Source organism: Streptomyces sp. NPDC050509 (assembly GCF_044457965.1).
GTDB lineage: Bacteria > Actinomycetota > Actinomycetes > Streptomycetales > Streptomycetaceae > Streptomyces.
The window spans coordinates 228,514-286,184 of the sequence record NZ_JBITHL010000001.1; the positions used below are offsets into that span (position 1 = coordinate 228,514).

The window sequence follows — 57,671 nt, forward strand, 5'->3', positions numbered from 1 at the left end:
ACAAGAGCCTCGCCGCGTACGTCGTGCCCGCCACGTCGGGAACCGCGGATGTCGACGCGCTGACGGCCGAGTGGCACGAGATCTACGAGACGCTCTACAGCGAGCCGGACACGGCGGGCTTCGGCGAGAACTTCGTCGGCTGGAACAGCAGTTACGACCATGCGCCCATCCCCCGGCACGAGATGCGCGAATGGCGCGACGCCACCGTGGCGCGCATCCGTGAACTGGACACCCGGCGCGTCCTGGAGATCGGTGTGGGCACCGGGCTGCTCCTGGCGCACCTGGCGCCCGGCGCCGAGGAGTACTGGGCCACCGATTTCTCCGGGACCGTGCTCGACGCGCTCCGGCTCCAGCTCCACGAACGGCCCGAGCTGCGGGACAAGGTGACCCTGCGCTGCCAGGCCGCCGACGTCACCGCCGGGCTGCCGCGCGGCCACTTCACGGCCGTCGTGCTCAACTCGGTCGTCCAGTACTTCCCGGACGCCGGCTATCTGCGCGCCGTGATCGAGGGCGTCCTGCCGCTGCTGGCCCCCGGCGGCTGTGTGTTCCTCGGCGACCTGCGCAACGCCGCACTCCAGCACCACATGCAGACCGGGGTGGCCCTGGCCCCCGGCGGCACGGAGCGGGAGGCCGAAGCCGTGCGCCGGGAGATCCACGAACGCGTCACCGTGGAGACCGAACTGCTCCTCGACCCCGGCTTCTTCGACATCCTGGCGCGCGATCTGCCCGGCATCCGCTCCACCGACGTCCGCGTCAAACGCGGCCGGTGCCACAACGAGCTGACGCGCTACCGCTTCGACGCGGTGCTGGGTACCGCTCCGCCCGCCGCCGACCTGCGGGAGGCGCCCCGGGCCGACTGGGGGCAGGACATCGCCGACGCCGAGGAACTGGCCCGCCATCTGAAGGAACACCGGCCCGCCCGGCTCCGTGTCACCGGCGTGCCCGACGCGCGCACCGCGCGGGAACGGGCGGCCACGGCCGCGCTCGACGGAGGTGCCCCGGTGGCCGCCGCCCTGGCGGCCCTGTCGTCGCCGCCCGCCGTCGGCGCGGGAGGGGCCGGCGACCCGGAGGAGCTGTGCGCGCTGGCCGAGCGCATGGGCTACCAGGCCCTGGCGACCTGGTCGGGTGCGCGGGGTACCGACGGATCACCCGACGGATCGCTGGACGTGGTGCTGCTCGACCCCCGGCATCTCCCGCCGGGCCGGCTGACATCCGTGTTCGTCACCGCGGAGGACGACCCCCGCGAGCTGGGCGACTGCGCCAACACCCCGACCGCCTTCGACCGTACCGTCGACCCGGCTCTCGTACTCCGCAGATACCTGCGGGACCACCTTCCCGACTACATGGTCCCCGCCACCCTCACGACGCTGGACGCCATGCCGCTCACCACCAACGGCAAGGTGGACCGCAACGCGCTGCCCGAACCCGTACGCGGTGAGTCCGCCCCCGGGCTGCCGCCCGCCACCCCCCTCGAAGAGACCCTGTGCGACCTCTTCGCCGACACCCTCGGCATGCCCCGGCGCGACCTCCACGCCGACTCGGACTTCTTCCTGTCCGGCGGGCACTCCCTCGCCGGCGCACGGCTCCTCTCCCGGCTGCGGACCACCCTGGGGGTCGACCCCGGCGGACGCGCGCTGTACGAGGCCCCCACACCGGCCGCGCTCGCCGCGCTCCTCGGCGAGGAGACCGCCCGGGCACACCAACCTGACGGCGTCCCGGGGCGGGAGGCGCCCGCAGCCGAATCACCCGAACCGGACGCGGACACCTGCCGGTTGCTGCCGCTGCGGCTGACCGGGCCCCTGGACACGGAGGCCCTGCGCACCGCGCTGCGGGATGTGGCACGGCGCCACGAGATGCTCCGCGCCACGTTCACCGCCACCGGGCGGCGCGGCGGCGGTGCGCGCGCGACCGGCGCCCCCGACGCGGTCCGTGTCGACCTGCCGGTCCTCCGTACGCCGTCCGGGACCGGCGTCGCCGACGTGTTGCGCGCGGCGGGGCGCCCGCTCCCCGATCCGTACGGCACCACCCCTCCGTGGCGGGCCGAACTGCACGAAGTGGGTCCCGACGACCATCTGCTCCTGGTCCGGCTGCACCCGTGGCTCGCCGACGTCTGGTCGCTCGCGCCGCTCGGCGCCGATCTGCTGGAGGCCTACCGCTCCCGGGTGAACGAACACGCCCCGCGCTGGGAGCCGTTGCCCCCGCTCGGCCCGGAGCCCGGGAAGCGGGTCGCGGCACCGGACGCGGTACGGCCCACTCCCCTGCCCACCGCCACCTCCACCTCCACCTCCACCTCCACCTCCACCTCCACCTCCAACGCTGCCACCGCCGCCGGACGACGAGCGGACGACGGCGTCCCGGGGCACGGCGTCCACCGCGCCCGTATCCGGGCCGACCTGCACGGTCGGCTCGCCGCGTACGCCGCGGAGCACGACACCACCCTGTCCGCGCTGCTGCACGCGGCGCTGGCCGCGCTCCTCACCCGGCGCGGCGCGGAGGGCCCGATCGTCACCACGGTCCCCGTCGCACGGTCCGGCGGCCCGGCCGCCCGCCGGACCGTGGCCCCGCTGACCACCGCCCGCGCCCTGCGGGTCGACACCTCCGACGACCCGGCGTTCGGTGTCCTCGTCCGGCGGGCGCACGAGGCGGTGGTCCACGCCTGCCTCCGGCCGGGCGCTGAGCCGGCCCTGCCGGGGGGCGTCGCACTCGCCCTGTGGCGCCCGGCCCTCCCGTCCGCCGAGGTCGCGGGGGTGGAGGCGGCGGCCGAGCCGGCGCCCGCTCCGTGCGACGGGGCCGACCTGAGCCTGGTGCTGACGGAGGAGCAGAGCCACACCGGCGCCCGCGAGGGCATCGGCGTCACGGCGTTCTTCCGGGGCGAGGAGGTGGCCGGGGAGACCGCGGCCGGCCTGGTCGACGCGTGGATCACGCTTCTCGACTCGGCCATGGACGACCCCGAACGGCCCGTCGGCCGCCTCGACCTGATCGCCCCCGCGGCCCTGGAGCGGGCGCAGAGGCAGTGGAACGGCGACGAACAGCCCCTGGAACCGGGCACGGTGGCACGGCTGCTGGACGCGACGATCCGTGAGGCCCCCGGCACCCCGGCGCTGGAGCGCGCCGACGGTACGGGACCGGCCGGCACGGTGGTCACGGTGGTCACGTACGGGGAGCTGGCCCTGCGCGCCCAAGGCGTCGGCGCGACGCCGACGGGGCGGGAGGCCGGTCCCGGAGGGCCGCCGTCGCTGTTCGCCTCCCCGGTCGACCACGTGGCCGCCCTGGTGGCCGCCGCCCGGGCCGGAGCCGACGGGGGCCTCGTCCTCCACGGCGAGGCGGGGGCGGTCGCGGGCGGTTGCCGGATCGGGGCGCGACGTGTGGACGCCGCGGCGGCGTACCGCCGGCAGACGCTGCCGGGCGCGCGCGCCGCCTGGCTGGCCGAGGGCACGTACGGCGGCAGCGCGGGGGCGGTGGACCTCCTCGCGGCGCTCGCCGCGGGCAACACCGTGCTCGTACCCCGGCCGGACGCGCTCGGGGACCCGCGGGCGCTCGCCGCCTGGCTGGCGGAGAGCGGGGCGCGGGACGCGATGGCCGGGCAGGAGACCGCGCTGCGGCTGTGCCACGCGATCGCCGCGCGCGACCGGCGTCCCGAGGCGCTGCGCTCCCTCACCGTGACCGGCGACGCGTACGACCCCGATCCCGCGCTGGTCCGCGCCACCCGGGACCTCGGTCTGCGTCTCGTCCACCGCGGCGGACCGGAGGAGGCGCGCCTGGTACGCGTCCACGGCACGGACGGCGGGGTGAAGGTCGCCCCGAACCACCACATGTACGTGCTGGACGCCGCGCTGCGCCCGGTGCCGCCCGGCTCCACCGGCGCGCTCTGTGTCGCGGGCGCGGGCGTGGCCTCCGGCTACCCGGACCTGCCGGGGGACACCGCTGAGCGGTTCCTCCCCGACCCCTACCGGCGGCCGGGCGCCCGGATGTGGCGCGCGGCCCGCGCCGCGCGGCGGTGCGCGGACGGCCGGGTCGAGGTGCTCGCCGAGCCCTGGCCCGAGGACCCGTACGAGGACGAGTACGGCACCTTCCGGGTGGTCGAGAACGAGGCGGGGCGCCGCGCGGTGTGGCCCAGCGGCCTGTCCGTCCCCGCCGGCTGGCGCGAGGTGCACGCCGAGGACCTGCGCGAACTGTGCCGGGAGTACGTCGTCGAGCACGCCGCGGACGGCGCCTGACCCCCACCCGCACCCACGGGGCGGAACGCGCGCCGGCGCGCGCCGACTTCTACCGAGGCCCTCCAGGAATCGAGGCATCCCATGAGTTCCGCCGAGGCGGTCTTCCTGCCGTGCAAGTCGCTGGACGAGTACCGGGCCGCGGTGGCGCGGTTCGCGGACTCCGCCACGTCCCCCGTGCCGGTGTGGACCGGGGCGCGGGAGGACCTGTTGGACGGCGTCGCGCTCGCCGAGGACGTCTACCCCGCCCGCCGGGCGGTCCGGCCGTGCGCCACCGGTGTCGTCCTCGGCACCGCCCTCCCCGAGCCCGTCCTGCGCGCCGCCCGCCCCCTCGCCCTGACCTGGGTGACCGACGTGGACGACCTGCCCGGGTCCGGCTCGGTGCTGGTCGTCGGCGCGTACCCGGAGCTGACCGCCGAGAAGCTGCGGCCCCTGGTCGACGCCACGCACCGCTCGTCGCGGAACCTGTTCCTGCTCACGGGACGTGACGTGCACAGTGTGAGCTGGATGATCGCCAAGCAGTACGCCGCGCCGGACGCCCGGGGGCCGGTCGGGATGTTCTCCGCGCTGGACTCGGCGTCCCCGGTGCCCGGTGTGGAGTGGTTCGGCGCCGACGACATGCGCCACCGCGACATCCAGGGGCTCGCCCTGAACCGGGTGTGGCGCCGTCTGCTCTTCCACGGCAACGGCACCGAGGACCAGTTGCACCTGGGCCAGTTCACGGTGTGCGGCCTCAGCCCCGCCGGGGACCGGGAGCCGGGGCGGCAGGGACCGAAGTGCGCCTTCGGGCTCGGATGCGTCAAGCCGGAGGACAAGCTGGTGCCGGCGCGTGCGGTGCGGGCGGCCGAACTCGTCCTCGCCAACTGCTTCAGCGGCCCGTTCGCCGACCACGGGGCGTACGACCCGAAATACCTCGGTCTGCTGGCCGCCGTGGACGGGGCGGCCCAGACCGTCGTGGCCACCCTCTTCGCGTGCGACGCGCAGCGCCCGGAGGTCCTCGCCTGGCTGGGAGCCGCCGACCGGGGCAGCGCCGCGCGGGCCCTCAACGACCGGCTCGCCGACATCAACCCCTACCCCGCCTTCGTCCAGGTGGGGCTCCAGGCACCCGCGGCCCACGAGCCGGTCGTGCCCGGCGACGACATCGAGGACCGCGACGCCGCGGGGTCGTACCTGCGCGAGGTGGGGGGACGGCTGTCGGGCCTGCTGGACAGCGGGCTGACGGCGCAGGACCACCCGCTGCGTCCTCGGCTGCGCCCCCTCGCTGACACCGTGCTGCGCGACACGGTGCGTACGGTCACCGGTTCCGCTCCGGAGCGGCGGGCGGCGCTCGCGGCGCTCGCGAAGGAGGTGACCTCGCTCGACCTGGCGCTGGCACAGCGGTTCGCCAAGCACCGCGACGACCCGGTGTTCGACTTCTCGACGTACTTCGGCGAACGCAGCGTCGCGGAGGAGTGGACCGCCCTCGACGCGGCGTGCGCGTGCGGCAGCCCGCTGGACGGCTATCTGCACCGGGGGGTGGTGCCCCAGGTGACGGACACGGTGCGCGGAGTCTGCGCGCGGTGCGGCGACGTGTACAACGCGCTCGTGGGGGCGCCGCTGCTGCGCGTCGACACCCCGATCGGCGGTGCGCCGGGGACGAGCGTCACAGTGCGGGTCGAGGCCGTGGCGCAGCGGGCGGGGACGGTCAACCTGGGCATCGTGCCGTCACCGACCATCCGCGTACGGGTGCGGCCGACGCTGCGGCGCGTGGAGGTGGCGGCGGGGCAGTCCGCGCGGGCGGAATTCACGGTCGAGATCGAAGAGGACGCCGTACCGCAGTTGTACTGCCTGCTGCCCTTCGCGGTGCACGACCTGGGAATCGCGGTGAGCCGCGTCTACTTCGCCGTCGCGCCGGACGAGCGCGAGCGGGAATGAGCGGGAGGTAGGACGCGGGTTCCACCGGTGCCCGGAGGGTATTTCGGCATGCGCCCGAATTCACCCGCGGTGTCAAGTCCCGTTTTTCCGTGACTCAACAGGCCGTCACCGTCATTGAAATCCTGCGAAGGCACGAGAGACCTCCGATCAGAGAGGCAGGCTTTCCGTTGCTGACCGAGAAACAGATCGAGCAGTACGAGGAGGACGGATATCTTCTGCTGCCCCGGTACCTGGACCACGCGGAACTCGACGTACTGCGCGGAGAACTCCCCGTGGTTTTCGACGAGGACTCGCCCCGGCGGGTCCTGGAGGAGGGCAGCGGCGTCGTGCGCGGAGTGCACGGTGTGCACGAGACCAACTCCGTGTTCCGTACGCTGGTGCGGCTTCCCAGGCTGGTCGAGCCGGCGCGTCAGTTGCTGGGCAGTGACGTCCATGTGTTCCAGTTCAAGATAAACGCGAAACTCGCTCTCGTGGGTGATGTGTGGGAATGGCATCAGGATTACCGGTTCTGGCGCGACGAGGACGGAATGCCGACCGACCGGGCGCTCAGCGTGGCGGTACTGATGGACGACGTGGACGAGTTCAACGGCCCTTTGATGTTCGTCCCCGGGTCGCACCGGGACGGGCTCTGCGCCGTCGACAGGCGTGACACGGACTGGACCCAGACCCTCACGTCGAAGCTGAAGTACTCACTGCGCGTGGAGGCGCTGGCGTCCGCCGCCAAACAGCGGGGAATCGTGGCGCCCAAGGCCCCGGCGGGGTCCGTGCTGCTGTTCCACAGCAACATCCTCCACGGTTCCGGGCCCAATATGTCCCCGGACAACAGGACCATGGTGCTGATCAGTTACAACAGCGTGGAGAACCCGCTGCGCGATGTGCCCCACCCGCGCCCCGAGTTCCTCGCGAGCCGCGCCCCCGACCCGGTGGTGACCGTCGGGGACGACGCGCTGGCCGCCGGATTCCCGCGCGCCCAGGGCGTGTTTCGAAAGTAGCGCCGGACCTCTCGTTCGGATCTTGCCTGGAGGAGACACCGCCATGAGTGTGGACAGTCGCGAGGAGCGGATCGCCGCGCTGCTCGCCCAGCGGGGCCTCACCCGGCCGGGCGGGGACGGCCCGGCAGCGCCCGGGGACCGGAGCCGTGGCCCCCTCTCCCGGGGGCAGCGGCGGATGTGGCTGGCGCAGACGATGCGGCCGGACAGCGCCGCGTACAACGTCGCTTCGGCCTGGCGGGTCGAAGGCGACGTGGACGAGCCTGCGCTCGTACGCGCCCTGGAGCGGCTGTGCCTGCGCCACGCGGCGCTGCGGACCATTTTCCGCGCGGCGGGAGAAGCGCTGGAGCAGGTCGTGCTCGATGCCCCGCCCGAGGTGGAGATCGTGGAACTCGGCGCCGCGGCCCCGGACCACGACGACGAGGCCGCTCTCGCGGCGGCGCTCGCGGAGCGGGCCGGCACCCCGTTCGACCTGGCACAGGCGCCGCCGGTGCGGCTGACGCTCTACCGGCACCCCGGACACCGCTGGACGCTCGGCATGGTGCTGCACCACATCCTCGTCGACGACTGGTCCCTGGGGATCCTCCAGAGCGATCTGGCCGCGCTCTACCGGTCCGCCCGCGACGGCGACCAGGCGGACGGCGCCCCGGGCCCTTCGTACCTGGACTGGGCGGAGCGGGAGCAGGAGCGGCGGGACCTGACGCGGCCCCAGGTGCGGTACTGGGCCGAGCGGTTGCGGGACGCTCCCCGGCGCATGGACCTGCCCGTCTCCGGTCCGCCCGGGGACTCCCCTGCGGCTCGGGTCCGTGTCCCGGCCCGCCCCGCCGCGCTCGGCGCGCTGCTGGACCTCGGCCGCGCGGAGGGCTGTTCCCCGTTCACCGTGCTGCTCACGGTGTGGGCCACCCTGCTGCACCGGGTCACCGGGGAGCGGGACATGGTGGTCGGGACCCCTGCCACGCTGCGTGACCGGCCCGAGACCCACCGGACGGTCGGCTTCTTCCTCAACACGTTCGCGCTGCGGCTCGCGGTACCGGCCCACGCCTCCTTCCGGCGGATGCTGGCCCACACCTCCGACGCCCTCGCCGGGGCCCACACCCACGGCGCCGCCCCCTACGACGCGGTCGTCGAAGCCGTGGACCCGCCACGGCAGGACGTACGTCACCCGCTGTTCCAGGTGTGGTTCGCCGCCGAGGGCGAGGGCGTGGACCCCCTGGAGCTGGACGGTGCCACGTGCCGGGAGATCCCGGCCGGGGGCGGCGACGCCAAGTTCGACCTGGCGCTGTTCGCCACCGGCGCCGGGGACTCCACCCGGCTGACCCTGGAGTACGACGCGTCGATGTTCGACCGGGACGCGATGGAGGGGATGGCCGGCCGGCTGGGCCGGCTCGCCGACGCCCTCGCCGCCTCCCCCGACGCCCCGCTCGCCGATCACGACCTGCTCGGCCCCGCCGAACGCGACCTGGTCCTGCGCGTCTGGAACGACACCGGGACCGCGCCCTCCCCCGTACCGCTCGCGCACCAGTGGTTCGAGCGCCGGGCGGCGGCCGAGCCCGGCCGTACGGCGCTGGAGCAGGACGGCCGGCAGGTGACGTACGGCGAACTCGACGCGCTGGCCGAGGCGGTGGCCCACGCTCTGCGCGAGGCGTCGGTGCGGCCGGGTGACTTCGTGGCCGTGGCGGTGCGCCGCTCCCCCGCCATGGTCGCCGCGGTCCTGGGTGTGCTGAAGGCGGGCGCCGCGTACGTGCCCCTCGATCTCGATCATCCGGCGGGACGCCTCGCCATGATCCTCGATGACACGGCCGCCCCCGTGGTGCTCGTCGACGCGCACACCCGCGCCGCGCTGCCGCCGACCTCGGCGCGTCTCCTGGACGTCTCCGAGGTCCGCGGGCGGGCACCCGCCGTGCCCGGCCCGGTGCCGCGGATCCCGGCGGACGCGGTGGCGTACGTGACGTACACCTCGGGATCCACCGGCCGTCCCAAGGGCATCTGCATGCCGCACCGGGCGGTCGGCAACCTCGTCGGCTGGCAGCTCGAACGCTACGCCCCGGTGCCGCCGGGGCAGCGGACCCTCCAGTTCGCCTCGCTGAGCTTCGACGTCTCCTTCCAGGAGATCTTCTCGACCTTCGCTGGCGGCGGGACGCTCGTCCTCATCTCGGAGGACCAGCGGCGCGACGTCCACGGCCTGGCGGGGCTGCTCACCGCGCTCCGCGTGGAGCGGCTCTTCATCCCGGCGGCGGCGCTCCAGCAGATGGCCGAGGGACACCGGGCGGGCGGTGGGCTCCCGGAGACCCTGCGGACGGTGATCTCCGGATCGGAACAGCTCGTCGTCACGGACGACCTGCGTCATCTGTTCGCCGACCTGCCGGACGGACGGCTGCACAACGAGTACGGCCCCTCGGAGACCCATGTCACCACGGCGCACGCCCTCGCGCGCGATCCGGCCGGTTGGCCCGCGTGGGCGCCGGTCGGACGGCCCGTCACCGCGTCCCGCGTGTATCTGCTGGACGCGTGGGGACGTCCGGTGCCCGTCGGCGTCGTCGGGGAGCTGTGCGTGGGCGGCGTCGGCCTGGCCCACGGTTATCTCGGCATGCCCGCCGCCACCGCCGCCGCCTTCGTGCCCGACCCGTTCTCCGGCGAGCCGGGCGCCCGCCTGTACCGGACCGGCGACCGGGCGCGGTACCGGCCCGACGGCACCCTAGAATTCCTCGGCCGCGCCGACGACCAGGTGAAGATCCGCGGCTACCGCGTGGAACTCGGCGAGGTCCGGACGGTGCTGGAGGAGCACCCGGAGGTGGGCACCGCCTTCGTCCGGGTGTGGGGCGAACGCTCCGCCGACCGGCGGCTCGTGGCGTACGCGACCCCGCCGCCGGGGGCGGACCCGGACGAGGAGGGGCTGCGCGAGTACCTGCGGGCCCGGCTGCCCGCGTACATGGTGCCCGCCGCGTACGTCCTGCTGGAGAAGTTCCCGCTGACGGTCAACGGCAAGGTCGACCAGCGGAGGCTGCCGGAGCCGCGCTTCGGCTCCGCCCGGCGGAGCGACGGGGAGCGCGTCGAGCCGCGCGGCGAGCGGGAACGGCGCGTCGCCCACCGGTTCGCGGCCGTCCTCGGCACGGACGCGGTGGGGCGGGACGAGGACTTCTTCCGGCTGGGCGGCAGTTCCCTGCTGGTGGCACGGCTGCTGACGAACATCCGGGAGGAGTTCTCGGTCACCGTGCCCTTCACAGGCTTCTTCGGCGACCCCACGGTCGCGGGCCTCGCCGGGCTCGTGGCACGGGCCGAAACCGGAGAGGGGACCGAGGCCGGAGAGGGGACCGCGCGGGACGAGGCCGGCGCGACGGGCGCCGCGGACGACGGCGCGGGTCTCGCACGGCTGGACATGCTGCTCGACGAACTGCTGGGCCCCGCCGGTGATCCCGGCGCGGAACGGCCCGAGTGAGGAGGAACGGCTCCATGGAGAACACGGACAGCGACGAGGGCGTGGAGAGCGCCTGGTTCGTGGTGGTCAACGACGAGGACCAGCACTCGGTCTGGGCGGTCGGCCGCCCCGTTCCCGACGGCTGGCGGACCGTGGGAGAGGCGAAGGACAAGGCCGCCTGCCTGGCCTACATCGACGAGCACTGGACCGATATGCGCCCCAAGTCGGTACGCGGCGCCCTGGCGAGCGGAGGACACCATGGCTGAGACCGCCGGCCTGCCCGAAGGGGAGGACGTGAGCGCGCCGGGAGCCCCCGGCATCGAGCTGACCCTGACGGACGCCGAGCGCCGGGTGGTGGAGGACGTCACGTCCCGGCTGGCCGGCGAGGTGCCCGCCTCGGCGCCGTACGAACTCTGCCGCGAGGCCCCGGTGATCGCCCATGAGCTGCCGGTCCGGCTCCGCCGGGCTCTGGGGAGACTGCGGCAGGACGGCCCGGCCGCCTACGCCCTCGTCCATGGCCTCGCGGTGGACGACGAGGCCATCGGCACCACGCCCCCGTCGTGGGGTGAGGGACCGGCGCGGGACCGCACCCGCCGCCAGGAGGTCCAGGCGGTGCTGATCGGCTCCCTGCTCGGCGAGGTCTTCGGCTGGCGGAGCCAGCAGGACGGTGCGGTGGTGCACGACGTACTGCCGATGCGGGAGTACGAGAACACCCAGATCAACTTCGCCAGCCAGGAGCCGATCTGGTGGCACACGGAGGACGCCTTCCACCCCTTCCGGCCCGACTACGTCGGCCTGCTGTGCCTGCGCAACCCCACGGCCGCCGCCACGACGGTGAGCTGCGCGGCCGACTGGGACCTGGGCGACCCTGCCTTCGACGTGCTCTTCGAGCCGAGGTTCCGCCAGCTCCCCGACCACTCGCACGGCGTGACGGGGGACGGGGCGGAGCGCCGCCCGGTGCTCTTCGGGCCGCGCGAGCGCCCGTACGCGTGTGTGGACCCGTACTTCCTGGAGCCCCCGGAGGACGATCGGCTGGCCGAGGTGCTGCGGCGGTTCTACGACACCGTGGAGGCTTCCTTGCGCCAGGTGGCGCTGGCGCCCGGCGACCTGCTGCTGGTGGACAACCGCAGCGCCGTGCACGGCCGCAGGCCGTTCGCCGCCCGGTACGACGGCAAGGACCGCTGGCTGAAGCGCATCAGCGTCAGCAGGGACCTGGGCCGCTGCTGGTCCGCCTGGAGCAAGGACACCCGGCACGTGCTCGTCGGCGACCGGTGACGGACACCGGACGGCCGCTGCCGGCGGAGGGCGCCCGCCCGTCCGCCGGCGGCCCCTTCGAGCGCCTCTCGCTCCTCCCGCCGGAGCGCCGGAGCGCGTTCCTCACCCGGGTCCGTGGCGACGAGCGGCTCGGTGACGAGGTCCTGCTGACCGCGGCGCAGCGGCGCATGTGGTTCATGGGGCAGTTGACGCCCGGCAGAGCCGTCTACACCATTCCGCTGGCGTACCGCTTCCGCGGACCGGTGGACGCCGCCGCGCTGCGCCGGGCGCTGCACGCGCTGGTCGAGCGGCACGAGATGCTGCGGATGCGGTACACGGAGATCGACGGGGTGCCGGTCCAGTTGCCCTCCGGGGAGCCGCTGCGGTGCCCCGTGACCGATCTGCGCGGGGCGGCATCGCCGGAGGAGGCGGCCGAGGAGGTGCGGCGGCGCGTCGAGGAGGCGGCCGACGCCCCCTTCCGCCTCGACGGGGGGCCGCTGGTGCGCGCCGGGATCCTGCTCACGCGGGAGGTCACGGTGCTGGTGCTGACGCTGCATCACAGCGTGGCCGACGGCTGGTCGCTGGAGATCCTCTTCGCCGACCTGGCCGCGCTCTACGACGCGGAGGCGGCCGGGCGGCGGGCGGCGCTGCCGGCGCCCCCGCACCGTTACGCGCAGCACGCCGCCTGGCAGCGTGCGTGGCTGGAGGGTCCGGAGGCCGCGGAGCAGATCGCCTACTGGCGGCGGCAGTTGGCGGGCGCGCCCGAACTCCTCGCGCTGCCCGCCGACCATGCGGACGTCCCGGGCGCGGCGGACGTCCCGGGCCCGGCGGACGGGGCGGGCGCGGCGGACGGGGTCGTCGGAGCCGCCGCGGAGCTGCCCGTGCGGACCGCCGCGCGGCTGCGGGAGCGCGGGCACGCCGAGGGCGCCACGCCGTTCATGGTGGTACTGGCCGCCTACTCCCTGGCGCTGCACCGGTTCACGGGGCAGGACGACGTGCTGGTCGGGTCGCCCGTGTCCGGCCGACACCGGCAGGAGGGCGAGGGAACGGTCGGGCTGTTCGTGAACACCGTCGTGCTGCGCAGTGTGCGGACGGGGGCGGAGACCTTCGCCGGGCTGCTGTCGCGCACGCGGCGCACCGCGCTGGACGCCTACGCCCACCAGGATGTGCCCTTCGACGTCCTGGTGGACGCGACGGGCGCGCGGCGGGTGCCCGGACACAATCCGCTCTTCCAGGCGTTCCTGTCCATGGAGGGCTTCACGGAGCATCCGGTGGCACTGGGCGGCGTGCCGGGTGAGGAGATCACACCGCCCGGCGGCGGCTCCCGCTTCGACGTGGACCTGTGGGTGAGCGAGCGGTTGGACGGCGGCCTGGCCCTGCGGCTGAGCCTGGCCGAAGAGCGCTTCGAGGAGGCGACGGCGCGGCGCATGCTGGACCATGTGGTCGCCGTCCTCACGGCGGTCGCCGACCACGGCACCGCGCTCGCTCTGTCCGGACTGGGGACGGCGGGCCGTCCCGCCGCCCTGCGGGGCGCGGCCCCCGCGGGACCGTCCGGGGGCACCGTGTGCGACCTGGTGGCGCGGCAGGCGGAACGCACCCCGGACGCCCTCGCCCTGGCCGCCGGCGCGGAGCGGCTGACGTACCGGCGACTGCACGAGGAGGCCCGCGCGTTCCGCGACCGGCTCGTGGCGCTCGGGATCGGCCCGGGCGACCGGGTGGGGATCCATCTGGAGCGGACCGCACGGCTGCCCGTCGCCGTCCTGGGCGTCCTCATGGCCGGGGCGGCCTACGTACCGCTCGACACCGCACTGCCCGCCGAGCGCCTGACCTGGGTCCTGGAGGACTGCGGTGTGCGCCTCGTGGTCACCGGTACGGACGCGGGGCAGGACACCGTCCGGGCGGCCGGGGTGCGCGCCCTGCGGGTCGACGGGAGCGGCGAGGACGGACCGGTGTCCCGGGAGCGGGGGCGGGACGGTGCGCGGGAGCCGGGGCGGGAGCGGGCACGAGTGCGGGACGGTGCGCGGGTGGGCCCCGCGGACCTCGCCTATGTGCTCTACACCTCGGGTTCGACCGGCCGCCCCAAGGGCGTGGCGGTCGAACACCGCAGTGTCGTCGCGATGGTCGAGTGGGCCCTGCGGACGTACACGGCAGAGGAGTTGGCGGGGGTGCTGGCCGCCACTCCGCTCTCGTTCGACATCTCCGTCTTCGAACTGTTCGTGCCGCTGGCCGGGGGCGGCACCGTGGTGCTCGCCGACGGCCTGGGCGGGTTGTCCGCGCCGCCGGACGGCGCCCCGCCGATCACCCTGGTCAACACGGTCCCCAGCCTCCTTCAGGATCATCTGCTGGAGCACTCGCTGCCCGGATCCGTCCGCACGGTGAACCTCGCCGGTGAGCCGCTGCCCGCCACGCTCGCGAGGACGGTGCACGCGCGTGGGCCGGTGCGGCGCGTCGCCAACCTCCGCGTCGTCAACCTCTACGGGCCGAGCGAGGACACCGTCTACTCCACCTGGAGCGAGGTACCGCCGGAGACGGCCCGGCCCGCGATCGGCAGGCCGGTGGACGGCTGTTTCGCCTACGTGCTCGACGAGCGCGGCGGTCCGCTGCCCGAGGGCGCGGTGGGCGAGCTGTACCTCGGCGGCGCGGGTCTGGCGCGCGGCTATCTCCACCGTCCCTCGCTCACTGCCGCGCACTTCGTGCCCGACCCGTTCACGTCGGACCCCGGCGGCCGGATCTACCGCACCGGGGATCTCGTGCGGCAGCGTCCCGACGGGGAGTTGGAGCATCTCGGCCGTGCGGACCACCAGATCAAACTGCACGGCCTGCGGATCGAGCCGGGCGAGATCGAACACGCCCTGCTGCGCTCGCCCGGTGTGCGCGGCGCGGCCGTCACCGCGTACGGGAAGGGCCCGGAGGCCCGGCTCGTGGCGTACGTGGCGGGTCCGGAGACGCTCGCCCCCCGCGCGCTGGCCACCGCGCTGCGCTCGCGGCTCCCCGCGCACCTGGTGCCGTCGCAGTACGTGGTCCTGCCCGCGCTCCCGCTGACAGCCAGTGGGAAGACCGACCGGCGGGCGCTGCCCGACCCCGGGGCGCCGGCCGGCCGGCCGGACTCGCCGCCGCCGCGCACGGCGGAGCAGCGTCTGGTCGCCGAGGTCTGGGGCGCGGTCCTCGGGCGCGAAGGGCTGCGTCTGGCGGACGACTTCTTCGTGCTGGGCGGCAACTCCCTGACGGCGCTGCGCGCGGTCGGCCGGCTGAACCGGGAGGCCGGTGCGCGGCTGGCCCCTGCCTCCTTGTTCGAGGCGCCGACCGTGGAGCTGTACGCCGGGCTGCTGGCGACGCCGGGTGCGCGGGGAGCGAAGGGGCCGGCGGGTGCGACACGGGTGACGGTCCTGCGGGAGGGCTCCGGCCGGGCGCCGGTGGTCTGCCTGCCGCCGGTGGGCGGGGACGTCCTGGGGTACGCCGAGTTCGCCACCGCCCTCGGCGCCGGCTTCCCGGTCCTCGGGGCCGTCGCTCCCGGTCTCGATCCCGTATGCGGCCCGCGCCCGCTGGAGTCCGTACCCGAGATGGCCGCCCACTACCTGACGTTGCTGCGCCAGGAGGGCGTCGACCGGCCGGCGGCGCTGGTGGGGTGGTCGATGGGCGGGGTGGTCGCGGTGGAGATGGCGCACCGGCTGCGGGCGGCGGGCGGTGTGGCGCCCCCGGTGGTGCTCATCGACAGCACTGTGCCAGGACCCGAGTTCGATGTCGCCGACCCTCTCGCCGAGTTCGGCGCCCATCTGGCCGCGGGGGCCGGGCTGACCGAGCACGTCCACGACGGGAAGTGGCCCGACGCGGCCGCGCTGCTGAGATGGGCGCGCCGGCGCGGCGTACTCGGCGAGGAGACGGAACTCGACGGGCTGCGGGCGCGGCTGGCGGTCTTCCGCGCCCATCTGGCGGCGCTGTCCCGGCATCGTGTCCCACCGCATCCGGGGCCGGCGCTCTATCTGGCCTGCCGTGACGAGCGGGCCGACGAGCGCTGGGAGCCGTGGCGGCCGGTGCTCGGCGAGGGCCTGACGGTCCGGGAGGTGCCCGGCGACCACCACAGTGTCATGCGCCGGCCTCATGTGTGGTCGGCCGCGCGGGAAACGCGGGCCTGGCTGAAATCGCTGCACGGAATGGAAAGCGAGCAGCGAGGCGAAACCGCCGGATGATACGACCGAAATTCCCCCCTCATCCCTTATGGACGACCAAGTCCGGCGTCATTAGGATTATCCCGAATCGCCAGTCGGCGGTTTTCCCTCACCGAAGGAGTTGCTGAAATGGCTCGTATGAAGGCGACGATCCTCCACGTCATGGGCCGCAACGACAAGGGGATGCGCCGCGTCGCCTACACCCCGATCGTCTGGCTCTGACCTTCCGAAACGGAGCCGTGGGTCCCGGCGCCACATCTCCGGGCCCCACGGCGCAGCGGGCGGGAAGTGGATGGAAATGGAAAATGGCAGACCTCTGGATCCGCTCACCCGGCGCCAGCAGATCCGCAATGCGAGCGCCTTCGAACAGGACCCGCTGGAATTTCTCCGCTGTCAGCTCCGACTGCATGGGGACATATTCCGCTTCAGCAACACCCTGACGGTGTTCCAGCACCCCGACCACATTCACGATATTTTCGCCGACACCCATGGCGCCTTCGCGCTGGGCGCCGGCGAGGCGGCCGGAGAGGGCGGCGTCACCGGAGGGCAGGCGTGGATGAGCGCCCGCGCGGACAGCACCCATCTCCTCGGGACCTCGGCGGCACGGGCCTCCGGCGAGTCCGTCGCGGCGGCCTTCCAGGCGCACTTCGCGCGCCACGCCGACTCCGAGATCGACGTGGTCGACACGTTCTTCGACATCTGCGGCAGCACCGTCGCCGACCTGTGCGCCGGGCCGTACGGGGAGCGGCTGGAGCGCGCCGCGGCCGACCACCTGCGCGCGCTGCTGGCGGGGGCGGCCACCTCCGGGCTGCTGCCCTCCTGGCTCCCGCTGCCCCGTGCCCGCCGTATCCGCACGACCGGCGCGGAGCTGGCGGAGCTGATCGACGACGCCGTGGCGCGCGGCGCGCCGCCCGACGACCCCGAGGCGCGGAACTTCCTCCAGGTGCTGGCCGCGCGAGGAGACGAGCTGGGCGGCCGGCTGCCCGCGATGATGCGTACCCTGCTGGTCGCCTCCCTGGCCTCCCCCGCCGCGGCTCTCGCCTGGGGGGTACGGGAACTCGCGCTCCGCCCCGCGGAAGCCGCGGCCCTGCGCGAGGAGATCGCCTCGGTCGGCCTCGCCGGGATCGTCCGGGACCCGTTGCGCGCCGCCCCGCTGAGCGTGGCGTTCGCCAAGGAGGTGCTGCGGTTCCACTCCCCCGCCTGGCTGCTCCAACGGGACGTGGTCCGGCCGGTCACCGTGGGCGGCGTACGTCTGGAGCCCGGCGAGCGGGTGGCGTTCAGCCTCTACCTCCTCCACCACGACGACCGCTGGTGGAGCGAGCCCGGGACGTTCCGCCCCGACCGCTGGCTGGCGGACGCCCCCGCCCACGCACCGCGCGCGTACCGCCCCTTCGGGGGCGGTCCCCGGATCTGCGCCGGAGCCCAACTGGGCATGGTCCAGATGGTCTGCGGGATCACGACCCTGCTCGCCCACTACGACATCGACGCCCCGGGCGCGGCGGCTCCGCCCGGCAGACCGGAGGCCGTGCGGGCGCCGTCCGGCCTGCGGGCCACCCTGCGGCCCCGCCCGGCCCCCGCACCGCCGGCAGGTGGCGGTGACGGTTGCGGTGGAAGAGAAGGACGGAAGGACGGAAAGGCACAGAATGGAACCGACGCTCCGCTCCGAGGAGATCGACGCCGCGCTGCTGGACCACCCCTGCGTACGCCAGGCCCTGACGACCGGTGACGGCAGCGCCTCGTACGTGGTTCCCCGCGCCTGGGCCGGGGAGGAACTGCGCCTGGAGCAGCTCAGCGACTGGCACCAGGTGTTCGAGTCCCTGTACGCGGACCCGGAGCCGCTGCCGCTCGGGGAGCACTTCGGCGGCTGGTTCAGCACCTACGACGGCAGCCCCATCCCCCTGGAGGAGATGCGTCAGTGGCGCGACGCCACGGTCGCGCGTGTCCGGGCGCTGCGCCCCCGCCGGCTGCTGGAGATCGGCGCGGGCAGCGGGCTGCTCCTCTCCGAACTCGCCCCGCACTGCGCCGAGTACTGGGCCACGGACTACTCGGCGCGCGCGGTCGCGCTGCTCGACGACCGGCTGCGCGAGCACCCCTCCTTCGCCGGGCGGGTACGGCTGCGGTGCGTTCCCGCCCACGTCGTCGACGGACTGCCGGCCGGTCACTTCGACACCGTCGTCCTCAATTCCGTCATCCAGTACTTCCCCGACGACGCCCATCTGCTCGACGTCATCGGCAAGGCGCTCTCGCTCACCGCGCCCGACGGCTCCCTGTTCCTCGGTGACGTGCGCACCGCCACGCTCGAACGGGGCTTCCACTGCGCGGTCCGGCTCAGCCGCGACGACGGCACGTCGGACCGGGCCACACTGCTGCGCGGCCTCGCCGACGGGCTGGCGCAGGACAAGGAACTCCACCTCGACCCCGGGTTCTTCGCCGCGCTGCCCGCCGTGTTCCCGCGCATCACGGCGGTCGACCTCCAGATCAAGGAGGGGCGGGCGCACAACGAGCTGACGCGCTACCGGTACGACGTCGTGCTGCGCACCGCCCGTCCGACGGTCGACCTCTCCGCCGCCCCGCGGGTGCGCTGGAGGGAGGGCGCGCACACGCTCGCGGAGGTGGTGAAGCTGCTGACCGGGCACGGCCCGGGGGCGGCCCTGCGTCTGGAGTCGGTCCTGAACGCCCGGATCACCGCCGAGACCGCCGCGCTGCGCGCGCTCGACGCGGGCGCCGATGTCGCCACCGCGAAGGCGCTGCTGCGCACCGCACCGCCCCCCACGGTGCCCGATCCTGACGCCCTGCGGGCACTCGGCGCCCGCCTGGGCCACGCCGTGACCGTCACCTGGTCGCCCCTCGACCCCACCGCCCTCGACGCGGTGTTCTGGCGGGGCGCGGAGGGGCCGGACGGCGAGGAGGGTGCTCCGGTTCCGTCCGGCGGCTACGCCCCGGCACGGCCGCCCGCTCCCGACCGCCTGACGGAGTACGCGGCCACACCGGCGGTCATCGACCCGACGGCGCCGCTGGCCGCCGCACTGACGGCCCACCTCGCCGAGCGGCTGCCCGAAGGACGGCGCCCCGGCGCCGTCGTCGTCCTGCCCGAACTCCCGGCCGCGGACCGGCTGCCCGCGCCGTTCCCGGTGGAGCACGACCCCCGGCCGGACGCCTGGGCGTGGCGACCGCTGCCGGACGGCCGTGCCGAGGTCTCGCTGCGCCTGGTGGGCCGGGTGGACCGGGGGGCGTGGCTGAGCGCGCTGCGGGCGCACCTGGGCCCCTCGGTGCTCCTGCGGGCCCGTAACGCCACCGTCGGGGCGCTGCCCCGGCTGACCGGGGAACTGCCGGACGAGTCGGCGGCGCTGTTCGTCCTCGGCCCCGAGGAGCACCGGCTCACGGTCGTCTCGCGGCGCCCGGAGGCGTACGGCGCGGGCGCCGGTCCTCTCGTACGCGGTGTGGTGGCGGCGTACCACGCCCACCGCACCGGCCGGGCGGAGCCGCCGGGGCCCACGGCCGCCGGCTCCGGCACGGAACCGTCCGGCCCGGTCGGTGCGCGCTTCACACTGCCGGGCCTCACGGTCCTCACCCCGCCGGATCCCGCGTCGGCTCGGTAACGGCGACGGTGCCGGGTGCGACGGCCGCCGCACCCGGCGCCTCGGCGTCCATCAGCCCGCCCTTGACGGTCAGCGACCGGACGTCCTTGCTGCACAGCGCCGCGACGGTGGCGAGAAGGACCAGGCACACGCCGCCGAGAAGCGTCGCGCGCGACCCGAAGCGCTCGGAGAGGGTGCCTGCCGTCATCTCGCCGACGGGCAGGGCGAGGATCGAGCCGAGCATGTCGTACGAGTAGACCCGTGCCAGCCGGTCGGGCGGGACGTTCTCCTGGAGCGACACGTCCCAGGCGACGCCGAACTGCTCCAGTGCGAGGCCGTTGAGGAACATCGCCACCACCAGCAGCGCCAGGGGAGCCGCCTCGGCGAGCGCGATCAGCGGCAGGGCGTCGAGGGCCACCACGGCCACGCCGATGCGCAGGGCGTGACGGGAGCGGGAACGGCCCACCACGAACCCGCCGATGAGCGCGCCGGCCATCTGTGTGGCCAGCACCAGCCCCCAGGCGGTGCGCCCGTAGGTGCTGTTGGCGATGGTCGGCCCGAGCACCTGGATGCCGCCCGCGGTCACGGCGTTGACCACGAAGAACTGGAGCACCACCACCCACACCCAGGTGCGTGCGGTGAACTCCTTCCATCCTTCCCGGAGTTCGCGCAGCGGCTGGGAGGGCGCGTCCGGCGTCGGCTTCGCCCGGGGCACGCGCACACCGTGGTAGGCGAGGGCGGCGCCCGCGAACACGACGGCGTTGGCGGCCATACCCCAGCCGGGGCTGAAGACGGCCGTGATCATGCCGCCGACCGAGGCGCCGACGATCATGCCGGTGTTCACACCCATGCGGCTCAGGGCGTTGGCGGCGCGCAGTTCCCCGGCCGGAACGGTCTGCGGGACCAGCGAGGCCGACGCGGGCATCGACACGGCGGCCACCGCACCGTTGACCACGCTCAGCAGGATGAGCACCCCGAGCGAGGCGGCTTCGGTGAGCAGCACCACCGCGACCGCCGCCTGCACCGTCGCGGCCGACAGGCTGGACCCCTGGAGGATGAGGGAGCGCGGCACCCGGTCGGCGAGGATGCCGCCGAAGAGGACGAGGAGGACGTTGGCGATCGACCGCGAGCCGACGACGATCCCGACATCGACGGCGGAGCCTGTCATGTCCAGGACGGCGAAGGCCAGGGCGATGGGCGCCATGGAGTTGGCGCAGTGCGTCATCGTGCGGCCGAACACCAGGTTGCGGAAGTTCCGGTGGCGTAAGGACGCCAGAACGGAAGCGTTCTCAGCTCGCTCGGTCACTCTGAGGTCCCCTCTCGGGCCATTTCGAACAGCATGAGCGTCGCGCTGGCACGTACGGTCCCCGGCGTGTCCGGCGGCCGGGCCTCGGCGTGCATGATCACCCCGAGCTCCGCGGCGAGCTCCCGCACCCGCTGCCACGCCTCGGGGGGCAGCCACAACTCGGCGTCGGTGAACGCCCCCGGCGACCCGGCGACCCGCTCGCGGCTGCGGCGCCGCAGTTCCTCGGAGAGGGCGGCGGCCAGGCCCGCGTAGTCGTCGAGTGATCCGCCGGAGACGGACTCCCCACTCGCCGGATTGTGGCGGTACCGCTTGGCCCGGCCGCCGCGCACGGAGGTCTCCTCGACCATCTCCAGCAGGCCGGCGGCGTGCAGATGGCGCATGTGGTAGCTGACATTCGCCTGCGACTCGCCCAACTCGCGCGCGGCCTCACTGGCGCTCATGGCATGCGCTGTGAGCAGGGACAACAGGCGCAGGCGCAGCGGATGAGCCAGCGCACGCAGCCCGCCGAGCTCCGCGCGTCTCTCGGCAGCGGACATGCCACGAGTATCCGGCCCCGGTCAGCGCACTGTCAAACACTTCTTTTGGGGCTGTCGGCCCGGTCCGCGTTCGACCCGGTGGGGTCCGGGGGACGCCGCTTCCGTGCCCGTGGGAGCGCGTCGCGGGTACGCCGGCGGAAGACCAGGAACGCCGCGAACGCCGCGCCGGTGAGCCAGAGGAGCTGGATCGCGAGGCCCTGGGCCACCGACGCGGTGGAGAAGGCCGCGGACATGCTGGCCTGCACGGCCCCGTACGAGGGCAGGAAGCGTACGACGGCGCTGTCCGATCCGGAGCTGGAGAGGGGGTTCTGGAGCGCGACATCGAGGATGCTGATCATCAGGATGGCGAACATCCCCTCCACTTCCCGGCCGAGCACCGACCCGAAGACCACACCGAGCGCACCGTAGGTCAGGGCGGCACAGAACAGCCCGGCGGCGAGCATGAGGGGCTGCCGGGGGGACCAGGCGAAGCCGGCCGCCGCCGTGGCGTACGCGGAGATCGCGGCACAGACCAGGGTGAGCGCGGACAGCTTGGCGAGCACCAGGTGGAAGCGCGGGTATCCCGCCATCGCCAGGCGCCGGTCGAAGGCACCGCCGGTGAAGGTGGCGGCGAACATCATGAACCCGGCGATCAGGGTGACCGCGTTCAGCGCTCCGGTGATCTGGGTGAGGTGGTTGCCGGGCGGGGACAGCACCTCGCCCGTGGCCCGCAGCCGGAAGGGCGCAGGCCGGTCGGGAATGGTCACGTAGGCCAGGGCGATCCAGACGGGGATGTACACGACCACCAGCAGCATCGCGAACCGGTTGCGGGCGTGCCCGATCAGCGCGTACCGGGAAGCCGTGGTGAACAGGGCCCAGTGCCTCCTCATACCGGCGCCCCCGATCCCCGGTCCTGGCGGGTGAGGCGTCCGTCCTCCAGGCGCCACAACTCGTCCAGCCGGTCGACGTCGTACGCCAGGTGTGAGACGACCAGCACCGAGCGTCCGGCGTCGCGCAGAGCCGTCGCCAACTCCCAGAAGCGCAGATACGTCTCCCAGTCGAAGCCCTGGTACGGCTCGTCCAGCAGCAGCACGTCCGGGTCGTGCATGAGCGCCAAGGTCAGGTTCAGCTTCTGCCGCGAGCCCCCGCTGAGCACCCCCGCGCGCCGGTCGAGGTACTCGGTGAGGGCCAGGGCCTCCATCACCTCCTCGGCCCGCCGCAGATCGGCGAGCCCGAAGGCGTGCCGGAAGAGGTCCAGATGCTGGCGGACGGTGAAGGAGTCGTCCAGGACCACGGACTGCGGGCAGTAGCCGAACCTCCCGCTGTGACGCACCGAGCCCCGGTCGGGACCGAGTTCACCGGAGAGGATCTTGAGCAGCGTCGTCTTGCCCGCGCCGTTCTCCCCGACGATCCCGGCGAGGACCCCGGGCCGCAGATGGAGGTCGACGCCTCGCAGGACGGCGTGCCGACGGTAGGAATGATGCACTTCTCTGACGTCCATCGGGCCGCTCCGTCCCTGCGGGTCTTCCGGTCTTCTGGATTTCCGCTTCGGTCTTCCGTCTTCAGGTCTTCCGTCTTCGGGGCTTCGTCGTCAGGTCTTCGTCGTCAGGTCTTCCGGATGGCGGCGGAAACGGCGCCGCACACCGCTCACTTGGGCGTCGGGGCCTCCTCCAGTTCGGCCACGGCCCGCTCCCACAGTCCCGGCAGCGACTCCCCGAGGGGAAGGGCCCGGTCGGCCACGAAGGACACCTCGGCCCAGGTGTCGAAGAAGGACAGGCCCACCCCGAAGAGGTGTCCGGGCACGAGCAGCGGGAGCAGGGCGGTTCCCGTCACGTGGGTGTCCCCCAGGCTGCCCTGGTCGGCGAGCGGCATGGAGGTGGCCATGACGTCGGTGACGCGCGGTGAGGTCACCCGTCGCAGGTACCACTCGGTCGGACGGCCCGGCATGAACCGGACCATGTCCTGCATGGCCTGTCGCCAGGTCTCACCCCGCAGCTTCCGGGTCCTCGCCATGACGCGGTCCACCCGCCACAGCGGCGGGTCGCCGTCCTGGGAAGCGTCCGCGCCTTTCGGGCCCGTCCGTACGGGCAGCTCCAGGGGCAGGGCGAAACAACGGTTGCCCCAGGTCTGATCCTCGTCGGAGCGGCGCGCGTCGACGGGTACCAGTGCCGTCACCCGTGGGAGCGGTACGCCGGACCGCGCCGACCAGGCCGCCAACGCACCGGCGAGCGCCGCCAGATGGACGTCGTGGGCCGAGCCGCCGCGCGCGGCGCCGATCCGGCGGAGGGCGTCCGCCGGTACCCGGCCGCGCCACAGCCGCCTCTCGCCCGTGGGGACGAAGGGGAGGGCCGGACGGGGGCCGCGGACGACGAGGGGGCCGGCCGCGAACTTCACGGCCAGCCCGACGGCCAGGCCCACCCGTCGGGGCAGGTCGGCCCGGCGGCCCTTCCCCGGCACCGGGCGGGCCGAGGGCTCCCCCTCACCCAGCATGGCCCGGAACGTCATCGCGGCGGCCGACCCGTCCTGACAGGCATGGCGGAAGCGGTAACACACCGCGTACCGGTCGGGCACGTGACCGTGGACCAGCCAGGCCCCCCAGTAGGTGCCGGGCGCGAACGGGGCGTTGAGCGCGGTGTGCAGGGCCGAGTCCCACTCCCCGGGGCCGTCGGCGACCACTTCGTGCACATGCCGGTCGACGGCGAAGTCCGAGTCCGGCCGCCACCAGGGGCGTCGCGGACCTCCCTCGACCCGGCTCGTCTGCAAGGGCAGTTGGGGGAGGCGGAAGCCCACGTACGCGCGGAAGTCCGCCAGGCTCGGGGGCGGACCGCTCAGATACGCGACGCCACCGGCGTCCCAGCGGGCGTCGGGGTGGCGGCGCTCCATGCTGAGGAACGCCCGGTCGAGCGCGTGGGCGGGGTGGCGGGGCGAGGGAACGGACGGGGCTGACGGTACGGACTCGGGCATCGGACCACTCCAGTTCGAGCCGACGGCGGCGGGCAGGCGCGTGGCGGGGCAGGTCGGTGACGGGGCAGGTCGGTGACGGGACGACCGGGACCGGCGCTCCGCCCGGCCGGCCGGGGCGCGTCACACCCTGCACCGGACCGCGTGCGGATCGGCACGGGTGCCCGTCCGGACGTGATGGACGCCCGTTTATATCCGGCTGCGGTGGACCTCCGTACCCGCCCGGCGCCCCGGAGTGTGCGCCGGCCCCGTCTCGTATCCGGCCCGGCGCGGCCACCCCGACCGCCGACCAGCGTCGCGCGCCTCGGGACCACACCCCGCCCGGCGCCCGCGAAACCACCCGAAAGGAGGACAGGGCCGTGGGCGGTCGGTACGGCAGGAGCCGCTTCCGCACATCCGTACAGTCGACCGCCCTGACCTGCGACGGGACTCCCGCAGAACCCTCCTGGCACGCCCCGGGCCATGGCGCGGGTACTCCGTTCAGGTGAGGAGGAGGAATCGGGGCTCCGCCACCGCCCGCCGCCTGGCACTGTGTGCCTTCTTCGAAACCTTTGGAGTCATGGCCGTGCATGTCGCCCTCACCGGCGCCACCGGATTCCTCGGACTGCGCCTGCTGCGCCGTCTGCTCACCACGCACCGGTCGGTGACGGTCCTGGCCCACGCGGGCTCGGGTGACGCGCTGCACCGCATCACCCGGTTCTTCGAACTGACCGGCGCACCCGCGGCGTTCACCACCCCACTCGCCGACCGGCTGCGAGTGGTGGAGACCGAACTGGAGCGGCCCCGGCTGGGCCTCTCGGGGCGCGCCTTCCAGGAACTGGCCGACGGTCTCGGCGCGATCTGGCACAGCGCGGGCAGTATCAACCTGGAGGGAGACCTCCCCGAACTGCGCCGGACCAACGTCGAAGGCACCCGGCACGTACTGGAGTTGGCCGCCGCCGGGCGCGGGCGGCCCGTGGTCCACCATGTGAGTACCGCTTTCGTGGCCGGGCGGCGACGCGAGGGCGTGGCGTACGAGGACGAACTGGACGACGCGTACGGCTTCGAGAACGCCTACGAACACTCCAAGTACGAGGCGGAGAAGCTGATCCACGCGTGGTCCCGGGAGCACGCCCGTCCGGTCGTGGTGCTGCGGCCGAGCATCCTGGTCACGGACCTGCCGCCGCACGCGGAGCTGCCCGCGCATCCGCTCCAGGTCGTCGAGCGGATCATGCGCGACGCGCGGCGCACCGCCGGAACCAGCGGCCAGAGCCGCGACGGCCGCCCCCGGGTCCGGCTGGTGGGGCATCCGCACGGCCGGCTGAACCTGCTACAGGTGGAGCACGCGGCCGAGGTCATGGTGCGCCTCGCCGGCCGGACGCCCTCGGGCGGGGTCGACACGTACCATGTCGTCCACGACCGTGACGTGCCCGTACCGACGATCGTGACCCTGCTGGAACGGCTGGCATCGGTCTCGATCGAGCTGGTCGCCACGGAGCCGGACGACCCGTCGGCGCTGGAGTCCCTGCTGGAGTTCTACCCGGGGCTGACGGCCTATCTCGCCCATCGGCGGCGCTTCGACGACACCCGGGTCAGGACCCTGCTCGGTCCTTCGGCGGCCTCCGGCCGGGTGGACCTCGATTATCTCCACTCCGGCCTGACCGCGAGGGACCACGTCCCCGCCGGGCCGGCGGCCCCGCCCACGACCGACTTCCCCTCCGGTCACCATCCCTGAGTGTCCGTCAGCACCCCCTCGTGAACCGTCCGTACTCCTGAATGACCGTGAGACCCGTCTCTCCCGCTGGAGCCCTCCGTGTCCGTTCTCGTCGCCTCCGACGCCCTCGCCGCGTCCACGCCGATCTTCTCCCCCGAGGGGATCGCCGCCCGTGCCCGGCTCATCCGGGAACCCGTCCATGTCGTCAGCGGTCCTGACGGACGTGAACTGGGGCTCGCGACCGGTCCCGTGCCCGGCGGCCCGGTGCTCGGTACGCTGCCGCCGCTGTACCCCGAGTGGCTCGGCGGGCGCACCTTCTGCGAGGCGCACGGCGTCCGTTTCCCCTATGTCGCGGGCGAGATGGCGAACGGCATCGCGACGACCCGGATGGTGTCCGCGATGGCCCGTGCCGAGATGCTCGGTTTCTTCGGCGCCGGCGGCCTGGCCTACGAGGACGTGGAGCGGGCCGTGCGCACACTGGCCGACGAGTTGCGCTCCCACCGGAACTGGGGCGTGAACCTCATCCACTCACCGGCCGAACCCGAGTTGGAGTTCCGCGTCGCCAAGCTGCTGCTGCGCTGCGAGGTGCCCCGGATCTCGGCGTCGGCGTTCATGGAGCTGACCCCGGCCGTCGTGCTGTGCTCGGCCCGGGGGCTGCGCCGGGGCCCGGACGGCGCAATCGTCCGGCGTACCCGGATGCTCGCCAAGGTCTCCCGCCCCGAGGTCGCCGAAAGGTTCCTCTCGCCCGCCCCGGCCGCACTGCTGGACCGGCTCGTCGCCCAGGGGGAGCTGACGCCTCAGGAAGCGGAGTGCGCGGCCCTCGTGCCGGTGGCCGAGGACATCACCGTGGAGGCCGACAGCGGAGGGCACACCGACAACCGGCCGCTGTCGGTCCTGCTGCCGAGGATCGCCTCGCTGCGCGACACACTGTGCCGGCGGTTCGGCTACCGCCGGGCGGTCGGGGTCGGCGCGGCCGGCGGGCTGGGCACACCGGACGCGGTCGCCGCCGCGTTCGCCCTCGGCGCGTCCTACGTGGTCGTCGGTTCGGTGAACCAGACGGCCATCGAGGCGGGGCTGTCCGACGACGCCAAGGCGATGCTCTGCGCGGCGGACATCGCCGATGTGGCCATGGCACCGGCGGCGGACATGTTCGAGCTGGGCGTCCATCTCCAAGTGCTGTCCCGGGGAACGATGTTCGCGCGGCGGGCCGGCCGACTCCTCGCGGCGTACCGGGCGCACGGTTCGCTGGAGGAGATCCCGCCGGCGGTGCGCGCCCCGATCGAACGGGACGTCCTGCGCGCCCCGTTCGACGAGGTCTGGCGGCACACCGTCGCGTTCTGGGAGCGGCGCGACCCCGCCGAGATCACCCGAGCCGCGTCCGACCCGAAGCACCGTATGGCGCTGGTCTTCCGCTGGTACCTGGGCAGTTCGAGCCGATGGGCGATCACCGGCGAGTCGGCCCGGCGCGCCGACTACCAGATCTGGTGCGGTCCGGCGATGGGCGCGTTCAACCGGTGGGCCGCTGGCACCTTTCTGGCCGAACCGGCGAACCGGTCCGTGACGCAGATCGCGCTCAACCTGCTCGAAGGCGCCGCGGTACTCACCCGCGCCCACCAACTGCGCACCTACGGAGTCCCGTTGACGTCCGACGCGTTCGCCTACACGCCGTGCGCGCTGGCATGAGCGGCCCCGGCGCCTCCGATCCGTCAGCTCCCGCCGCCCCACCCCGAGGAGAGACCGTGACCGCCGCCGCCCCTCGCCAGGTGCCCGTCGCCGTCGTCGGTGTCGGCGCCCTCGTGCCCGGCGCGAGGGACGCGGCCGGCTACTGGCGGATCGTGACCGGCGGCCAGGACCTGATGACCGAGGTGCCGGCCTCCCGCTGGCTGGTGGCGGACCACTACGATCCGGACCCGGCCGCCCCCGACAAGACGTACGCCCGCCGGGGCGCGTTCCTGCCGGACATCGACTTCGACCCGATGGCGTACGGGGTGCCGCCCACCAGCCTGTCCGCGACGGACACCTCGCAACTGCTCGCCCTGATGGTGGCCGATCAGGTGCTGACCGACGCCGGTGGTCCGGCGGGACTGGACCGGGACCGGATCGGCGTCGTCCTCGGGGTGTCCGCCCTGGAACTGCTGTCGCACATGTACGGGCGCACCGAACGGCCCGTGTGGTTCAAGGCGTTACGGGAGAGTGGACTGCCCGAGGCCGAGGCACGGGCCGTGTGCGACCGCATCGCGGCGCACTACACGCCGTGGCGGGAGTCGACGTTCCCCGGGCTGCTCGGCAATGTCGTCGCGGGCCGGATCGCCCACCGGTTCGATCTGCACGGCACCAACCACACCACCGACGCCGCCTGCGCCAGTTCCCTGGCGGCGCTGTCCACCGCGGTCGGCGAGCTGGCGCTCGGCCGGGCCGACCTGGTGATCAGCGGTGGTGTGGACACCGGCAACGGAATCGGCATGTTCCTGTCCTTCTCCAAGACGCCCGCGCTGTCCCCCAGCGGCGACTGCCGGCCCTTGTCGGACACGGCGGACGGCACGATGCTCGGCGAAGCGGTCGTCATGTACGCGCTGAAGCGGCTGTCCGACGCCGAGCGGGACGGCGACCGCGTCCACGCGGTGATCCGGGGCATCGGCACCTCGTCCGACGGCAGGAGTTCGGCGATCTACGCGCCGCTGCCCGACGGGCAGGCCCGGGCCCTGCAACGCGCCTACGAGGAGGCGGGCTACGGTCCGGGGACCGTGGAGCTGGTCGAGGCGCACGGGACCGGCACCAAGGCCGGGGACACCGCCGAACTCGCCGCACTGAACGAGGTGTTCGGGGCGTCGGGGCGTACGGACGGGCAGTGGTGCGCGATCGGCTCGGTCAAGTCGCAGATCGGTCACACCAAGTGCGCGGCGGGCGCTGCGGGACTGCTCAAGGCGGTCTTGGCCCTGCACCACAAGGTGCTGCCACCGACCATCAAGGTCGACCGGCCGAACCCGGCGGCAGCCGCGCCCGACGGTCCGTTCTACGTCAACACCGAGGCCCGCCCCTGGGTACGGCCCGCCGGTCACCCGCGCCGGGCGTCGGTGTCGAGTTTCGGCTTCGGTGGCAGCAACTTCCACGTCACGCTGGAGGAGTACGTGCCCTCGGGCACCCCGGGCCGGGTGGCACCGCGCCACCGCACGGCGCCGAGCGAACTCGTCCTGTTCAGCGGCGCGTCGCCGTCCGACCTGGTGGCGCCGGACACCGGGGACGGCCGTTCGCTGGCCGCGCTCGCGCGGGAGAGCCACGGCGCGTTCTCGCCCACCGCCCCGGTACGGCTGGCCGTCGTCGCCACCGGCGTCGAGGAGTTGCGGGAGAAGTACGCGCGGGCGCTCACACTGATCCGGCAGCGGCCCGGCACGGCGTTCTCCACACCGACCGGTGTCCGGTACGCCTCGGGGACACCCACGCCCGGCCGTATCGGCTTCCTGTTCCCGGGACAGGGGTCCCAGTACGTCGGGATGGGCGCCGAACTCGCCATGCTGGCACCGGCCGCACAGGCCGTGTGGGACGAACGGGGCGGCACCGGGTTCGACGGACCGCCGCTGCACCGGATGGTGTTCCCGCCGCCCGCCTTCACCGACGAGGAGCGCGCGGCCCAGCGGGAGTCGCTGGCCGCCACCGAGTGGGCGCAGCCCGCGCTCGCGGTGCACGCGCTCGCGCTGCTGGAGGTGGCAAGGTCCCTGGGGCTGCGGCCCGACTGCGTGGCGGGCCACAGCTTCGGTGAGCTGGTGGCACTGCACTGCGCGGGTGTCCTGGACGCCGGGTCGCTGGTCGCCGTGGCCCGCAGACGCGGTGAGCTGATGCGGGACGTGGCCGCCGCGCCGGGCGCGATGCTCGCGGTGGCGGCGGATCGCGCGCGCGTGACGACGGTACTGGCCGGGGGCGGACTCGGCGACCTCTGGCCCGCCAACCACAACTCCCCTCTTCAGACGGTACTTTCAGGGACGGCGGAGGCAGTGGCGCGTGCCGAGAGGGCCTTTGCCGCCGAGCGGGTCGGCACCCGCCGACTGACCACCTCGACCGCCTTCCACAGCCCACTGGTCGCCCCGGCTTGTGAACCGCTCGCCGCGTTCCTGCGCACGGTCCCGCTCACGGAGCCCCGGATCGAGGTCTACGGCAACGCGGACGCGGCCCCCTACCCGGCCTCGCCCGACGAGGTACGCCGCCGGATCGCCGGCCACCTCGCCTCGCCGGTGCTCTTCCAGGACCAGATCGAGGCGATGTACGCGGCGGGGGTCCGGACCTTCGTCGAGGTCGGCCCGGGCACCGCGCTGACCGGCCTGGTCGGACAGATCCTCGGCGACCGCGAGCACGCGGCCGTCCCCCTGGAGCGGCCGGGCCGGTCCGGGATCAGTACCCTGCACACCGCGCTCGGCGCACTCGCCGTACGCGGTGTGCCCCTCGATCTCGCCCCTCTCTGGGCGCCGTACGCCCCGCCCGGAACTCCGGCGAAGGAGCGCGCGCCCCGGATGACCGTGAAGATCAGCGGAGCCAACCACGGTCAGCTCTACCCGCCCCTCGGCGGAGCCGCCGAACCACCGCCGCCCGCGCCGAAAGCCCCGCTGGAGCGACAGCCGCAGCCCGCCCCTGGCCCCGCTCCCGACCCCAGCACCGCTCCCGTTCCTGTTCCTGTTCCCGACACCATGGCGGTTCCCATGCCCTCGTACTCCTCCACCCCTCGCCAGGCGCCGGAGCCACCGGTGTACGAAACGGAGCCCGCCGATGCCGCGGTGCCCGGCTACGGCACCGTGCCCGGGGCCACCGTCGGCGCCGACTGGTACGCCGCGGTCGAGAGCGTCCAGCGGCAGACCGCGGAGGCCCACGCCGCCTGTCAACGCATGCTGACGGACAGCCATATCGCCTTCCTGCGGATGACCGAGACCACCCTGTCCGCGATGCTCGGGATGCCCGGCGGGCAGGCGATGCGAGGAGTGCAGGGAGGACCGGGAATCCAGGGCGTCGGGGATCAGCGGGCCGGCGGGGTGGCCGAGGCCCCGGCTTCTCCGGCTCCTCCGGCTTCTCCGGCTTCTCCGGCTTCTCCGGCTTCTCCGGCTTCTCCGGTGCCGTTGCAACTCCCCCGCCCCTCGGCTCCGCCTCCGGTACCGGCGCCCCTGGCCCCGGTCACGGCCGCAGCGGCTCCGATGGCCGCACCCGCACCCGTATCGTCCACCGCTGAGGACCGGACACCGGCCGTCGCCGGCGCACCCCTGTCGGCGTCGGAGCTGGAGGAGCTGCTGCTCTCGGTGGTGGCCCGGCTCACCGGCTATCCCGTGGAGATGCTGGGCGTGGACATGGAGCTGGAGGCGGATCTGGGGGTCGACTCCATCAAGCGGGTCGAGATCCTCTCCGCCGTACGCCGGCAGGTCGGCGACGTCGCGGCGGGGGATGTCGGTCAGCTCGGCAAACTCCGCACCCTGCGCGAGATCGTCGATGCGCTCACCGCGACCACCGCCCCCGAGGCTCCCGCCCCGCCTGTCAACGCCGAGGCCGGGCCGGAGGCGGCGCTGACCAGGCTGGTGCCGCGCGCGGTGGAGTCACCGGCGGCGGGTCTGGCGATGGCGGGGCTCCTGGACGGGCCGCTCGTGGTGACCGGCGAGGGCCTCGACGGCGGCGATCTCGCCGGCCTCGTCGCACGGAAGCTGGCGGAGCGCGGCGTGGACGCCACCGCTGTCGCCGAGGTGCCCGAGGACGCGCGCGGGGTCGTGCACCTCGGCGCACTGACCGCGGACGGTACGCCGGACGAGGCGCGGGAGGTCCACCGGTCGGTGTTCCGCGCGGCGCGCTCGGTGGCGGCCCGAGCGGCGGAAGGGGGCGGGCTGTTCGTGACCGTGCAGGACACCGGGGGCGACTTCGGGCTCGGCGGCCACGCGCCCGACCGCGCCTGGCTGGGCGGTGTCGCCGGTCTGGTCAGGACCGCGGCGAAGGAGTGGCCGGGCGCCTCGGTCAAGGCCGTCGACTGCGAGCGGGGCGGCCGGGACGACGAGGCGGTCGCCGAGGCGGTCGTACGGGAACTACTCGTAGGCGGCCCCGCCACGGAGGCCGGTCTGCGCGCGGACGGTACGCGCACCACCCCCCGGGCGGTGCCCGCGCCGGTGACGCCCGCCGCCACGCGGCGGATCACCTCCGCGTCGGTGATCGTGGCCACGGGAGGGGCCCGCGGGGTGACCGCCGCCGCGCTGCTGGACCTGGCCAGGACACACCGTCCGCGGATCGTGCTGCTCGGCCGGACGGAACTCGCCCCCGAACCGGACGGGCTGGCGTCGGCCGGTGACGAACCGGCGCTCGTCCGGCTGCTCGCTGAGCGCGCCGCGGAGCACCCGGTGGTGGAGCGCTCAGCGGAGCACCCCACCACCGGCACGGCGGACTCCTCGCCCGCCCGGATCACGGCACGGGCCCGGGAGATCCTGGCCGCGCGTGAGGTACGGGCGACGCTGGCCGCCCTGGCGGCGGCGGGGTCTCCCGTCCGGTACGTCCAGGTCGACGCCCGCGACGGCGAGGCACTCGCCGCCGCACTGCGCGAGGTACGCGAGGAGTGGGGGCCGGTCACCGGCATCGTGCACGGTGCGGGGGTGCTGGCCGACCAGCGGATCGTCGACAAGACCGACGCGCAGGTCGAGCAGGTGATGTCCACCAAGGTGGACGGTCTGCGCGCGCTTCTGGCCGCGACGGCGGACGATCCGCTCGACGTCATCTGCCTGTTCTCCTCGGTGGCCGCCGTCTACGGCAACGTGGGGCAGGGCGACTACGCCATGGCCAACGAGGTCCTGGGCCAGGTGGCCTCCGCCGAGCAGGCCCGCCGGCCCGGCTGTCTGGTGCGGTGCGTCGCCTGGGGCCCGTGGCAGGGCGGTATGGTCACGCCGGCCCTGGCCGCGCACTTCGGCCGGTCCGGGGTTCCGCTCATCCCTCTGGAGCGGGGCGCCGCCGCCTTCACCGCGGAACTGGACGGGACGACCGGCGAGGCGCGGGTCGTCCTGGCCGCCGGGGACGATCCGGCGGCCCTGTCCCCCGTCGGCGACCCTCCCCCGGCACAGGTGCTGGTCCGGGCGGACACCCTGCCGCACCTGGCCGACCACGCGATCGCCGGGGTTCCCGTACTGCCCGTGGCGATGGTCCTGAACTGGTTCGCCGGGGCGGCCACCGCCTGGCGGCCGGATGCCGGACCGCTCGTCCTGCGGGACCTGCGGGTGTACAAGAAGTTCGCCCTGCCCGAACTGGCCGGTGAGGGACACCGGTTCACCGTGCACGGGGTTCGGGGCGCGGCCGGTTCGGCGGCGGGGCTGGAGGCGGAGCTGCGGGGCGCGGACGGCGTGACGCACTTCCGGGCCGTGCTGGACACCGGTGCCGTGGAGGCGGATCCGGCCGCCTGGGGCAGCCCGGACGGCCTGGAGCCGCTGGACCGCGCCGAGTTCTACGACGGAGAGGTCCTCTTCCACGGCCCCCGGTTCCAGGCCGTCCGCACGCCGCACGGTGTCTCGGAGCACGGCGCCGAGGCGACCGTCGCGGGCGGGCGCGCGCTGGGCTGGACGGCGGAACACGGGCCGCTGGACCCGGCCGCCGTGGACGGCGCGCTCCAACTCGCCCTGGTCTGGGCGCGGAACGCCGTCGGCGCTGCGACGCTGCCGATGGCCGTCGCGGAGTGCAGGGTGCACCGGCGCGGCCCGGTGGACGGCACCGTGCGGTGTGTGGTGCGGGGCCGTAAGGCACACAGCACGGGAGCGCGCTGCGACGCGGCACTGATCGACGCGGACGGGTCGGTCCGTCTGGAACTGCTCGGCGTGGAACTCGTCAGCCGTCCCTCCTGAACGACCCGCGCGACCCACCGCCCGTCCCCGTCCCCATCCCCATCCCCATTCCTGCCCCGCCCCGCCCCGCCCCGCCCCGCCCCGCCCCGAAGTGAGACGCGCATGGAATTCGAACCGATCGCCGTCGTCGGCCGGGGCTGTGTGCTGCCCGACGCCCTCGATCCGGACACGTTCTGGGACAACATCGCGGCGGGCCGCAGCAGCCTGTCGGCCGTCCCCGAAGGCCGGTGGCGGCTGCCGCACCGCTGGGCCACGGGCTCGGTGGGCGACCACCTCGACCGCACCTATTCCGACATCGGCGGGTACGTACGGGGGTTCGAGTCCGTCTTCGAGCCGAGCGGCCTGCGGATCGCCCCGGAGCGGATCCTGTCGCTGGACCCGCTCTTCCACTGGGTCATGTACGGCGTCCGCCAGGCCCTCACGGAGGCGGGCCTGGCGGGCCCGCTTCCGCGCGCGGGGCTGGTGCTGGGAAATCTGTCCTACCCCACACCCATGGGGGCGGCCTTCGCCGAGCACCTCTGGCTGTCCGCGCAGCGCCCCCCGGTCCGTGACGCCCTGCTGACGGGAGAGCGCCGGGTGCGGCCCGACGCCCGTAACCGCTTCTCGTCCGGACTGCCCGCCCACCTCGCGGCCCGCGCGCTCGGACTCGGCGCGGGCGCGTGGTCCCTCGACGCCGCCTGCGCCTCCTCGCTGTACGCGATCAAGCTGGCGTGCGACCAACTGCACGACGGCACTGCGGACCTGATGGTGGCGGGAGCGGTGAGCCGGGCCGATCCCCTCTATCTGCAGGTTGGGTTCTGCGGGCTGTCGGCGACGAGCCGCACCGGGCGCAGCCGGCCCTTCCACCGGGACGCGGACGGGCTGGTGCACGGCGAGGGCGCCGGGTTCGTCGCCCTGACCCGGCTGTCCGAGGCACGCGCCGCCGGGCTGCCCGTGCTCGGCGTGATCCGCGGTGTCGGGCTGTCCAACGACGGGCGCGGCGCCGGGCTGATCAGTCCGGCGGAGGAAGGCCAGGTACGGGCCATGCGCCTGGCGTACGACGCGGCGGGCCTCGCACCCGGGAGCGTCTCGCTCATCGAGTGCCACGCGACGGGGACGCCGGTCGGGGACGCGGTGGAGGCGCGCGCCATGGCCCGGGTCTTCGGGTCCTGTGACGATGTGCCCATCGGTTCGGCGAAGTCGAACGTCGGGCATCTGCTGGCCTCGGCGGGGGTGGCGGGGCTGCTGAAGGTGCTGGGCGCGCTGCGTACGGGGATCCGCCCGGCGACGCTCGGCGCCGAACGTCCGCTGGACGCGCTGGCGGGCACACCGTTGCGGGTGCTGACCGCGCCGGAGCCGTGGCCGGGGCCGCGCAGGGCGGCGGTGAGCGCCTTCGGATTCGGCGGGACCAACGCCCATCTGATCGTGGACCTCCCGGACGACGGCGCCCCGGTGTCCGCCGTACGCTCCCCGGCGCACCCGGTGTCCGCGGCGCCCGCCCCGGCCCGGGTACGGGACGCGCCGGGCGGCCGTGGCCCGGTGGCCATCGTCGCCCTGGGCGCCCGGGTCGGCGACGGGACCTGCACCGAGGACTTCCGCCGGGCGGTGCTGGGCGGTGAACGGCGCGGGCCCGCAACGGAGATCGCCGTGGAGCTGTCGGACCTGTGCTTTCCGCCGCTCGCCCTGGAGCGGACCGTACGCCATCAGCTCCTGGTGCTGGAGGCAGCCCGGGAGGCCGCGGGAACGGTGTCCCTGCCCCGCGAGCGGACCATGGTGGTCATCGGTATGGGGGTGGACCCGGAAGTGGCGCGGGCCGGGGCACGCTGGCGGGTTCCGTACTGGCTGGAGCAGGCCGGACCGTCCGGCGCGGTACCCGCCACGGCCCTCGCCCAGGACGCCTTCGTGGGGCCCATGACGGCGGAGGCGGTGGTGGGAAGCATGCCGAATCTGGTGGCGAACCGCATCAGTACCCAACTCGACCTGGCGGGGGCGAGTTTCGCGGTGTCGGCGGAGGAGGCGTCGGGTCCGGTGGCGCTGGAGGTCGCGGCCCGGGCCGTCCGGGCGGGAGAGGTGGACGCCGCGCTCGTCGGTGCCACCGATCTGTCCCACGAGGTGGTCCACCGGGCCGCGCTGGAGGAGCTGGGGCACGAGAGCGAACCGGGGGACGCCGCCGTCGTCCTGGTCCTCAAGTCCCTGGAGACCGCCCGCAGGGACGGCGACACCGTCATCGCGCTGCTCGACGAGGAACCCGTCGCCCCGACCGCTTCCTCCGCCCCGGCCGACGTGCCCGACATGGTCATCGGGGACGGCCCCGACGCGGTGTTCGACCCGGCGTCGGCCTTCGGCCGCGCGCACGCCGCGTACGGGCTGGTCTCCGTCGCGGTCGCCGCGCTCGCGCTCCAGCACCGCGCGGTGCCGCGTCCGGGCGGGCCCGCGGACGCCGGGGCCGTCGCACACACCGCGAGGGTCGTGGTGACACCGATGGAGGGGCCTGTCGCGAGCGTCCGGCTGCGCGCGGGGGACGCCCGGCCGTGGCTGCGAGGACGGGCTCCGCGCCTGCACGTCTTCTCCGGAGCGGACCGCCGGGAGGTGCTGGCGGCGCTGGAGTCCGACGTGCGGTCCGACGCGGGACCGGCCCGACTGGCACTGGTGGTCGACGACGCCGCGTTGCCGGGCCGCAAGGAGGCCGCCCGCCGCTGGCTGGCCGAGGGCGGAATCCGTCCGGCGGATGTGCTGTACCGGGACCAGCCGGTCACGGGGCGGACGGCGTTCGTCTACACCAACGGCTCGGCCGCGTACCCGGGGATGGGCCATGAGCTGATGCTCGCGCTGCCGTCCCTCGGGGAGACCGTCCGGGCCGGGCACGGGGCGATCGGCGCCCGGCTGCGCTCCCGGACGGAGCGGGGCGTGTTGGACCAGATCTGGGACGCCGCCGAACTCGCCGTCTTCCACACCGTGCTCTCCCGGGAGGTGCTCGGGCTGCGGCCGGACGCCGCTGTCGGGTACTCCTCGGGCGAGTCGGCCGCGCTGGTCGCCCTGGGGGCCTGGCCGGACGCCTCGGGTCTGTACGACGCCACCCTGGACAGTGGGCTGTTCACCACAGAGCTCACCGGTGAACTCCGTGCGGTCCGGCGTCACTGGGCGCGGCTGGGGGTCCAGGGCTCCCGCTGGGCGACCCATCTCGTCAACGCGCCCCTGGAGGTGGTCCGTTCGGAGCTGGCCGGTGAGGTCGCGGTCCACCTGATGGCGGTGAACGCGCCGGGGGTCTGCGTCATCGGCGGCGAGTCCCGCGCGTGCGCGGCCGTCGTGGCCCGGACCGGCGCCGACCGAGCGATCGAGCTGGACTACGAACTGGCGGCTCACGCACCGGAGTTGACCGAGGTGCAGGAGGCGTGGCGCACGGTGCACCACCGGCCCACCATGGATGTCCCCGGGGTGCGGTTCTACAGCGGGGCCACCGGACAGTCGTACCGGCCGACGGCCGAGCGGGCCGCCGAGGCCCTCACCGCGCAGGGGCTGAACACGATCGACTTCGCGGCCACGATCGAGCGGGCGTGGGCCGACGGTGTCCGGGTCTTCGTGGAGCACGGTCCGCGCAAGCTGTGCACCGGCTGGGTCAAGCGGGTGCTCGGCGACCGGGAGCATGTGGCCGTCGCCCTGGACGCCCCGGACGACACGGGGCTGCGGCAGTTGTGCCTCGCGGTCGCCGAACTCGTCGTCGCCGGGGTGCCGGTACGCGCCGGTGAACTGTTCGCCCGGCTCGCGGACGCCGCCACCGAGGTCCCGCGCCCGGGGCCCACCGTCACCGTTGCCGTACCCCCGGCTCCGTGTCTGTCGTTCGTGGAGCCGGCGGTGGTGACCCTGCCCCGGGCCCCCGAACTGGTGCCGGTCCCGGAGCGGGAGGCCGGTCGGCCCGACACGCCGGCCCCCGGGCCCCGGTCGGCGGGAGTGGCCGAGCGGGCGGGAGCGGCGGGGGTCCGTGCCGCGGTCGTCCGGCAGAGCCTGCGGGTCGCCGCGCTGCACCAGGAGATCATGGCCGTACACACCGACGCCCACCAGCGCTTCCTGCGGATGTCGGCCCTGGCGGTCACCGCGCTGACGGCCGCCGGGCCCCTCCCCGCACGGGCGCCCGGCCTTCCGGCGCCGCGTCCGGCCGCCGGGGCACTCGTCCCCGTACGTCCCGAGCGGCTGCCGGAGACTCCACCGGCGCCCGCCCAACTCGTGCGGCCGGGGCCGAAGTTCGACCGCGCCCAGTTGGAACACCTCGCCTCCCGGGAGATCTCCGCGCTGTTCGGCCCCCGCTTCGCCGAGCAGGACGCGTACGCGGTACAGACGCGGATGCCCGAGCCGCCCATGCTGTTCGCGGACCGGGTCACCGGCATCGACGCGGTGCCGGCGGCGCTCGCCACGCCCGGCCCGGTACGCACCGACGGGAGGATCTGGACCGAGACCGATGTCCTGCCCGGCAGTTGGTACCTGGACTCCACCGGGCGGATGCCGGCCGGGCTGCTGATCGAGGCGGGCCAGGCGGACCTGCTCCTGCTCAGTTGGCTGGGCGTCGATCTCCTCAACCGGGGCGAGCGCGCCTACCGGCTGCTCGGCTGCGAGGTGACGTACTACGGCAGCCCTCCGGAGGCGGGGGACACCCTGTGCTACGAGATCCACATCGACGGCCACGCGGAGCACGACGGTGTCCGGCTGGCCTTCTTCCACTACGAGTGCTTCGTGGACGGCGAGTTACGGCTGAGCGTGCGCGAGGGCCAGGCCGGGTTCTTCACCCCGCGGGAGCTGGCCGACGGTGGCGGTGTGCGGTGGGACCCCGCCGAACACCCGCCCGGCGACGGCCTGCCGCTCGACCCGCCCACCGTACGGTGCGGGCTGACCCGCTTCGACGCGGAACGCGTCTCGGCCCTGGCCCAGGGCCGGCCGGCGGACTGCTTCGGGCCCGGCTGGGGGACGACGGCGGCCCACGTCCGTCCGCCGGGGCTCGACGACGGCCGTCTGCGGCTGATCCACGAGGTGACGGCGTTCGACCCGGCGGGTGGGCCGTGGGGCCGCGGCTATCTGCGGGCCGAGACCCCGCTGTCGCCGGACGACTGGTTCTTCGCGGGGCACTTCAAGAACGACCCCTGCATGCCCGGCACCCTGATGCTCCAGGGCGGTCTCCAGGCGATGGCGTTCTATCTGGCGGCCATGGGCTTCACGAGGGACCGGGACGGCTGGCGCTTCGAGCCGGTCGACGGTCACCCGTGCCGGACGATGTGCCGGGGACAGGCCACCCCGTCGGGCCGGCGGGTCGTCTACGAGGTGTTCGTACGCGGCGTCTCGGCCGGCCCGGTGCCCACGCTGTACGCCGATGTGCTGGGCTCGGTGGACGGTGCGAAGGCGTTCCTGGGCCGCGATGTGGCGCTGCGGCTGGTGCCCGACTGGCCGCTGTCGCAGTGGCGGCGCTCGGGCCCGCCCGCCGTACAGGCCGACGCCACGCCGGTACCGCTCCCCCTGCTCGGCGGGCTGGCCGGGCACCGGGAGGAGAAGCCCGTGGCGGCGGCGTCCGACGGACTCCCCTTCGGCTACGCCTCGCTGCTCGCGTGCGCCTGGGGCAGACCGAGTGAGGCGTTCGGCGCCGCGTACGAGCCCTTCGACGGCGCCCGGAGGGTCGCGCGGCTGCCGGGCCCCCCGTACCACTTCATGAGCCGGATCGTCTCGGTGGACGGGCCGCAGGGCGGTATGCGGGAGGACAGCGGTGTCGTCGCGGAGTACGACGTACCCGCGCGGGCCTGGTACTTCGAGCAGAGCGGCGGCCGGACGATGCCGTTCGCGGTCCTCATGGAGATCGCGCTGCAACCCTGCGGGTGGCTGGCCTCGTACGTGGGCAGCGCGCTGACCAGCGACACGGATCTGCGGTTCCGCAACCTCGACGGGACGGGGACGGTCAGCGGTGAGGTCACCCCGGCGACGGGCACGGTCCGCACCCATGCCGTACTGACCCGTGTATCCCGCGGCGGGGACATGATCGTCGAGTCCTTCCGGGTGACGTGCACGGCCGACGGCGCCCCGCTGTTCGAACTCTCCACGGTCTTCGGCTACTTCCCGGCGTCCTCCTTCGACCACCAGCCGGGCCTCGCGGTGGCGGTGGAGGACCGGGCCCGGCTCGACGAGCCCTGCGGGCGCCCGGTCGTCGATCTGACCGGGCGGCCCGCCCGGTACTTCGCCGGGGAGCCGCGGCTGCCGGGCCCGATGCTGCTGATGCTCGACCGGATCACCGGCTCGTGGCCGGACGGGGGCCGCGCGGGGCTCGGCCGGCTGCGGTCGGAGAAGGACGTGGTCCCTGACGAGTGGTTCTTCCGGGCGCACTTCTTCCAGGACCCGGTGCAGCCGGGGTCGTTGGGGCTGGAGGCCATGTGCCAGTTGCTCCAGTACCACCTGCTCGAACGCGGCGCCGCCGACGACGTCCCGTACCCCCGGTTCGAGCCGGTGCTGCCCGGACGCGAGACGGTCTGGACGTACCGCGGCCAGATCACCCCGGACAGCCGGCTGATCCGGGTGGACCTGGACATCGTCGAGTCCGGTACGGACGCGCGGGGCCCGTACACGCTGGCGGACGCGTCGCTGTGGGGGGACGACACCTGCATCTACCGGGTGCGCGGACTGGGCATGCGCATCGTCTCCGACGCCGCTCCCGCGCCCCGCTGAGCAGCCGGAACGGTCCCTGTCCGACGTACGCGGTCCGGCCGGGTCGCTCCGGTGCGGTGCGGTCCGGCCCGGTGTCGTCAGGGCACGATGCGGGCCAGGTCCACTGTCGACTGGATGTCGAGCTTGCGGTAGATCTGGCGCAGGTGGAAGCCGACGGTGTGCCGGGAGATGAACAGTTCGCTCGCGACCTGGCGGTTGGTCAGCCCCTGTGCGACGAGCCGGGCGACCTTGGCCTCGGTGCTGGTGAGGCTGTCCCAGCCCGTCTCGGGCCGGGTTTCGTGGCTCCAGTGCCGGCGCCGGACTCCGAGCCGCCGCAGCTTGCGCCGAACCCGCGCCGAGTCCCATTCGGCACCCGCCTCCTCGTAGATCACCATCGCCCGGTTCAGTTCCTCGACGGCCTGCTCGCGGTCGGTCTCACGCCGTCGTGAGCCGAGGTCCTCGGCAAGCGAGGCCATCATCCACGGATCGCCGTAGAGCTCCCCGAGCCCGGCGAGCGCGGCGAGGTCGCCGTCCAGCAGCGCCCGGCCGTGCCGCGCCGCCGCCACCAGCGGGCCGTGACGCTGATTGACCGAGGCGATCTCCTCGGCGGTGACCACGATCCGCTCAGCGAACGGCCGCTGAGGTCTGGACGCTGCTCGAAGACGACATGAAGCGGTTGCGGAACAAGTCCGGGGCGAACCGGCTGGGCTTCGCGATGCTGCTGAAGTTCTTCGAGGTGGAGGCCCGCTTCCCGGAAACCGAGAGGGAAGTCCCGGCCGCCGCGGTGGGTTACGTGTCCCAGCAGGTGAAGGTGCCGGCTGATCAGTGGGCGGCGTACGACTGGCAGGGCGACCGGATCAAGCGCCACCGCAAGGAGATCCGTAAAGCTTTCGGGTTCCGGGCGGGCACGGAGGAGGACCAGGAGCGGCTGGCCGAGTGGCTGACGGCCGAGCTGTGCGGGGTGGAACTGTCGCGTGACCGGCTGGCGGAGGCGGTCGTGGCCCGTTGCCGCAACGACTTCGTCGAGCCGCCGGCCCCGGCCAAGGTCCGGCGCCTGGTGGGCAAGGCGGTCCGGGACTTCGATACGCGGTTCTGCCGTACCACCGTGGACCGGCTGTCCCACGCGACCCGCTCGCGGCTGGAGGACCTGGTCGCGGGCAGCAAGGACGGCGACGAGGAGCCGACTGAAGACCAGGTGGTGGCCGGGGGTGGCCGGTCGTTCTTCACCGAGCTCAAGGCCGACCCGGGAGCCCCGGGGCTGGAAAGCTTGTTCGCGGAGGTGGACAAGCTCCAGCGGGTGCGGAAGCTGGATCTTCCGGCCGACCTGTTCGCGGACGTGTCGGAGAAGCAGGTGGACGCCTGGCGGGCGCGGGCAGCGAAGGAGTACCCGGCGAACCTGGAGCGGATGAAGCCGCCGATGCGCCTGACGCTGCTGGCCGCGCTGTGCCATGTGCGGCACACCGAGATCACCGACTCGCTGGTGGAGCTGTTCATCCAGCTCGTACTGAAGATCAACACCCGGGCGGAGAAGAAGGTCGACAAGGAGCTGACCGGCGAGCTGAAGAAGGTGCGGGGCAAGGAGGCGATGATGCTCCGGGTCGCCGAGGCGGCCTTGTCAGAGCCCTCCGGCACGGTCCGCAAGGTGATCTACCCCGTCGTCGGCGGGGAGAAGACGCTCAAGGCCCTCGCCGCGGAGGCCGCGGCGAACGAGGCCAAGTACAAGGCGCGTATCCGCACGGTGCTGCGATCGGCGTACTCGGCGCACTGGCGGCGGATGCTCACCCCGCTGTTGAAGGCGTTGACGCTCAAGTGCAACAACACCGCCTACCGGCCGGTGATGGACGCCATCGACCTGCTCCAGCGGTACCTGGAGCAGCCGCTGAAGGAGGGTGCGTTCTTCGACGCGGCGGAGTCCGTGCCGTTGGAGGGTGTGGTGCCCGATCAGTGGCGGGCCGCGGTGGTGGACGACAAGGGCCGCGTCGAGCGGATCCCGTACGAGCTGTGCGTGCTGGTCAGCCTGCGTGAGGCGTTGCGGCGCCGGGAGATATAGGTGGTGGGGGCGAACCGGTGGCGTAACCCGGAGGACGACCTGCCGCAGGATTTCGAGGACAACCGGGACGTGCACTACGACGCGATCCAAAAGCCCCAGGACCCGGCGAAGTTCATCGCGGAGTTGCAGAGGACACACCGCGAGGCCCTGGACCGGTTCGAGGCCGCGCTGGCCAACGACATCACGGGCGGGGTGGCGATCGTCAAGAAGAACGGCGAGGGATGGATCAAGGTCTCGCCGCGGCCCAAGCAGGAGGAGCCTTCGAGCCTGGTCGCGGTGAAGGCGGAGATCGAACGGCGCTGGGGCACCATCGATCTGCTGGACATCCTGAAGTACGCGGAGTTCGACACCGACTTCATCGCCGAGTTCACCACGGTGGCCACCCGCGAGAACCTGTCCCGGGAGGTGCTCCGGAGAAGGCTGCTGTTGGTCCTTTTCGGACTGGGCACGAACATGGGGATCAAGCGTGTCGCGGTGACGGGCAAGCACGGCGAGAGCGAAGCGACCTTGCGGCGGGTGCGGCACCTGTTCGTGAACCGGGCCAACATGCGCGCGGCCCTGGTGAAGCTGGTCAACGCCACCTTCGCGGCCCGCGACGAGATGTGGTGGGGCACCGGGACGGCGTGCGCCTCCGACAGCCGCAAGTTCGGCGCGTGGTCGTCCAACTTCATGACGGAGTGGCACCAGCGGTACCGGGGCCCGGGGGTCATGATCTATTGGCACGTGGAACGAAAATCGGTGTGCATCTACAGCCAGCTGAAGTCCTGTTCGGCCTCCGAGGTCGCCTCGATGATCGAGGGCGTGCTGCGGCACTGCACCGACATGGAGGTCGACCGGCAGTACACCGACACCCACGGGGCCTCCATCGTCGGGTTCGCCTTCGCGCACATGCTCGACTTCAAGCTGATGCCGAGGCTGAAGAACATCGGGCGGGCCCGGTTGTACCGGCCGGCGGCGGGCGAGGACAAGAACTGGCCGCACCTGGCCCCGGTGCTCTCCACCCGCACGATCGACTGGGACCTGATAGCCCAGCAGTACGACCAGATCGTGAAGTACACCACCGCCCTGCGGCTGGGCACCGCCGAGGCTGAGCAGGTCCTGCGCCGCTTCACCAAGGGCGGCCCCAAGCACCCGACCTACCAGGCGATCGAGGAGCTGGGGCGCGTGGTGCGTACGGCGTTCATCTGCAACTACCTGTCGGATGCGGAGATGCGCAAGGAGATCGGCGAGGGCTTGCAGGTGGTGGAGAACTGGAACTCGGCGAACTCCGACCTGTTCTACGGCAAGGACGGTGACCTGACGGGTGCGGACAAGGAGAGCCAGGAGGTCTCGATGCTCGCCCTGCACCTTTTGCAGAGCAGTCTCGTGCATGTCAATACCTTGCTCGTTCAGCAGGTTCTGGCCGATCCGAAGTGGGCGGACACGCTCACCGAGGCGGACCGGCGGGGGCTGTCTCCGCTGTTCTGGACCCATGTGAACCCGTATGGAAGATTCGAACTGGATATGAACAGCCGTCTCGACCTGGACCTTGCGGCCACCGGGGCCACGGTGCCCGGCCCGCGCGCTCCGCAGGTCGAGGCAGCGGCAGTTCCGGCACGAGAAGCTGTGTCATAGCCCCGGAGCGACTCTTGTCGTGACCGGGTGAGTCGTCACCCGAGGCTCGACAGTCAAATCAGGTGATACGCTTCCGAAGGACTTTTCGGCTTGTGACTATTCGAGGGAGGTGAGGTTAATGATCGCGGTAGAGACCGCTGCTGTCGGCAGCGCCCGGACCATCCTCACGTCCCGGGTCCCGGTCTGAATCCGTTTCCCTCCATCCTGCTGTGAGCGTGCTCGCTCGCGCGGTGGCCGTGTGACGTCCTGACGGGGCCCTCATCCAAAGGTCTCTCAAGTTGTCATCCTTCTTCTCCACCTCTTCCACCTCTAGCTCGTCGTCCGGGTCGGCCGGTTCAACGCTGGCCGCATTCGGGTGGGACGAGGCGTTCGACCGCGCCTTCGCCGCGCATCGCGCCGCCGGTCTGGTGCCGGCCCGGATCGTGCGTGTGGACCGTGGTCAGTGCGACGTCGCCACCGAGTCCGGCCCGGTACGGGCAGGCTCCTCGGCGGTCTCCTCGCCGGATCCCGTCCTTTCCCCGTGCACTGGCGACTGGGCCGCCCTGCGCACCGGCTCCGATCCGCAGCTGGTGGCCCTGCTGCCGCGCCGTAGCGCCATCGTGCGCTCCGGTGCCGACCGCTCCTCGCGCGGGCAGGCACTCGCTGCCAACATCGACACCGCGGTCGTCGCCGTCTCGCTCGCGGACCCGCTCAATCCGGGCCGGATCGAGCGGCTGCTCGCGTTGGCGTGGGACAGCGGCGCCCGGCCAGTGCTCGCCCTCACCAAGCAGGACCTTGCGGACCCGTCCGGCGCCGACGCCGTGCAGGCCGAGGTCACCGCTCTGGCGCCGGGCGTCGACACCGTGGTCACCAGCGCCGCCACCGGTGTGGGCCTGGACGTCCTGACCGCGGTGGCGTACGGCACCACGGTGCTGCTCGGCCCCTCGGGCGCGGGCAAGTCCACGCTGGCCAACGCGCTACTCGGCGACGAAGTCCTGGCGACCGGCGCGGTGCGGGCCCAGGACGGCAAGGGCCGGCACACCACCGTTCACCGCGAACTCCTCCTGCTGCCCGGCGGGGGCGTCCTCATCGACACCCCGGGGCTGCGCGGGATCGGCCTGCAGGACGCCGCCGACGGTCTGGAGCAGGTCTTCGCCGAGATCGAGCAGCTCGCTCAGGAGTGCGCTTTCCGGGACTGCGGCCACGGCACCGAGCCCGACTGCGCGGTCCAGCGGGCGATCCACACCGGTCAGCTGAGCGAACGCCGCCTGGACAGCTACCGCAAGCTGCTGCGCGAGAGCGCCTGGGCGGCCTCCCGCAGCGACGCCCGCATGCGGGCCGGCCGCACCGACCAGCAGAAGTCCATCACCCGCCATCTGCGCGCGACCTATCGCTTCCGCGAGCGTCAGCAGTGACGGCGTACGACCGTGCCACTCAGACCTCCACCCCTCTGTGCCTCTGCGAAACGGACCAGCCTCTCCTCATGAACAACCCCCTCACCTGGACCACCCGCCCCGAGACCGCCGCCGACATCGCCGCGATCCGCGCGGTCAACCTCGCCGCGTTCCCGACCCCGCTGGAAGCCGACCTGGTCGAGGCCCTGCGCACCGACCCGGCCTGGATTGACGGCCTCTCCCTGGTCGCACAGACCCCGGACGGCACCATCGCAGGCTTCGCGTTGCTGACCCGCTGCCACATCGACGACAGCCCCGCCCTCGTGCTGGGCCCGTGCGCGGTACTTCCCGCCTACCAGAAGACGGGAGCGGGATCCGCCGCAGTCCGCGCGGCCCTCGACGCCGCCCGCGCCCAGGGCGAGAATCTCGTCACCTGCTTGGGACACCCCGGCTACTACCCGCGCTTCGGGTTCACCCCGGCCTCACGCCACGGCATCCGCCCCACCTTCGAGGTGCCCGACGAGGCCATGATGGTCCTCGCCCTAGATGCCACCGCTCCCGCCCCGAAGGGCACCATCCACTACCCGGCACCCTTCGGAGTCTGACGGACCCGAATCCGGCCGGCCCATCGCACACGACGGCGATGGGCCGGTGCCGGCCGCGGCGTCCCGCGCGTTGTCTGCCTGGATGCGACAGTCGCCCGCCTGCGGTGGGTGGCCGGCGGAGACCCCACCACGATGACGCTCGCGGTCCGACCTGGACTGAAGAGACAGTTGGCCGGGCCACTCCGTGCGAGCCGGACAGCGGCGCGCGCATGGCTCGGCACTCCGCCCTCTCACAAACGGTCCTTTGCCCGAGCAAGATCAAACAGAACCAGACGGAGACCGCCGAGAAGCCGATCGAGTCGCAAAAGCCGTTCTCACTCAAAAGTGGCAGGAGAGGGGTTCTGCGACTTGCGTTGTGCGAAAATCCGGGTCATGACGGACCCTCAAGAACCTTCCCCACCCACCGCGTCAGAAGCCGATCTCGTCGAACGCCATCCGTGCCCGAAGTGCAAGGCGGCTCCCGGATCGCCGTGCCGCTCACGCTCCGGCGCAGTCGCCAGCGCCTACCACACCGGCCGCTTCACCAAGGTGCCGAAGCTCGCGAAGGAGCTGCGGGTACAGACGCCGGCCGACCGCGGACCCGGCCAGCCGTGGCGGCCCGGCGCCCCGGTGGCCGCTGCGGTCGACCCGGACCTGCCGAGCGCGGACATCCGCATCGGCTACGCCCGCTGCTCGACGCTCGGGCAGGAGCTCGAATCGCAGCTGGACGCGCTCGCCAAGCACGGCATCGAGCGAGAGAAGATTTTCAGCGAGAAGATCAGCACCCGTATCAAGGTCCGCCCCGCCTTCGAGGAGGCGCTGGAGACTGCGCGGGAGATCAAGGCGCATGCGCCGCACTGCCGGGTCCTGTTCACGGTGTACGAGATGAAGAGGCTCGGGCGCGATGCCGCAGAGCTCACCGCCCTCGCCGACCATCTGACCGAGCACGGCCTGGTGCTGGAGATGCTCGCCGGACCGCTGCCCGGCATCTACGATCCCACCGGGCCGGGCAAGCTCCTGTTCGGCTTCTTCGCCGCGATGGCGGAGACGGAGCGGGAGACTATCCGCGAGTCGACGCTGGAAGGGCTCGACACCGCGGCCCGCAAGGGCAAGTACGGCGGCCGGCCCCCGGTCATCACCGACGACATGCTGCACACCGTGCTTCGGCGCAAGGCGCTCGGCGAGTCCGTCGAGCAGATCCAGCCCGACCTGATCATCCCCACCGGCAAGCGCAAGGGGCAGAGCCCCAGCGTCGCCAGCATCTACCGGGCGATCGCCGAGCACAAGAAGGCCCAGGCGTACCCCGAGGCCGTCGAGGCGGCGCACGACGACTTCGCCGCTCTTCGGCAACGCGACCGCAGCCCCGTGTAGTTACTCAGTGTTACTCGCCACTTGGCGGCAGCTATACGAGAACTGGGCCGACACCCACCGGAGCCTCAAGCACCAACTTCCTGCGCAGGGAAGAGTCCTGTGCCAGCTCGCGGATCTCGTCGATCGCCGCGTGCGGGCCCGATTCAGCCGAGGCCACCAGCCCGGTGAGCAGCCGCCACAACGCGTGGGCGGCGGCGGCCAGGTCACCACGCTGTAGCGCGCAGAAGACCAGAACCGCGCGGAGCGGGGGGTCGTAGAGCGGCATCTCCGCCCGCTTCGATGCCGCGAGTCCCGCGGCCGCCTCCTTCTCGGCCGCGGCGATGTCGCCCTTGACGAAGAAGATCATCGCGCGCAGGGCGAGCGGGACCGGGGTGAGCACGCCCGTGCCGTCCCAGTCGATGGAGGTTTTCGTAGTCGCGAGCCAGGCGGCGATGGGTGCCGACCACGGAGTCCTGGACACCGGCCACGGTGACCAGCCCGGTCGGCAGCAGGCCGAGCGTGTCGGTGGAGCCGGGCCCTGGAGGCTCGGATCGGACGGTCGCTGGTGGCACCCGCTCTTTCCCCGATCCTGACCTCGCTGCCGGGAATCGGTACGACCGATGCCGGGCCCGTGGAAAGACCCACGCAGAGGCCTTCCTCCGCCTCGCCCGCCACCGCATCGGCACGCTCTTCGCCATGCTCCGCGACGGCATCCTCCATGAACTCAGAAACCCCACACCTCGCCTGAAGAAAGACCTGGAGGCACCCCCGCACCCTGCCCGGACCATCCGTCAGCCCCGTTGCTCCCCGAGGGAGTAAAACCGCGTGGGATACGGGACACGCGGTTGCCGGCGTCGTTTCCGCAGGCAGGGACCGGCGGGGGAATAATGCGTCACCACCACTGTGCCCCTGCGGACGGGATGGAATGAGGACTGGACACGGCAAGACGCCGCGGCCCCGGCGGGGCGGGCGGACGGGCGGGGCCGGTAGCGCCGCCACCGACCGGCTGCTCCGTACCCTGCTGCGCCGGGGCAAAAAGCCGCTCAGTGCCGAAGATGTGACGGTCACCGACCCTCCCGAGGTGCGCAGGGCGGTGTCCGCGGCGGCCCTCGGCAACACCATGGAGTGGTTCGACTTCGGTGTGTACGCCTATTTGGCGGGCACCCTCGGCAAGGTCTTCTTCCCGTCGAGCTCGCCCGCCACCCAGGTGGTCTCCACCTTCGCCACCTTCGCCGCGGCCTTCCTCGTGCGCCCGCTGGGCGGGCTGGTGTTCGGCCCGCTCGGCGACCGCATCGGCCGTAAGCGGGTGCTCGCGGCCACCATGATCATGATGGCGATCAGCACCTTCGCCGTAGGACTGCTCCCCGGATACGCCACCGTCGGCCTGGCCGCGCCCCTCCTGCTGCTCGTCTGCCGTCTGGTCCAGGGCTTCTCCACCGGCGGCGAGTACGCGGGCGCCACCACGTACATCGCCGAGTACGCCCCCGACAAACGGCGCGGGTTCCTGGGCAGTTGGCTCGACTTCGGCACCTTCGTCGGCTACTCGCTCGGCTCCGGCATCGTCACCCTCCTGACGGCCCTCCTCGGGGACGACGGCATGGTGCAGTGGGGCTGGCGGCTGCCGTTCCTGGTCGCCGGGCCGCTCGGTCTCATCGGCCTCTACATGCGGCTACGGCTGGAGGAGACCCCCGCCTTCCAGCAGGCAGCCGAGCAGGCCGAACAGGCGAGACGGCAACCCGGCGCCGAGGACCCCACCGAGGAGGCCCGGCAGTCCGGCAAGGGACGGCTCAAGGAGATCTTCACCCGGCACTGGGAAGCCGTCCTGATCTGCATGGGACTGGTGCTGCTCTACAACGTCACCAACTACATGGTGACCTCCTACCTGCCCACGTTCATGACCGAGACCCTCGGCGAGGACGCCCTCACCGCCCAGTTGCTGATCCTGGGCACCATGATCGTGGTGGTGCTCACCATCACCACCGTGGGCCGGACCTCCGACCGCTGGGGCCGTCGGCCCGTGTTCATGGCGGGCAGCATCGCACTGATCGCGCTCGCCGCGCCCGCGATCCTGCTCATCAGGGCCGGCGGCATCCTGCTGCCCGCCCTCGGCTGTCTCATCCTCGGTCTGCTGCTGGTGTGTTTCGCCGGAACGTCCGCCTCGACCCTGCCCGCGCTCTTTCCCACCCGGCTGCGCTACGGGGCCCTGTCCATCTCCTTCAACATCTCCGTCTCCCTCTTCGGCGGCACCACTCCGCTGATCGTCTCCAGCCTGGTCGAGGCAACGGGCAGCACGATGGTCCCGGCCTACTACCTGATGGCAGCCGGTGTGGTCGGACTGATCGCCACCTTCTTCCTGCACGAGACGGCGGGCAAGCCGCTGAAGGGCTCCGGCCCGATGGTCGAGAACGAGGAACAGGCCCAGGAACTGGTGGCCCGCAGCCGGACCGAGGCCGGCCGACGGGCCAGGGACGTGTGGATCCGCGTACGGCACCCGTGGGCCCACCACCACATCCACGATGACCACGAAGGCCGCTGACGATCCGTCCGGCAGTCCCGAGCCGGCAGGGTCCGCGCAGCGGACAGCCGGGGCCCGGAGCCGACCGCGGGCATCATCGACGCGCAGTCAGCCGAAGGGGCCGCCTCCGCGCCGGCGCAGCGCCGCCGTGCCGGAACCGGTGGTCACCTGATCGGCCGGACAAGTCCTCCAGGTGTTGCGGGTCAGGACGTTCGTGACGTGAGTTGCTGGCAGATCGCCTGGTGAGCAGGTTGCGCCGTCGCGAACAGGCCCTCGCGAGCCGCGTCGCCGTGGGACCGCACTGACAATCCATGCCAACGGATGGGATGAGCCCAGTCAGGACCGATGGGTCGTTCGACAGCGTGCGGCAGCACGTCGCTCACGCCGAAGTCCACGAACTCCCTGGCCAGGGCCGCCTGGCTCACATTCAGGGGCCGGCAGAGCTTGGCCACCCGCTCAACAACCTCGCCGCCATCCGATGGGCGCCCATGCCAACGCGCCGCTCTCCATCTGGTCCATGCCTCCTCGCCGTCGTCCGCGCCGACGAACACGCACACAGCCCCACGCCGTGCGACCTGACCCCGCTGACCTGCAACGGGATCCAGCGCCTGTTCGTCAGTGTTGTTGTCCGACCCGTTCACGGTCCGGCCCACCGGCTCAGTGGGTCCGCCTGGCGACGCAGCCACAAGCTGAGGGGGTTCATCGGTCGCTGGGAGTAGGTCCTGCGCCTCAGGCGCGCTGCGCGCCTGTGTGGCTAGGGTCGGTCCTCATGGAGACCACGGGAATCGTTCGTCGCCGGACGGCGGAGCGTAGGCGCGACGCTCTGGAGCGGCTCGTCACCGAGCGGGATGTATGGGTGTCGACGGCTCACCCTGATCACGGGCCGCACCAGGTGCCGCTGTGGTTCCTGTGGGATGGGCAAGCGGTGTGGATGTGCACCGGCGCCACTTCCGTGACGGCGCGGAACGTCCGCAAAGAGCCGCGCGTGCGCCTTTCGCTACCGGACACCTTCGACGTGGTGCTCCTCCAGGGTGAGGCGGAGTGCTTCCCGGACCAGGAGGTGCCCGGAGGCGCGGCGGAGGCGTTCGCCGACAAGTTCGGGTGGGACCCACGCGTGGAAGAGGGTCCCTTCCTGTATGTACGCGTCGTCCCGGGGACTGTGCGCGCTTGGCGCGGCGAGCCGGAACTACGCGGGAGAGTCATCATGCGCGACGGGGCGTGGCTGGAATAACGGCCGTCCTCGCCGACGCGCCTCGTCGCCTCGGTGATGCTGTGGGGGCAGATGGCCGCGGCTTCCTGTTCCGTACGGGCACGGGTGGTGGCCAGGCGGTACCTGGAATGTCGGGTGTCGGTCTCCGCTGCCTTGCGTGCTTCAAGTTCCGGGCGTGGCGGGGCCGCACGCAGATGGCTGCTTGCCCCTCCCGTTCCAGTGGAACGCGGCAGTTCCGAGGAGCCCCGGACAGGCCGTCAGCGTCGGCCTTGTCATGGCCGGCGCCGAGGACGAGAAACCGGCCTGCCAGAAGACCTGAACCGGGGCACTCGCCGGACTCGGTTCCAGCTCACCGGAGTTGAGGTGGCGGGGGCACACGTGCGGCGCCTCGGAGTCCGGCGGCATCGCCTGGTCGCGCTCCGGCCAGGACGCGTACCGATGTGCGGGTCGCTCCCGGGACGGCTTCCGGAGCGACCCGCGCATCGGCCGGGCAGATCGAGCGGAACGAGCTTTCCTCAGTCCATGTAGGAGCCGGCTTCGCGAGCCGCGCGGTCGGCGTCGCCGTCACGGATGGCGTCGACGAGGGCGGCATGGTCCTGGAACTGCTCGGAACGCAGCGCGTCGCCGAAGTGGTCCAGGAGGGAGTCACGGATGACCTCGCCGAGATCCGCGTGGAGTCCGGCCAGCACGGTGTTGCGGGACGCGGTGACAACGGCCAGGTGGAAGGCCACGTCGGCGTTGACGAAGGCGACCCGGTCACCGGCGGCCCACGCGTCCTGTCTCTGCCGGAGCGCGTGGTCGAGCCGTTCCAGGTCCTCCTCCGTGCGGCGTCGGCAGGCGAGACGGGCGGCGCGTACCTCAAGGGCGCTGCGGGCGTCGGCGATGTCCTCCGTCCTGGCCTTCTGGAAGCGGTTGCGCATCATGCCGGCGAGTTCGCTGGTGGCCTGGACGTAGGAACCGGAGCCGTGGCGGATGTCCAGCAGCCCGGTGTGCGCCAGGGCCCGGATGGCCTCGCGCACGGTGTTGCGGGCGACGCCGAGCTGCTCGACGAGTTCGGTCTCGGTGGGGATGCGGCTGCCGACAGGCCAGGCGCCTGACGTGATCTGCTCGCGAAGCCGGGTGATCACTTGGTCGCCCAGTGCTTGGCGGCGGACGGGATCCATGTTCATGCCGCACAGCCTACGACAGACCTACAGTCATCCAATGACTCTACGAGAATCACTGGACATAGAGTCATGGGATGACTCTATGATGGGGTCTATGACAACGGATGAGGTCAACGAGAGCGCCCCTCGTTCCCCCGCGGGCCCGCGCCGCGGCACGCCGCGGGGGATGCGCCGCACGGCCGTGGTGGCGCTGGTCCTGGCCGCCCTCAATCTGCGCCCCGGGGTCACCAGCCTCGGGCCCGTTCTGGAGGAAGTCCGGGACAGCCTCGACATGAGCGGCTCGGTGACCGGGCTCGTGACCTCCATCCCCGCGGTGTGCTTCGCGGTGGTCGGCTCGGCGGCCCCCGTCCTGGCCCGGCGCTTCGGTGCGAGCGGCGTCATCGCGGTCGCCTGTGCGGTGCTCGCCGTAGGACTGGCGCTGCGGTCGTTCGCCTTCGATCCGGTGCTGTTCGTCGTACTGACGGCGCTGTCGCTGGCCGGCATCGCCGTGGCCAACGTGCTGCTGCCGATGGTGGTCAAACAGCGCTTCCCCGACCGGGTGGGCGCGATGACCGGCCTGTACTCCATGGCGCTGAACGCCGGCGCCTCGTCCGCGGCGGCGCTGACGGTGCCCTTGGCGCAGGCGTTCGGCGGCGACTGGCGGTACGGCCTGGGGGCCTGGTCGGTGCTGGCGGCAATGGCCGTGCCACCCTGGCTGGCCCTGGCGCGCCGCCGGGCGCAGCCACCCGCGGGCCACATCGGTGGCGCGGTCGGTCCACCGGCCGCGGTCGGTCCGCCCGCCGCGGCCGGCGGCCGGCTCTCACGCGACCCGACGGCCTTGGCGCTCACCGCGTACTTCGGACTTCAGGCGAGTTCCGCCTACATCATCATCGGCTGGCTGCCCCAGATCTTCCGGGACGCGGGACTGTCCGCCGGCACCGCGGGACTGCTGTTCTCCGTATCCTCCCTGCTGGGGGTACCCCTGTCCCTCGCGTTGTCGGCCGCGGCCGGCAGACTGCGCCACCAGAGCGGGCTCGCCGCCGCGATCGGTGTGTGCGGCCTCGCCGGGTACGCCGGGCTGTGGCTCGACCCCGCCCTCGCACCCTGGCTCTGGGCGGTCCTCCTGGGCATCGCCAACTGCTCCTTCCCGCTGGCCCTGACGATGATCGGCATGCGGGGCCGCGACGGCGCCGGCGTCGCCCGGCTCTCCGGCTTCGTGCAGAGCCTCGGCTACGCCCTGTCCATCCCTGGTCCTCTCGTCGTCGGTGTCCTCTACGACCACTCCGACGGCTGGCGGCTGCCCCTCACCTTCGCCCTGCTGCTGACCCTGCTCCAGATCACTGCCGCCGTGCCCGCGGGCCGCGACCGTCAGATCGGCTAAAACGGACCGGCTCGGCAGAAAAACGCTCCACAGAAACGAACCATCTCCCGCATTTCGCCTTTCATTTCCCATGTCATCCGCAGGGAAATGACTTAGGGAGATAGCATGCGGTAAAGCACGGATGTGGCGCGCATCGGTTCTTCGTGGTAATTTTCTGACGAACTACGCGACGCCCGTTCAGACTTCCGACAGGATTCTGATTCGATTCCGCAGAAGTTCTGCTCGCATTCCGCAGAGGTCGCCACCCGCACTGGTCGACGAGCAATTCCGAGTACCGCACCAGGAAAGAACACCGAGTTCGACGCGGCGTCTTGTCTTCGAAACGGACACCGCCCTCCCAAGACGCGGAAAAAGGAAGCCCCCCATGAGCGTAGAGACCGTCCCCTGCACTCGTCGTGCCACCCTCGGCCTGCCCGGCCTGTTGCGCGAACGAGCTCGGGCCACCCCCGACCGGACAGCCGCCGTTCACGAGCATCAGAGCCTGACATTCGCCCAGTTGACGGAGGACAGCTCCCATGTGGGAGCGTTCCTGCGGCAGGCCGGAGTGAGCCGGGACAGCCGGGTCGGCGTGTTCATGGAGCCGTCGCTCGACCTGCTGACGGGCGTCTGGGGAATCCTGTGGGCCGGCGGATGCTACGTACCGTTGTCCCCGGAATATCCGGAGGAGAGAATCGCGTACATGCTGGCGGACGCCGGCGTCGACATCGTTCTCACACAGGAATTCCTTCGGTCGACCCTTCAGGAGCTGGCTCCGGCCGGAGTCGTTGTTCACACTATCGATGAGATGTTGAGGACGGCGGAGAAGGACGGCCTCGCATTCGGCCGGCCGGAGCCCGAGGTACGGCCCGACGATCTCGCCTATGTCATCTACACCTCCGGCAGCACCGGAAAGCCGAAAGGTGTGATGGTCGAGCACCGGAGCATCGTGAGCCAAATGCGATGGCTGCACGACGAGTGCGGTATCGATGAAAACGAGACAGTGCTGCAGAAGACCCCTATGAGTTTCGATGCCGCGCAGTGGGAATTACTCGCCCTCGCCTGCGGCAGCACCGTGGTGATGGGATCCCCCGGTATCTACCGCGACCCCGAGGCGATCATCTCCACCGTCCAACGGCACGGCGTGACCACCCTCCAGTGCGTGCCCACCCTGCTCCAGGCGCTCCTGGACACCGAGAAGTTCCCCGGCTGCCGGACCCTGCGCCGCATCTTCAGCGGGGGTGAGGCGCTCTCCCGGAGCCTCGCCGCGCAGTGCCTGGACACCATGCCGGAAGCCCGCCTGGTCAACCTCTACGGCCCCACCGAGTGCACCATCAACGCCTCGTCCTTCGTGGTGGACCGCGCAGCGCTGGAGGACGGGCCGCTCGTCATGCCGATCGGCACCCCCGTGCACGACACCTCCCTGCACGTCCTGAAACCGGACGGCGAGCCGGTCTCCGCCGGGGAGATCGGCGAACTGTACATCGGCGGAGCGCAGGTGGCCCGCGGCTACCTCGGCCGCCCGGACCTGACCGGCGACCGGTTCATGGCCGACCCCTTCTCCGACGCACCGGGCTCCCGCCTCTACCGGACCGGCGACCTCGCCCACGTCAACGCCGACGGCACGGTGCAGTTCGTCGGACGCGCCGACAACCAGGTCAAGCTGCGCGGCTACCGGGTCGAACTGGACGAGATACGCCAGACCGTCGAGACGCACGACTGGGTCCGCGCCGCGGCCGTCCTGCTCCGCGACGACGCCACCACGGGCTTCCAGAATCTCGTCGCTTTCGTCGAACTCAACCCCAAGGAAGCCGCCCTGATGGACCAGGGCAACCATGGCTCCCACCACCAGTCCAAGGCCAGCCGGCTCCAGGTCAGGGCCCAACTGGCGCACCCCGGCTGCCGCGACGACGCCGATCTGGCCGGCCGGGCGGCCATCGACCTTCCCGGCGCCGAGGCCACCCCCGGGCAGCGGGCCCTCGCCTTCTCCCGCAAGACGTACCGCTTCTACGAGGGCTCCACGGTGACCCGGGACGACATCCTGCACCTGCTCGGCCCCCGTCCCCGGCCGCGGCCGTCCGCCCGGACCTCGGACGTCGTCGGCCGCGACGAACTCGGCACGATCCTGCGGAACTTCGGCCGTCACCTCAGCGACCAGAGGCTGCTGCCCAAGTACGCCTACGCCTCACCCGGCTCCCTGTACGCGACGCAGTTGTACGTCGAGGTCGGCGGCGGGCACGACATTCCCGCGGGCCTGTACTACTACCACCCGCTCCACCACCGGCTGGTGCTCGTCGGCCCCGCCTCCGAGGCCGCGGCCTCCCGGGTACGGATCCACTTCCTCGGCAAGCACGGCGCCATCGAGCCGGTCTACCGCAACAACGTCCGCGAGGTCCTGGAGATCGAGGCGGGCCACATGGTCGGTCTGTTCGAGGAGGTGCTGCCGGCCCACGGCCTGCGCATCGCCGCGGCCGCGTACCAGCCCGCCGTCAGACACCGTCTCGACTGCGCGCCGGAGGACCACTACCTGGGCAGCTTCGACCTCCTTCCGCAGGCGCGGGGCGCGTCCGGGGACACCGGCACCCTCGACATCTACGTCCAGGCCCACTCCACCCGGATCGACGGCCTGCCGCCGGGTCAGTACCGGTACACCGGCGCCGATCTCGTCCGTGTCGGCGACGACGTGATCCTCAAGAAGCACGTCATCGCCATCAACCAGCGGGTCTACGAGCGTTCCGACTTCGGGATCAGCCTGGTCGCCACCGGCTCCGCCTCCTGGCGGCGCTACCTCGACCTGGGCCGCGGGCTCCAGCGCCTCCAGATGAACGACCTGCACCTCGGCTTCATGTCCTCGGGCTACAGCTCGAAGTCCGGCAACGACCTGCCGTCGGCCAAGCGGCTGGGCCGGATCCTCGCCGACGGCGGGCTGCCCGCCGGACCGTCGTACTTCTGCGTCGGCGGGCGGGTCAGCGACGCGCAGTGGCGCGGCGAGGACATGAAGGAGGACGTGGTCCACATGCAGGGGCCCGCCGAGCTGATCAAGGAGGATCTGGCCGCGCTGCTGCCCCGCTACATGCTGCCCAACCGGATCGTCGTCCTGGACCGGCTGCCCCAGACCGCCAACGGCAAGATCGACCTGAAGGCCCTGCAAACCGCTCAGGAAGCCCAACTGACCGTCGGCGAGCGTGCTTTCATGGCTCCCCGCACCCCGCTGGAGCGGCGGATCCGCGACATCTGGCAGGCGGTGCTCAAGCGGGATCAGGTCTCTGTCACCGACGACTTCTTCGAACTGGGCGGGAACTCCCTGCTCGCCGTGGCTCTGGTCAGCCGCCTGAACGCGGACTTCGGCGGCGCGATCCCCCTGCAGATCCTGTTCGAGGCCCCCACCGTGGAGAGGCTCGCCACGGCCCTGGAAGCCACGTCACCCCGGCCCGCCTCCCGCCTGGTGCCGCTCCAGCCCGAGGGCAGAGGCACCCCGCTGTACTGCTGGCCCGGCCTCGGCGGCTACCCCATGAACCTGCGTCCGCTGGCCGCGGCCCTGGGCACGGAGCGGCCCGTCCACGGGGTCCAGGCCCACGGCATCAACCCCGGTGAGCGCCCGTACGACGATGTCCGCGCCATGGCGTCCGCCGATGTCGAGGCGATCCGAGAGATCCAGCCTCACGGCCCGTACCTGCTGTGCGGATACTCCTTCGGCGCCCGGGTCGCCTTCGAGGCCGCGCGCCAGTTGGAACAGGCGGGCGAGCAGGTGGAGCAGTTGTTCCTCGTGGCTCCCGGCCAGCCGCGGCTGCGCCCCGAGGACGCCGTCGGCGCGACCGGCCGGGCGGACTTCACGGACCGAGCCTTCCTCGCCCTGCTCTTCTCCGTCTTCGCCGGCACGCTCAGCGGCCCGCGACTGGACCAGTGCCTGCACACCGTCACCGACGAGGACGGCTTCGTCGCGTTCGTCACCGCGTGCTTCCCCGGCCTCGGCGAGGACCTG

29 protein-coding genes and 2 pseudogenes (2 of these 31 only partly in view) are annotated in these 57,671 nt (G+C 72.8%); 23 read left to right on the forward strand and 8 right to left on the reverse strand.

The window, feature by feature from the left end; all coding sequences use genetic code 11:
• The 9 genes from ACIBJC_RS00835 to ACIBJC_RS00875 form a co-directional block, all read left to right on the forward strand.
• Positions 1 to 4,217, forward strand: partial view of an amino acid adenylation domain-containing protein gene (locus ACIBJC_RS00835; RefSeq protein ID WP_399285896.1) — the 3' portion only. 1,402 nt of this gene lie to the left of the window's left edge; only the last 4,217 of its 5,619 coding nucleotides appear in the window; the start codon falls outside the window, past its left edge; the stop codon is at positions 4,215 to 4,217.
• A gap of 81 nt (positions 4,218 to 4,298) precedes the next feature.
• Positions 4,299 to 6,128 carry a hypothetical protein gene (locus tag ACIBJC_RS00840; RefSeq protein ID WP_399285898.1) on the forward strand — a complete coding sequence of 610 codons (1,830 nt, stop codon included), beginning with the start codon at positions 4,299 to 4,301 and terminating at the stop codon, positions 6,126 to 6,128.
• A 167-nt stretch (positions 6,129 to 6,295) separates the two neighbouring features.
• A complete protein-coding gene (locus ACIBJC_RS00845) occupies positions 6,296 to 7,120 on the forward strand; it encodes a phytanoyl-CoA dioxygenase family protein (protein WP_399285900.1) in 825 nt (274 codons plus the stop codon).
• A 43-nt stretch (positions 7,121 to 7,163) separates the two neighbouring features.
• Positions 7,164 to 10,553 (forward strand): amino acid adenylation domain-containing protein, encoded by a 3,390-nt coding sequence (locus tag ACIBJC_RS00850; protein WP_399285902.1) that lies wholly within the window; start codon positions 7,164 to 7,166, stop codon positions 10,551 to 10,553.
• A gap of 14 nt (positions 10,554 to 10,567) precedes the next feature.
• Positions 10,568 to 10,798 carry an MbtH family protein gene (locus ACIBJC_RS00855; protein ID WP_399285904.1) on the forward strand — a complete coding sequence of 77 codons (231 nt, stop codon included), beginning with the start codon at positions 10,568 to 10,570 and terminating at the stop codon, positions 10,796 to 10,798.
• Positions 10,791 to 11,807, forward strand: coding sequence for a guanitoxin biosynthesis L-enduracididine beta-hydroxylase GntD (gene gntD, locus ACIBJC_RS00860; protein WP_399285906.1), 1,017 nt, complete (start codon positions 10,791 to 10,793; stop codon positions 11,805 to 11,807). The genes ACIBJC_RS00855 and gntD overlap by 8 nt, the downstream gene beginning before the upstream one ends.
• Positions 11,804 to 15,973, forward strand: coding sequence for an amino acid adenylation domain-containing protein (locus ACIBJC_RS00865; protein WP_399285908.1), 4,170 nt, complete (start codon positions 11,804 to 11,806; stop codon positions 15,971 to 15,973). Before gntD ends, ACIBJC_RS00865 begins: the two co-directional genes overlap by 4 nt.
• Before the next feature lie 271 nt (positions 15,974 to 16,244).
• Positions 16,245 to 17,678: a cytochrome P450 gene (locus ACIBJC_RS00870; protein WP_399285910.1), complete on the forward strand. Its 1,434-nt coding sequence runs from the start codon at positions 16,245 to 16,247 to the stop codon at positions 17,676 to 17,678.
• The gene (locus tag ACIBJC_RS00875; protein ID WP_399285912.1) at positions 17,596 to 19,551 is read left to right on the forward strand and encodes a methyltransferase; all 1,956 of its coding nucleotides are present in this window, start codon (positions 17,596 to 17,598) and stop codon (positions 19,549 to 19,551) included. The genes ACIBJC_RS00870 and ACIBJC_RS00875 overlap by 83 nt, the downstream gene beginning before the upstream one ends.
• Here the strand turns inward: ACIBJC_RS00875 and ACIBJC_RS00880 are convergent.
• From ACIBJC_RS00880 to ACIBJC_RS00900, 5 genes are all read right to left on the reverse strand, one after another.
• Positions 19,520 to 20,836: an MFS transporter gene (locus ACIBJC_RS00880; RefSeq protein WP_399285914.1), complete on the reverse strand. Its 1,317-nt coding sequence runs from the start codon at positions 20,834 to 20,836 to the stop codon at positions 19,520 to 19,522. The two genes, ACIBJC_RS00875 and ACIBJC_RS00880, sit on opposite strands and share 32 nt — an antisense overlap.
• Entirely contained in the window at positions 20,833 to 21,372 is a 540-nt protein-coding gene (locus tag ACIBJC_RS00885; RefSeq protein WP_399285916.1) for a helix-turn-helix domain-containing protein, read from the reverse strand. Before ACIBJC_RS00885 ends, ACIBJC_RS00880 begins: the two co-directional genes overlap by 4 nt.
• A gap of 32 nt (positions 21,373 to 21,404) precedes the next feature.
• Positions 21,405 to 22,241, reverse strand: a complete 837-nt coding sequence (locus ACIBJC_RS00890) for an ABC transporter permease (RefSeq protein ID WP_399285918.1) — start codon at positions 22,239 to 22,241, stop codon at positions 21,405 to 21,407.
• Positions 22,238 to 22,852, reverse strand: coding sequence for an ABC transporter ATP-binding protein (locus ACIBJC_RS00895; protein ID WP_399285920.1), 615 nt, complete (start codon positions 22,850 to 22,852; stop codon positions 22,238 to 22,240). The genes ACIBJC_RS00890 and ACIBJC_RS00895 overlap by 4 nt, the downstream gene beginning before the upstream one ends.
• A gap of 146 nt (positions 22,853 to 22,998) precedes the next feature.
• Positions 22,999 to 24,315 (reverse strand): wax ester/triacylglycerol synthase domain-containing protein, encoded by a 1,317-nt coding sequence (locus ACIBJC_RS00900; RefSeq protein ID WP_399285922.1) that lies wholly within the window; start codon positions 24,313 to 24,315, stop codon positions 22,999 to 23,001.
• A gap of 556 nt (positions 24,316 to 24,871) precedes the next feature.
• Here ACIBJC_RS00900 and ACIBJC_RS00905 point away from each other — a divergent pair.
• The 4 genes from ACIBJC_RS00905 (at position 24,872) to ACIBJC_RS00920 (ending at position 40,512) form a co-directional block, all read left to right on the forward strand.
• The gene (locus tag ACIBJC_RS00905; RefSeq protein ID WP_399285924.1) at positions 24,872 to 26,026 is read left to right on the forward strand and encodes an SDR family oxidoreductase; all 1,155 of its coding nucleotides are present in this window, start codon (positions 24,872 to 24,874) and stop codon (positions 26,024 to 26,026) included.
• A gap of 78 nt (positions 26,027 to 26,104) precedes the next feature.
• Positions 26,105 to 27,688, forward strand: coding sequence for a PfaD family polyunsaturated fatty acid/polyketide biosynthesis protein (locus ACIBJC_RS00910; RefSeq protein WP_399285926.1), 1,584 nt, complete (start codon positions 26,105 to 26,107; stop codon positions 27,686 to 27,688).
• Positions 27,685 to 33,840, forward strand: a complete 6,156-nt coding sequence (locus tag ACIBJC_RS00915) for an SDR family oxidoreductase (protein ID WP_399288025.1) — start codon at positions 27,685 to 27,687, stop codon at positions 33,838 to 33,840. The genes ACIBJC_RS00910 and ACIBJC_RS00915 overlap by 4 nt, the downstream gene beginning before the upstream one ends.
• A gap of 102 nt (positions 33,841 to 33,942) precedes the next feature.
• Positions 33,943 to 40,512 carry a beta-ketoacyl synthase N-terminal-like domain-containing protein gene (locus tag ACIBJC_RS00920; RefSeq protein WP_399285928.1) on the forward strand — a complete coding sequence of 2,190 codons (6,570 nt, stop codon included), beginning with the start codon at positions 33,943 to 33,945 and terminating at the stop codon, positions 40,510 to 40,512.
• A 77-nt stretch (positions 40,513 to 40,589) separates the two neighbouring features.
• On the opposite strand, the gene ACIBJC_RS00925 is transcribed toward ACIBJC_RS00920, so the two are convergent.
• Positions 40,590 to 41,108, reverse strand: coding sequence for a LuxR C-terminal-related transcriptional regulator (locus ACIBJC_RS00925; RefSeq protein ID WP_399285930.1), 519 nt, complete (start codon positions 41,106 to 41,108; stop codon positions 40,590 to 40,592).
• Between the two features lie 20 nt (positions 41,109 to 41,128).
• Here ACIBJC_RS00925 and ACIBJC_RS00930 point away from each other — a divergent pair.
• The 5 genes and pseudogenes from ACIBJC_RS00930 to ACIBJC_RS00950 form a co-directional block, all read left to right on the forward strand.
• A pseudogene (locus tag ACIBJC_RS00930) lies at positions 41,129 to 42,541 on the forward strand (DUF4158 domain-containing protein); the annotation flags it as partial.
• Positions 42,542 to 42,544: 3 nt separating this feature from the next.
• A complete protein-coding gene (locus ACIBJC_RS00935) occupies positions 42,545 to 44,155 on the forward strand; it encodes a transposase (protein ID WP_399285932.1) in 1,611 nt (536 codons plus the stop codon).
• A gap of 278 nt (positions 44,156 to 44,433) precedes the next feature.
• Entirely contained in the window at positions 44,434 to 45,549 is a 1,116-nt protein-coding gene (gene rsgA, locus ACIBJC_RS00940; protein WP_399285934.1) for a ribosome small subunit-dependent GTPase A, read from the forward strand.
• A 68-nt stretch (positions 45,550 to 45,617) separates the two neighbouring features.
• A complete protein-coding gene (locus ACIBJC_RS00945) occupies positions 45,618 to 46,133 on the forward strand; it encodes a GNAT family N-acetyltransferase (protein WP_399285936.1) in 516 nt (171 codons plus the stop codon).
• A 372-nt stretch (positions 46,134 to 46,505) separates the two neighbouring features.
• Positions 46,506 to 47,483 carry a recombinase family protein gene (locus tag ACIBJC_RS00950; protein WP_399285938.1) on the forward strand — a complete coding sequence of 326 codons (978 nt, stop codon included), beginning with the start codon at positions 46,506 to 46,508 and terminating at the stop codon, positions 47,481 to 47,483.
• A gap of 31 nt (positions 47,484 to 47,514) precedes the next feature.
• Here ACIBJC_RS00950 and ACIBJC_RS00955 read toward each other — a convergent pair whose 3' ends face one another.
• Positions 47,515 to 47,943 (reverse strand): hypothetical protein, encoded by a 429-nt coding sequence (locus ACIBJC_RS00955; protein WP_399285940.1) that lies wholly within the window; start codon positions 47,941 to 47,943, stop codon positions 47,515 to 47,517.
• A gap of 110 nt (positions 47,944 to 48,053) precedes the next feature.
• On the opposite strand from ACIBJC_RS00955, the pseudogene ACIBJC_RS00960 reads away from it, so the two are divergent.
• The 3 genes and pseudogenes from ACIBJC_RS00960 to ACIBJC_RS00970 all read left to right on the forward strand — a co-directional run.
• Positions 48,054 to 48,197 (forward strand): annotated as a pseudogene (locus ACIBJC_RS00960) (IS110 family transposase); the annotation flags it as partial.
• A 271-nt stretch (positions 48,198 to 48,468) separates the two neighbouring features.
• Positions 48,469 to 49,998: a glycine betaine/L-proline transporter ProP gene (proP, locus tag ACIBJC_RS00965; RefSeq protein WP_399288028.1), complete on the forward strand. Its 1,530-nt coding sequence runs from the start codon at positions 48,469 to 48,471 to the stop codon at positions 49,996 to 49,998.
• Between the two features lie 748 nt (positions 49,999 to 50,746).
• Positions 50,747 to 51,208: a pyridoxamine 5'-phosphate oxidase family protein gene (locus tag ACIBJC_RS00970; protein WP_399285942.1), complete on the forward strand. Its 462-nt coding sequence runs from the start codon at positions 50,747 to 50,749 to the stop codon at positions 51,206 to 51,208.
• Between the two features lie 494 nt (positions 51,209 to 51,702).
• Here the strand turns inward: ACIBJC_RS00970 and ACIBJC_RS00975 are convergent, their stop codons facing one another.
• Positions 51,703 to 52,356: a FadR/GntR family transcriptional regulator gene (locus ACIBJC_RS00975; RefSeq protein ID WP_399285944.1), complete on the reverse strand. Its 654-nt coding sequence runs from the start codon at positions 52,354 to 52,356 to the stop codon at positions 51,703 to 51,705.
• Positions 52,357 to 52,447: 91 nt separating this feature from the next.
• Between ACIBJC_RS00975 and ACIBJC_RS00980 the strand changes: the two genes are divergently transcribed.
• A complete protein-coding gene (locus ACIBJC_RS00980) occupies positions 52,448 to 53,713 on the forward strand; it encodes a CynX/NimT family MFS transporter (RefSeq protein ID WP_399285946.1) in 1,266 nt (421 codons plus the stop codon).
• Between the two features lie 364 nt (positions 53,714 to 54,077).
• Positions 54,078 to 57,671 carry the 5' portion of an amino acid adenylation domain-containing protein gene (locus tag ACIBJC_RS00985; protein WP_399285948.1) on the forward strand. 540 nt of this gene lie beyond the right edge of the window, so 3,594 of the gene's 4,134 nt are visible here — the first part of the coding sequence; its start codon is at positions 54,078 to 54,080; the stop codon falls past the right edge of the window.

What these genes read in the sequence shown, in the direction of transcription:
- ACIBJC_RS00840 (WP_399285898.1), top strand. Translation starts at nt 4,299, where the DNA reads ATGAGTTCCGCCGAGGCGGTCTTCCTGCCGTGCAAGTCGCTGGACGAG.
- ACIBJC_RS00850 (WP_399285902.1), top strand. Translation starts at nt 7,164, where the DNA reads ATGAGTGTGGACAGTCGCGAGGAGCGGATCGCCGCGCTGCTCGCCCAG.
- ACIBJC_RS00855 (WP_399285904.1), top strand. Translation starts at nt 10,568, where the DNA reads ATGGAGAACACGGACAGCGACGAGGGCGTGGAGAGCGCCTGGTTCGTG.
- gntD (WP_399285906.1), top strand. Translation starts at nt 10,791, where the DNA reads ATGGCTGAGACCGCCGGCCTGCCCGAAGGGGAGGACGTGAGCGCGCCG.
- ACIBJC_RS00870 (WP_399285910.1), top strand. Translation starts at nt 16,245, where the DNA reads ATGGAAATGGAAAATGGCAGACCTCTGGATCCGCTCACCCGGCGCCAG.
- ACIBJC_RS00875 (WP_399285912.1), top strand. Translation starts at nt 17,596, where the DNA reads ATGGAACCGACGCTCCGCTCCGAGGAGATCGACGCCGCGCTGCTGGAC.
- ACIBJC_RS00885 (WP_399285916.1), bottom strand. Translation starts at nt 21,372, where the DNA reads ATGTCCGCTGCCGAGAGACGCGCGGAGCTCGGCGGGCTGCGTGCGCTG.
- ACIBJC_RS00890 (WP_399285918.1), bottom strand. Translation starts at nt 22,241, where the DNA reads ATGAGGAGGCACTGGGCCCTGTTCACCACGGCTTCCCGGTACGCGCTG.
- ACIBJC_RS00895 (WP_399285920.1), bottom strand. Translation starts at nt 22,852, where the DNA reads ATGGACGTCAGAGAAGTGCATCATTCCTACCGTCGGCACGCCGTCCTG.
- ACIBJC_RS00900 (WP_399285922.1), bottom strand. Translation starts at nt 24,315, where the DNA reads ATGCCCGAGTCCGTACCGTCAGCCCCGTCCGTTCCCTCGCCCCGCCAC.
- ACIBJC_RS00905 (WP_399285924.1), top strand. Translation starts at nt 24,872, where the DNA reads ATGGCCGTGCATGTCGCCCTCACCGGCGCCACCGGATTCCTCGGACTG.
- ACIBJC_RS00915 (WP_399288025.1), top strand. Translation starts at nt 27,685, where the DNA reads ATGAGCGGCCCCGGCGCCTCCGATCCGTCAGCTCCCGCCGCCCCACCC.
- ACIBJC_RS00920 (WP_399285928.1), top strand. Translation starts at nt 33,943, where the DNA reads ATGGAATTCGAACCGATCGCCGTCGTCGGCCGGGGCTGTGTGCTGCCC.
- ACIBJC_RS00945 (WP_399285936.1), top strand. Translation starts at nt 45,618, where the DNA reads ATGAACAACCCCCTCACCTGGACCACCCGCCCCGAGACCGCCGCCGAC.
- ACIBJC_RS00950 (WP_399285938.1), top strand. Translation starts at nt 46,506, where the DNA reads ATGACGGACCCTCAAGAACCTTCCCCACCCACCGCGTCAGAAGCCGAT.
- ACIBJC_RS00970 (WP_399285942.1), top strand. Translation starts at nt 50,747, where the DNA reads ATGGAGACCACGGGAATCGTTCGTCGCCGGACGGCGGAGCGTAGGCGC.
- ACIBJC_RS00975 (WP_399285944.1), bottom strand. Translation starts at nt 52,356, where the DNA reads ATGAACATGGATCCCGTCCGCCGCCAAGCACTGGGCGACCAAGTGATC.
- ACIBJC_RS00980 (WP_399285946.1), top strand. Translation starts at nt 52,448, where the DNA reads ATGACAACGGATGAGGTCAACGAGAGCGCCCCTCGTTCCCCCGCGGGC.